Source organism: Actinopolymorpha sp. B9G3 (genome assembly GCF_040120725.1).
Taxonomy (GTDB): domain Bacteria; phylum Actinomycetota; class Actinomycetes; order Propionibacteriales; family Actinopolymorphaceae; genus Thermasporomyces.
In genome coordinates, this window is sequence record NZ_JBEEAB010000021.1 from 57,672 (window position 1) to 115,342 (window position 57,671).

Below are 57,671 nucleotides of genomic sequence, written 5' to 3' on the forward strand. Positions count from 1 at the left end.
GGAAGGATCCGGTCCCGGGTCCCCCACGCCACGGTGACCGGGCACTGGAGGGTGCCCGTGACCGCATAACCGCGGCCATGCCGCGCCACCGGCCGGAAGCTCTTCCCGGCACGCATCGCGAGACTGTCGTCGAGGATCGCCGCGGGTGGAAGACGATCCGGCTCGCCGACGAACACCCCGTACGTCCAGCGACGCATCTGCCGCGAGGCGAGAAGGGAGCGTTGCACGGCCACCGGCAGGAAGGTGGTCGCCCGTAACGTGTGGAGCGTGGCCAGCGCCCGGCGGCGTTCCGACGTGGTCCAGAAACCTGCCGGCGCGAGGGCGGTGGCGGACGCGACCCGTCCGGAGATCGCGAGTTCCAGGGCGAGCGCGCCGCCGAGACTGTTACCGGCGACGTGCGGGCGTTTCAGGCCGAGGTCGTCGCAGAACGCCGAGATGGCGGGCGTGAGGTCCTCGCGCCACCGTGGGCCGACCGGTGAGGATTCACCGAACCCGGGCAGGTCGACGGCGATGACGTCGAACTCCCTGGCGAGCAGGTCGATCACCGGGCGCCACCCCTGTCGGCGGTGGCCAAGCCCGTGGAGCAGAACGAGCGGAGCACCGGTTCCTTGCCGTTCGTACGCCAGAGTCACGACGACCGTCTCCTCTCCACCCGTCCCGTCGACGACCACATTCTCACGGAATGGACGACCGGTCACGATCTGCTGGAGGGGCCGACGTTCACGATCGGCGCGGAGACGATGCGGGTCTGGTCCGGACGCCGCTTCAGCGGTGACGGCGCCAGAAGTCGTACGGATGCCGGCCCGGATGGAAGCCGGCGGCCTCCACCATCGCGGCGGCGGAGGAGAACCCGGTCGCGAGCATGGCCGGCTCGTGGGCGTCGCTGCCGAAGGTGACTGCTTCACCGCCGACGTCGTACCACCAGCGAACCACCTGTGCGTGCAGGGGGAGCCGGGTGTTGACCTCGAGGGCCCGTCCCGAGCGAGCCAGAGCGTCGAGCGCGGTCCGAAACTCGTCTTCGAAGGCCGTCGGGTCGAACGGTCCCGCGTCGGCCGGCAAGTACCGGAGGACATAGTCGATGTGGGCCAGGACCTCGAAGGCGTCGGACTGCTCGATGAGGCGGGTCACCTCGGCCAGATAGCCCCAAACGACCTCGGCCACTGGCTGCTCGCGGAAGAGCTGCGAAGGCTCCACGTAGCGGCCGTTGCTCTGCAAGGCGTGCAGGGATCCCAACACCCGGTCGAAGCGGTCGCCGGACAGCAGATCTGCGGCGGCCCGCCGGTGCCAGTGAGCTTCGCCGAGTTCGACACCGGACATGATCCGCAGGTCGGGGAACTTGTCTCGGCAGACTTGCAGGCATGCCAGGTAACCGTCGACGTCGAGACCCGGTGGGCTGAAGAGACCGTCGGCGTCGACGAGTGAGGGCGGTGGAGGCGCCGGATCGTCGGCGGCGACCACCCACGGCGTGAAGTCGGCGTGTTCGGTGAACGCGATCGCGGGAAGACCGATCTCGACGGCCCGGGCGCAGGTCCGTTCCATCGAACCGTTCTCCGCGTCCCAAGACCATTCGCTGTGAACATGGTTGTCCGGTGGTGGCGATGTTCGTCGGCTCATCACGTCCAGTGTGCCGTGCCCTTGCCGTTGGAACGCCAGGGGGCAGCGGCGTCACTGCCTTTCTGGGTCGTGGGGGCGGCACTCGACGGCGAGGTGCCCGGTCGGGAGGTGCCTGGTCGCATGGACCTCGAGCCCGGCCGCGCGGGCGAGCTCGCCGAAATTGGTGAGGCGTCGATCCTTGCCTCCCATCAGGACTGTCTCCGGTATCAGGGCGGCCGACCTTCCTGCGCCGTCGGAAACCCCACCGACGATCAGAACCCGGCCATGGGGGTGTGCCGCTTCGGCGCAGCGCTGCAGGATCGCGACGGCCTCGCGGTCCGGCCAGTCGTTGAGGATGGACATCAGGAGGTAGAGATCGGCCTTGCCAGGCAGCAAATCGAAGAAACTCTGTCCATGTGTGGTAACGCGGTCGGCCACTCCTGCGGACCGGAACGTCGAGTCCGCGCGTGCGACTGTCCTCGGCAGATCGACCAGGCTGGCATGGATGTGTGGATGCGTACGCAGGATTTCCGCGAGCAGCGCGCCTGTGCCTCCGCCGACATCGACCACGGTGCGCACCGAGTCCCAGTCGCCGGTGACCAGGATGTCGGTGTCTGGGGTGCCATGTCCGGCGGGGCCCATGAGATCGTCGAAGCTGGCCGCGACGTCCGGATGGGCGTCCAGGTCCTCCCAGAACGGTCGGCCGAAGACTTCATGGTAGGCGGGCTCTCCGGTGCGTACGGCCTTCAGGAGCGTGCTCCATGCGTGTGCCATCCTGCCGCCGATGCCGTCGAGGTCGAGGAAGAGGTGCGTACCAGGGTCGAGCAGCGCGCGTGCGGTCTCGTTGATCGCGAACCGTCCGGCCGTGGGCTCGTCGAACACGCCCTTGGTGACGAGGTGCGAGAGCACCCGGTAGAGGACGTCGGGATCGCAGCCAGCCGCCGAGGCGAGGTCGTCAATGCCGACGGTCGTATCCATGTCTGCCGCGGCATCTGCGCGCGCCGGCCCGCTGCCGTCGCCCTCGCCGCCTGTCGTCCTGTCAGCCTCTGCGGTGTTGTCTGCGTCTGTGGTCCTGCCTGTCTCTGCGGTGCTCTCTGCGTCCGCGAGGAGTTCAGCGATGCGAAGGGTTGCCACGACCCGAACGCACCACGGCGTGCAGAGGTCGCTGAGGGCTCCGAGGTTTGCCGACATGAGCGCCATCCTGCCGGTGAAGTGGACAACTACCAACCCCTACGTTCGATGTCTTGTGTTGCGTAAGGGTTCTCGGGTTCTGCTGATCCATTCGGGTGGGACATATTCCGGCATGCCGTCGCCGGCTATGCGTACGGTCCAGGCTCCCTGGTGGATGAGGCGGTGGTGAAATGCGCACAGCAAGACGCCGTTCGCGACCGTGGTTTGGCCCGCCTTTCAGCCAGGCGATCACATGGTGGCCCTCACACCATGATGGCGGGCGGTCGCATCCAGGAAAGGCACATCCGCGATCCCGGAGTTCGAGCAGCCGGCGGGTTTTGCCGACGAAGAGCCGGGTGCCGTCGGTGAGTGCTTCTTCGCCGTTGATGGTGCCCCTGACGCTGATCTTCGCATCGCAGGCCATCCGTTGGGCGGTGCGCGCCGAGATGGGGGTGCCGGTGCGGAGCAGGGTGGCGTAGCCGGTGCCATTGGCGAGGTCGTTGCTGTCGATGCGGATGACCAGGTGCGGCTTCTCACCAGCGTGGGATGGTGATTCGCCGGAGTTGAGGATCGTTGTGCCGATCTTCGTCAACTCCCCGGGGTGAAAGGTGCGGGCGTGCTCGAGCATGGCGTGTTCGGCGTCGAACCGTGCATCTGGTCCGGCCTCGGATGGTAGGTCCCGCATCGTCTGGGCGATCACGTCGGCGGTGTCGGCGCTGATCCGGCCGGTGTTCATCTCGGTCCGAGTCATCACCAACGATGTGTCGAGATCTCTGGCAAGTTTGACTTTCCGACTGGCCTGGCCGAGACGTATCCGCAGGATGTCGGACAGCCAGCTCGTGGTGGAGGTGGCACCGGCGGTCTTGCCGAGGTCGCGACGATCGGCCTCGCTGATCGCGGCCAGCAGTCCGGCGTCGCACTGGGCGATCAACCCCTGCAGGTCAACCAACAGGTCGATGAGTTCGCCCTCGCCCATCGACCACAACGCCGGCGGCAACTCCTCACCGAGCCGGCTGCGCATGCGCGACACCACCACCGACAACGCATTCGCCTGCTGCGGTGTGGTGCGCGTGGTCCCCGTTTCCATGATCCAACCATAGCCGCGACCACCGACAACCGAGCCGCGAAAGCCCTGTAGAACAAGGGCTGTTCCATGATCATGAAAGGAAGGGCGGCTATACGCCGAGAATCCTTCATGATCTCGATCATGATCACGGGGCGGCGATCTCGCTGGCCGTACAATGCCCGGATGTTCGGGTGAGAGGATGCGGATCGTTGGAACAGAGCGACGGGGCGAGTGTTCGGGCCCGTGGGCGGCAGGCGATTCTCGCCGGCACGATCAATCCCGAGCAGCCGCTCCACGACGGTGGTCGCTGGGGCATCAGTGTGGTCTTCCGCTCCGCTCATCCGGTGATGCAGGTGCTGGCCGACCTGGGGCGCGAGGCCGACGCGGTGGCAGGCGCTGGGCACTGGGCGCACGGACCCGGCGACATCCATTTCACGATTCGCGCGCTCGAACCGCACCGGTCGTGCGTCCCGCGCGACGATCCCCGACTTCGTACGTACGTCCGGGCGTTGGACGAGGCGGCCGAGGACCTCCCTGCACTCCGCATGGTCGTCCGCGGCGTGAGCCCGCACCCAGGTGGCATTGCGGTGGTCGGCTACCCCCGCGACGACACCGCGGACGAGCTCCGTCGACGACTGCGAACGATCCTGGAGCGGTACGCAGTGCCACCGATCGAGACCCGGGTCCGCACGGGTTGGTACGCCCATCTGGTCCACTTCGCCGCGCCCGTTCCCGACACCGGGGCCGTTGTCGCATGGTGCGATGCGCGCAAGGACCTCGAGCTGGGGGAGCTCGAGTTCGGTGCCGCCGAGCTGATCAGCTGGCACCAGCCGGACCGCGCCTGCGGCGTACGTGGCTCGTACCTGCACCGCGCGGTCCTTGCCGGCGGCGGGCATGACTCGCTCCTGCACCGCGCGGACCTGAAAGGCAGCCACGCCACAGGCAACACTCAGCCCTGACGAGCAGCCACCGAGCCGGAGAGTCGCGCCGCCGCCTGCACGGTGTGGTGCAGCAGCATGGCGGTGGTCACCGGTCCGACGCCGCCGGGCACCGGTGTCAGCGCTCCCGCCACCTCGCCCACCGCCTCGGCGTCGACGTCGCCGACGAGCTCACCGTCCGGGGTCGGGTTGGTCCCCACGTCGATCACCACCGCGCCCGGGCGTACGTGCGAGGCGTCGATCAAACCCGGCCACCCCACGGCCGCGACCAGGACGTCGGCCTCCCGGCAGACCGCCGCCAGGTCGCTCGTTCGCGAGTGGCACACGGTCACGGTCGCGTGTTCGGCCAGCAGCAACAGGGCAGTGGGTTTGCCGACGACGGTCGAACGCCCGACCACCACCGCCCGCCGACCGGAGAGGGCGACGCCGGACGAGCGCAGGATCTCCATGACGGCCGCCGCGGTTGCCGGCGCGAACGCCCCGGAGATGCCCGCCGCGACCATGCCGAGCGACGTCGGGTTGGCCCCGTCGACGTCCTTCGCGGCCACGATCGATCCGGCGACCTCCGACAGCGTTGTGCCCGTGGGCAACGGCGTCTGGCAGACCACGCCGTGCACGGAGGGATCCGCGGACAGCTCCGCCAGCCGTCGCGCGATGTCCGGGCCCGACGCCGACACCATCGAGTCGACCTGGCAGTCGACACCCACCCGTTCGCCCGTACGCCGGATCGACCGGACGTACCACGCCGTCCCTTCGTCGTCGGTCGGCACGACGATCGCGAGCGTCGGGACGACCGGCTCGCCCGGCTCGCCCCGAAGCCGCTCGGCCGCGCGGGTCGTTCGTGCGTTGACGGCCGCCGCGATCGCCCTGCCGTCGATGAGAGTGCTCATGCCCCGATCTCCTTGCGTACGGCGTCGACGACGCTACGCCCGGCACTGACCTGCAGACGATGGCGCTCGACCTCCGCTGTCAACCGCGTCTTGACATCGACATCGCGGAGGGACCGCAGGTTGATGTCGGCGTTGACCCCCGCCGACTCCAGGCCGGCCACCGCAGAAGCCGCGGCGACCGCGATGTCGGAGACGACCGAAGGATTGGAACGACCGAGCAGGCTCTCCGCCAGCCCGACCACGCGCGCGGCCGCAGCGGCGATGTCGATGGACACCTCCGTGGCGCGGACGGTCGCGGCCCGGATGGCGGTCGCCCGCGCGGCCTTGTCGGCGTCGGTCACCTTGGGGAGCCGGAACGTCGCCATCAGGGCGTCGAAGGCCTCGGCGTCCTGCGCGACCAGTTCCACGGCGCGGGTCCGCAGCTCGTCCGCCTCGTCGCGCACACGTGTCACGTGCGGGTGGTGTTCGGCGTAGGACTGCCTGCCGATCGTGAGGTTGGCGACCATGGCGACGAGCGCGGCGCCCATGGCGGTGCTCATCGCGGCTGCGGCTCCACCCCCCGGCGCCGGGGCGGCCGATCCGAGGGCGTCGAGCCAGGCACCGATCGTCTCGTCGTGGGTGGGTTTCGTCACGATGATCCCCCAGGTGAGCAGCAGTCGCTCACAGTACCGTCGCCCTCCGCCCCCACCGCATTGGGCCATCGCACGGGAGTCGAGCTAGCCTCCCGTCCATGGCCGATCACGTCGATCACGTCGATCACGGCGACCACGCCGTACGCGGAGGGCAGGAGCCGCCGCCGCGACGTGTCGAACGGGTCGGCGAGACCATCCGCCGCCCGGTCGCTCCCTGGACTCCGGCCGTCCACGCTCTGCTGCGGCATCTGGAGTCGGTCGGGTTTCCCTACAGTCCGCGCGTGCTCGGTTTCGACGAGCAGGGCCGCGAAGTGCTCACGTTCCTCGAAGGCGAGTCCGGTCCCGCCGGCTGGGCCAAGGTCGTGCCCGACTCGGGGTTGCGCGCCGTCGGTCGGCTGCTGCGGGAGTACCACGACGCGGTAGCGGGCTGGCGGCGCGACCCCGACCTGCTGTGGTCGAGCGGCATCCAGGAGCCCGGCGATCCGGACAACCCCGACGAGATCGTCTGCCATGGTGACTTCGGCCCGTACAACCTCGTGTGGCAGGGAGACCGGCCCACCGGCATCCTCGACTGGGACTTCGCCTATCCCGCACCGCAACGCTGCGACATCGTCTACGCCGTCGAATACCTCGCGCCGTTCCGCAGCAATGCCGAGTGCATGAAGTCGCTCGGTTATCCGGAACCACCCAACCGCCCGCATCGCGTCGCCGTCTTCGCCGAGGCCTACGGCCTCACCTCGACCACCGCGCTCGTCGACGACGTCATCCGTACGCAGCAGGAGACGTACGACACCGTACGAAAGCTGGCCGCGGAAGGCTGCGAACCACAGGCGACCTGGGTCCAGCGGGGATATCTGCACCTCCTCCTCCACCGGATCAGGTGGAGCGAACGCCTCCGCAGCCTCTTCGCCGGCTGAAGCCTGGTTCGCCAACCGACTCCCTGGTTCGCCAACCGAAGCCTGGTTCGAAGGCTGGCGTCCCTCCTCGCCGGCGGGGGCGACGCGAGCGGTCGAACTCCGTTTGTCGACGGTGAAGATCGTGGTGCCATAACCTTGATCTCCGCGGCCTGCGTGTTCCCGCCGGCCGGCCCGCGCGGCAAGGGGGAGCATCGTGTCGGAGGAACGCACCCGGGCCCAGATCCGCATCGTCGGGCAATGGCGGCGCGTCCGCATCACCGTTCTGGTCGTCCTGGTGCTGCTGGCTGTGCAGTGGCCCATGCGCAACGCTGTGCTCGACGCCGACCCGGCCTGGGCCGAACGCTGGGGTGCGGGCATCGCCGGCGGAGTTCCCGCCTGCGTCGTACCCGCGCGGTTGTCGTTGCTGGTCGACGTCATGTTCATCTATGCGTACGTCCTCGCCGCCTGGCGAGCCCGCGACTTCATCTGTGTCCGTGCGCCATGGTCGCGCGCGCTGTCAACGGTTGGTGTCGCGGGCGCCGGTCTTGTCTCCCTGGCCGCCGTGCTCGACGTCGCGGAGAACGTCGTCCTGTGGCAGCGGTTCGGCGCGGCGCCGCGGTCGTCGGGCGGCAGTGCGTGCCCGTCGCTCGAGGTGGCCACGCTCAGTCCGGTGATGTGGCTGGCCTGGCTCGCGGGCGTACTCGTCGTCTGCGGTGCGTTCCTCGCCGCCGTGTTGTCGCGCCGGCAGGTCGAGGGCCCCGAGCCGGCCGATCCGCGGCGCCACGACGAGGGCGGACAGATCATCTGCTGTTCCGGTGGCGGAATCCGGTCGGCCGCGTTCTCCCTCGGCGCGCTCCAGCACCTGACTGACATCGGCGAGTACCAGAAGTCCACGTCGGTCATCGGAGTGAGTGGCGGCGGCTACATCGCGGCGGCCTTCCACATCCTGCGTCGCTCCCTCACCGGCCGGCAGGGCGAGCGGACACCGTTCGCCATCGGTACGCCTGAGCTGGCCCGGCTGCGGCGGCACACGAACTACCTGATGCCGTCGGTGTCGGCGGGCGCGCGGGGCATCATGTCGTTGCTGTACGGCGCTGTCGTCAACCTCGTCCTGATCGGTGTCGGCCTTCGCTTGGTGTCCTGGGTCCTCGGCTGGGCGATCGCCGAGGTCGGCGTCGTCAACGGTCTTGGCACGCCGGACGCCGCGGTCGACTTCGCCGACGTCCCGATGTGGTACTGGCTGGGGGCTCTCGGGCCACTCGCGCTGGTCGTCGTCCTGTTTCTCGTCGAGGTCGTGGTGGACCGGTTCCGGGTGCCGCCGGACTGGTTGCGTACGGAAGGACGTGCGTTCGCGCAGGCCCTCACTCTGCCGGGCTTCCTCGCGGCCGGCCTGCTGATCGGCATGCCCATGTTGCTCGTCGCCGCCAACGACTTCGGGCAGAGCCAGGTGAGCGTGCGCTCGAACGGCGGAGCGGGCGGGCCGGACGGCGCGGGTGACGCCGGCCTCATGGCCGACCTGGCGAACGGTGTCGCGACCGGCCTGGCCAATGCCGCCAGCGGCGTCGCCGGGATCGGCGCCGCAGGTGCCGACACGGCGCTGGACTCGCAGTTCGGCTTCGCGACGCTGGCCGCGTTGGGTGCAGCGTTCCTCGCGCTCGCCCGCTCGGCCTGGAAGGGGTTGGAGACGTTCGACGTCGGTGCTGACTCCCGGGCAGGTGCCGAAGCAGATGGCCGTCCTGGCGCCGTGGGCGCGGCTCGTACGGCGGGCACGTTCGGCGTCGGGCTCCGGGACCGGCTCGTGCGGTGGGCGAGGACGACGCTGGTGCCGTGGCTCGGTTCGGCACTCCTGCTGCTCGCGGGTCTCGTGGTGCTGTCACGGTGGACGGCCGGCTATGTCGCCAGCGAGGAGTGGCGGGCGCGCTGGTGGGTGGCCGCCGTGTGCGCCGGGCTCGTCGTGCTGGTGGCTGTGTTCACCGACGCCACGCGGACGTCGTTGCATCCGTACTATCGCGAGCGCCTGTCCACTGCCTACCTCGTACGGCGCACCGGGCCGGACTCGGCAAGTGCGTACGACTATGCGATGCCGATGCCCTACTCCTCCTGGGGTGGCGCCACCGACGGCGGCCCGCAGTTGACGATCGTCGCATCGGCGAATGCGTTCGACCGCGAGTTCATCCCGCCGGACCGGGGGTGTGTGCCGTTCGTCTTCGATCCGGCGTTCACGGGTGTTGCCGGCGACGTGACCCTGCCGAGCGAGGGACTGGAGTCGACCTCGGCGTACGAAGTGCGCGCGGACCATCGCCAGCGGGACGTCACGATCGCGGGTGCCGTCGCCATCAGTGGCGCGGCGTTCGCCCCCCTGACCGGACGCGAGAACGCACGGACCCGGCCCATGCGGCTGCTCTTCGCGGTGGTCAACGCACGGCTGGGTGTGTGGCTGCCCAATCCGTACTGGGGATCGACCTCGAAGCCGTCGGAGTTCGCCCAGAAGTGGATCGACCGCGCGGAGCATGGTCGCGGTGGCGTGATGGCGCGGGTCATCGCGAAGGTCGCCGACCAGGGGGCTCACCTGGCGAGCGTGGCGGACAAGCCTGGTGCCTACCGGTTGTTCAAGGAGGCGGTCGGGCGCACGTCGCTTTATGACCGGCGGCTCTACGTCACCGACGGCGGGCACTACGACAACCTCGGGCTCGTCGAGGCGTTGCGCCGGCGGCCGCGTCGGATCATCGTCATCGACGCATCCCTCGATCCGGAGGACAGCTTCGCCACCGTGGGATCGGCGATCGCGACGGCGCGGATGGACCTCGGTGTGAATGTCAGTTTCGATCCTCGCCAGGTGCAGCGCCATGACGGGGACCGGGTCCAACGCGGCTGGGTTCGTGGGCTGGCCCGTTATCCCGACGGCAGCGAGGCGGAGGTCCTGCTGGTGAAGGCGATGCTCGCGGGCCAACTCTCCTGGGATGTCGAAGCGTACGCGCTGCGCCATGGCGACTTTCCGCTGCGTTCGACGGGCGACCAGATCTACGGCGAGTTCGACTTCGAGGCCTATCGCGCTCTCGGGCACACGTTGACGAAGGACATGTGTGAACGTCTGTGGGCCCCCGAGGTGTCGCCGGAGGTCGCGCCCGAGGTGGCGCCGGCCGACGTCGAGGGAAGAGCCGGTGGCGAAGGAAGAGCCGGTGGCGAGGCCGAGGTCGAGGGCATGGCCGATGCCGTGGGTGAATCGTCAGGTCATCTGACTACCCAGGAGAACGCCGGGCGGGGCCGGTCACCGGTCGCGTGAACGACCGGCACCTGTGGACCCGCACAGGTCCGTGATCGTGCGCATGCGGTCGCCATCGTCGACGGCTTTGCCGAATCGTCACCTGACCCGCCGTCTCGGGTGACCTTCACGCCGCGCTGGTGGACGAGTAACGTGCGCATGCGATGATCACGCTACGGATCCGAGTCACGACAATGGGTGGGGATGTCACATGACGGCGCGCTTACTCACGCGTAGCGGACGTGCACCCGACGTGCGTACGGTCTCCGAAGCCCTCGCCGCGGCAAGCCTCACCACGTTTCTGCAGGTGAACGGGGTATCGGTGGCGGGGGCGGCACTCCCGCTGTTCCGACGCGGGACCACCGGCGACCTCGAGCAGGTCGTCCGCCTGGTCTTCACGCCGCCAGCCGCCGACGTCCGACGCGTCGAGCTGATCCGACCAGATGGTGGGATCGCCGTGTCGTGGACGGGGTCACTGTTCGGTGACGGCGTACTCGACCTGCTCGTAGCTGAGATCAGGTCACCCGCGACCTGGACGGTCGCGGTCACGATCGCCGGTGCGGAGCACCGTGGCACGTTGTCGGTGGCGCCCGGCCGCAAGCTGACCGTGCATCTCGTCCACCACTCCCATCTCGACATCGGATACACCGACACCCAGGGCGCCGTCCTGCGCACTCAGGTCGACTATCTCGACGCCGCGCTCGAGCTTGCGCGCGAGGGCGAGGACACCGATCCGGACACGCGCTTCCGGTGGACGGTCGAGTCGAACCTTCCCGTCCGGACCTGGCTGCGGCATCGGCCACAAGCCACCATCGAGGAGTTCTGCCGGCTCGCCCGGATGGATGTCATCGAGGTCACGGCGATGCCGTTCAACCTGCACACCGAGATGGCGAGCCAGGAGGAACTGGCGAGCCTGCTCCGCACGGCGATCGAGCTTCGTGAGGTCCACGGCATCCCGATCCGGTCGGCGATGCACACCGACGTTCCCGGCGCGACAACCGGCTGGGTGGACGCGCTCGCCGAAGCCGGTGTGCGGTATCTGTCGGCCGCGCACAACTGGGCCGGGCGTTCGGTGCCGTACCTCGTGGACGGGCAGGACCTGACGCGACCGTTCTGGTGGCGTACGCCTGGCGGAGCGCGCCTGCTCACCTGGTTCACCGACAGTGCGCACGGTGCGGCGTACCTGGAAGGAAATCTGGTCGGACTGTCCACTTCCTATACCGACACGCTTGCACTCCTGCCGATGTACCTTCAGGCGCTCGTGACCCGGCCGTTTCCGTTTCCCGACGGCGTTTTCGGGCTCTCCGGCATTCCGGAGAGCGCCGAGATCACGAGACGTCCGCATGAGTTCGACCTGCTCCAGCTTCGCGTCCAGGGACGGCCTTCCGACAATGCCGGGCCCAGCCGAACTCCGGCGGAGATCGCACGACGATGGAACTCCGAATGGACCTATCCGCGACTGGTGTGCGCCACCAACGGTTCCTTTCTCGCCGCCGCCGAAGCCGAGATCGGTGACCAGGTGGCCGAGCACTGCGGTGACTGGGGCGACTGGTGGGCCGACGGTGTGGGTGCGGGAGCCCGCCCGCTCGGCTACAACCGTCGTACGCAGGGAATCGTACGAACGGCCGAAACCGTCCACGTGCTTGCCGATCTGCAGCTGGGAATGCGGCATCCGGTCCGCGAGACCGTCGACTCCATCTATGACAAGGTGGGCCTCTTCGACGAGCACACGTGGGGCGCGGCGAGTCCCTGGCATGACCACGAGGCGGGTGTGGACTCCGGCGGCCTGCAATGGACGCGCAAGCAGGAGTATGCGCACCAGGCCTATGACGAGGCGCTGGACCTGCTGCAGGGTGGAATTCACCGTCTGGGCGCGGGTGTGGGATCCGCGACCTTCACCGACGTTCTCGGCTCGCTGGCGGTCTACAACACGACCGGTCAGCCGCGTACGGACCTGGTGCGGGCATTCGTACCAGAAGGCCAGCTGAGCGGAACCCCTGTCGAGGAAGGGTTTCTGGCCGTCGTCGACACCCGCAAGGACGAACGGGTGCCGGTACGGGTCACGGCCGCGGACGGCCCGGCGACACCGCGTGGGTGGGAGCTGGAGTTCGTGGCGCGCGAGGTCCCCTCGCTGGGATGGGTACGTTTCGACCTCGTGGCCACCGGTGAGCCGTCCGATGACGCCGTCACCGAGACTGCCACCGGCAGCGGCAAGGACGCCTTGACAGTGCCGGCCGCCGTCGCCCACGACGAGCTTCCTCCCGGACCCAAGTCGGCGTACCGGCTGGCCAACGACTACTACGAACTGACCTACGACCCGACCCAGGCGATGGTGACCTCGATCGTGGATCGACGCGCCGGTCGGGAGCTCGTCAACCCGCACGCGTTGACCGGGGTCAACGAGTACATCGTCGACACCTATGGATCGGCCGCTCATGTCAACCACCTGTCAGGGCGGGTACGGGCGTCGGACCTCACTCTTCTCACCGCACGGCAGGTGGGGCGCCACGCGGTTGTCCTTCGTACGCGGCATTCCGCGCTGGGTGACGAGCTCGAGGTCGAGGTGAGAGCGCCCGGGGTCGATCGGCTTCGCACGACGATCTCGTTGCATGCGGGAGTTCCGCGGGTCGACATCACCAACCGGATCCAGAAGCCGGCAAGCTCGACGAAGGAGAGTATGTATTTCGCGTTCCCCTTGGCCGGAACGAGTGAGCCCCTCTACGAGCTCACCGGCTCCGTTGCCGGTGCCGGTGTTCCCCACGTGCCGGGAGCGCCGGCGCACATGCACGGAATTCGGCACTGGGTGGGAATCCGCGAGGACGACTATGCGATTGTCTGGGCGACGCTCGAGTCACCGCTCGTACAGTTCGGCACGATCGCGTTGCCCTACCAACCGTTCCGGTCCACGATCGATGCCGAGGTGCCGGAGCCGTCCACGATCTACTCGTGGGTCGTCAACAATCTCTGGGATACGAACTTCCCTTCCCAGCAACAAGGCGAGATGACCTTCCGATACGCGATCGCCGGCTCGTCCACCGAGTCCGTTCAGGCGCTCGGCGCGTTGACCGCGGCAGGACTCACCGATCCCCTGGTGCCCATCGTCGCGGCTGGTAAGGGAATCGCGCCCCTCGTGTCCTCGGGAAGCCTGCTGGCGGTGAACACACCGGACGTCATGGTGAGCAGCGTGGGACGGCCGCGTGACGGATCGGACGGGATCGCGGTGCGACTGCGGTCACTCGCGCTCGACACCGTCGATGCCGAACTCACCCTGGAAGGGTTCGACGCGTCGGCGGCGGCGCTCAGCACGCTCGTCGAGTACGCGACGCCCGACCTACCGGTGGAGGAGGTGCCGATCGGGGACGGCCGGGTGACGGTACGACTGCCGGCGGGAACGTCGCGTACCCTCCTGCTGCGACCCTGACCCGCGAGGAGTCGCGACTGTCAGGGGATCTCGGTGGGGGTGGCCTCGAACACCCGGATCTTCGCGGGCCCTTCGGCCGAGTCGGCGAGGACGCTGTCGAGGGCGGCCATGTGCGAGCTTGCCAGGTGGGCTTCCAGGGCTGCCGCGTCCCGCCACTCCTCCACGCAGGTGAAGAGGCAGTCGTCCTCGAGGTCGACCACGAACGCGTAGTGCAGGCAGCCGCTGTCGTCGCTGCGGGTGGCATGCTGCATCGCGATCAACGCCGCGATCGTCTCCGTGCGTCGTTCGGGGCGGGAGCGGAACACCGCGTGTACGACGATCATGCCTCAACCCTATGCCGTCGTCCCGCCTGCGGTGTATTGCGGGGAATGGCCGGGTGAGGCGGTCCGGTCGACGAGACACGAGCGCCGCGGACACCCACGACATGCTGAGATCGGCATCATGAGCGGAAGTGGAAACGAGACGCGTACCCACCGGATCGCGGTCATCCCGGGCGACGGGATCGGTGTCGACGTGACCGCCGAGGCGTGTCGGGTGGTCGACGCCGCGGGCAAGGCATACGGCTTCGACGTGGAGTGGACGTCCTACGACTGGAGCTGCGAGCGCTACACCGCCACCGGCCGGATGATGCCGGACGACGCGCTCGACCAGCTCCGCCCCCACGACGCGATCCTGCTCGGCGCCGTCGGTTATCCCGGTGTCCCTGACCACATCTCACTGTGGGGCCTGCTGATCCCGATCCGCCGGGCGTTCGAGCAGTACGTCAACCTGCGCCCGGTGCGGCTGCTCCCGGGCGTCCAGTCTCCGCTGGCCGGCCGGACCGCGAGCGATGTCGCGATGACCGTCGTACGGGAGAACTCCGAGGGCGAGTACTCCCGGGTCGGCGGGCGGCAGGGCGTCGGTGCGGACGAGATGGCCATCCAGACGTCGGTGTTCACCCGGCGCGGTGTGGAACGTGTCGTGCGGTACGCGTTCGAGCTGGCGCGGGCCCAGGACCTCCCGGTGTGCTCGGCCACGAAGTCCAACGGGATCGTCTACTCGATGCCGTTCTGGGACGAGGTCTTCGCCGTGGTCGCCGCCGACTACCCCGACGTCGCCTCGGAGCAGTGTCATGCCGATGCGTTGGCCGCGCGGATGGTGCTGGCGCCGGAGCGACTCGGGATCATCGTGGGGTCGAACCTGTTCGGTGACCTGTTGAGCGACCTGTCGGCAGCGGTGGCGGGCGGGTTGGGCATCGCGCCGGCCGCCAACATCAACCCTGAACGTACCTACCCCTCGATGTTCGAGGCCGTCCACGGCTCGGCCCCCGACATCGCCGGGCAGGGCATCGCCAATCCGGTGGCGCAGGTCCTGACCGCGGCCATGATGCTCGACCACCTGGGTGAGGCCGGCCCGGCGGCCGGGATCGAGACGGCGGTGGACGCGGCGCTCGCCGAGCCCGCCCATCGCACGCCCGACCTGGGCGGCCGGGCGACGACGACGGAGTGCGGGTCGGCCATCGTGGCGGCCCTGTGAGTTGATCCGGAACCGCGCGCCTGCGAAGGTCTCCCCGGCTGGGTGCCGATCCCTTCCAACAGGTCGGGGCTCGGGTGCGGCGCGGCACCGAACTCGTCGCGTTTTCAGCGCGTTCTCCAGCAGTTCCGGATCATCCGGGATAACGTCTTTTGGTGGGCCGGACTCACCCGGACGGAATTCGCGGAATGATCGATTTCTTAAAATATTCTCATCGTCGCGGCGCCATACATGGATTGTTTGCCGAGTGGGCTGACCACTGCCTTTCGGCATGCGGTGTGGCTGACGCGATCTCGGGTCGATCATGAGGAACGAAATCGCCGCCGTGCCGGCTGTCTCCGCCGTGCCGGCCGTCTCCCCGGCGAGATTCGTTCTCGACCGCGCCGCCAACCTGGCCGTTCGCGTGTGGATGCTGTCTGTCGTCCTGTTCGGCACAGCGCTGCTCTCCGGCGCCGGGATCATTCAGACCGTACGCCAGCTTCCCTTGTGGATCTGGGCTCTCGTCATCGTGGTTCTCGCGCCGCCGGTGATCCAGGCCCGAAGCTGGAAGCGTGCCTCGGTGGCGACGAGGGGTCTGGTGCGGTGGAAGGGCCGGGTCGCGCTCATTCTCCTGTTCGAGGCCGCGAACTACTCGCTGCTGTATCTTCTCGGAGTCGCGTTGGGCGGAGAAGCGGAATACCAGTCGCACATGAACGCGTACGTCACGTTCATGATGAGTGCCGGCACGAGCTACCTGAGTTTCCTCGCCGTTTTCTACTGCGCCTGCACATTGCGGTTTCCGATCATCGACCGCCTCGCGTCGGTGATCTCGCGTCCTCCTGTGCGGTTGCCGTCGCCCGCCAGGTCGACGTCCGGTAATGCCCTTCGCTAGCCTTCGACGACCCACGTGGCAATGGACCCGAACGATTGCCGATCGAGGACAGGGATGCTCGCCAAGGGAGACGAACGTCCAGGGACTGGACATGGTCGGCTACCGTAGGCGCGGCGCAGGGTGCTCCCGGGGACCGGTGTCGTTCGCCGGAGCACCTCTCAGTGCCGTGCAGGTCGAGGGAAGGGTCGTAGGTGTCAAGTACCGCCGGTCAAGGCGACCCTGACACCTCATCCCCTGATCCAGCCTCACCCGCCGATCCAGCCTCATCCGCCGATCCAGCCTCACCCGCCGATCCGGCACCGACCGGCAACGGCCGGCGGCGGCGGTTCGACATCCGCAAGATCGTGGTCGACACTCGCCCGCTGGCGGTCCGCCCGTACCGTCGGCTCTGGACGTCCACGATCGTCACCTCGGTCGGCAGCCAGCTCACGGCGGTCGCCGTCCCCAAGCAGATCTACGACATCACCGGCTCGTCGGCGTACGTCGGACTCTCGGGTCTCGTCGCGCTCGCCCCGCTGGTGGTCTTCGCACTGTGGGGCGGCGCCATCGCCGACGCGGTGGACCGACGGAAGCTGCTGCTCGTCACCAACACCGGGATCGCGGTCACCTCGCTGCTGCTGTGGGCACAGGCGGCGGCCGGCATGAACTCCGTCTGGGTGCTGTTCGTCCTGCTCGGCATGCAGCAGGCCTGCGCCGGTGCGAACCAGCCGGCCCGGAGCGCGTCGATCCCGCGGCTCGTGCCCGCGCACCTGCTGCCGGCGGCCAACGCCCTGAACTCGACCGTCTTCCAGACCGGTTCGATCATCGGCCCGCTGCTGGCGGGTTCCCTGATCCCGGTCCTGGGTCTGTCCACGCTCTACCTCATCGACTCCATCGCCCTCACCGTGACGATCTGGGCGGTGTACCGGCTGCCGCCGTTGCCGCCGCTGAACGGCGCACCCAAGCGGGCGGGGCTCCGCCATGTGCTCGAGGGGTTCGCCTACCTCGCGACGCGGCGGATCCTGCTGGTGTCGTTCCTCGCCGACATCATCGCGATGGTGCTCGGGATGCCGCGGGCGCTCTTCCCGCAGATGGCGCAGGAGACGTTCGGCGACCCGCCCGGCGGGGGTCTCGCGCTGGGCGTCCTCTTCGCCGCCATCCCGCTGGGCGCGGTTCTGGGCGGCCTGTTCTCCGGGGTGTTCTCGCGGGTACGCAGGCACGGTGTCGCCGTCGTCCTCGCCGTCTGTGGCTGGGGCCTTGCGATCATCGGCTTCGGCCTGTCGCCGTGGCTGTGGCTGGCGGCGGTGTTCCTCGGGCTCGCGGGCGTCGCCGACCTGGTGAGCATGGTGTTCCGCGGCACGATCCTGCAGACCGCGGCGACCGACGAGATGCGTGGCCGGATGCAGGGCGCGTTCACCGTGGTGGTGGCCGGAGGTCCTCGACTCGCCGACCTGCTGCACGGAACCGCCGGTGCCGCCGTGGGTACGTCGATGGCGGTGAGCGGCGGTGGCGTCCTCGTCGTCGTGGTGATGCTCGCGGCGGTGGCGGCGTTCCCGGTGTTCTGGCACTACCGCGGCCCCGGACCGGAGAAGAACGAAACCTGAGTACGCGCCGGCGCCGCCGCCGATCAGCAGTGCACCTGAGCGTGCGTGCGCCGGAAGGCCACCCGTGGACGACGTCCCGCGACATTGGCCGGCGACGGTCAGAGTCGGACAAGTCACCGCATTCCGGCCTATGCTGCGGCCACCTTGCTCGCCCGGCCGGTAGGGGGCCACCGTGCGCCGACGGTATTCGACCATCCCCGTGGGCGCGGCCGCGCTCGGGTTGCTGGCGACAATGGCGTTCACCGCCAGCGCCCCGCCTTCGCGGGCGGCGCACGCGGTTGGCACCCCATCGGTCGGCGTCAGGACCGTCCAGGTCGACGTCACCGTCGGACCGGCCAGGGACACCACCTGCCGGATCGTCGGCGACCTGTACCAACCTGCGACCGCCACCGCCGAGACGCCCCAGCCGGCGATCCTCACCACCCACGGCTTCGGCGGCAGCAAGGACGACCAGGCCGGTCTCGCGCACCGGCTCGCCGAGCAGGACTACGTGGTGCTGGCGTACTCCGGACTTGGTTTTGGTGGTACGCAGTGCAAGATCCACCTTGACGACCCCGACTGGGACGGCCAGGCGGCGCGCCAACTCGTCGACTACCTGGCCGGGCAGCGGACGGACGCCGACGGCGACCGGCTCGACCTGGTGGCCCTCGACGGTCCCGGCGATCCCAAGGTCGGCATGTTCGGCGGCTCGTACGGCGGACACGTGCAGTTCGCGGCTGCGGCCGTGGACGACCGGATCGACGCCCTCGTCCCGGCCATCACGTGGAACGACCTCGACTACGCACTGGCTCCCACCAACGCCGGGCTCACTCCCGGCACTGTCACCTCGGCCGAGCCGGGTGTCTTCAAGCGGATGTGGGCGGACCTCTTCGCCGCGCTCGGCGTCCTGCGCGGCGCCGAGCACGCGCTCGGCGACCCGCGCCGGCTGACCGGCTGCCCGAACTTCGCCGACCAGATCTGCCCGGCGCTGATTGAGGCCAACGTCGCCGGCTTCCCGTCGGCGCAGACCCGCGCCATGCTGCGCCACGCGTCCGTCGCGTCGTACGTCGAGAAGGTGCGCGCGCCCACGCTGCTGCTCCAGGGGCAGGACGACACCCTCTTCAACCTTCAGGAGGCGATCGCCACCTATCGCGCCCTCGACGCGCAGGGGACGCCGGTCCGCATGGTCTGGCAGTCGTGGGGACACTCCGGCCAGACGCCCGCGCCGGGTGAGATCGACCTGAGTGGCGCCCGCGACCCGATGACGACGTACGAAGGCCGCCGGGTGCTGGACTGGTTCGCCTACTGGCTGCGCGACGACCACACCGCCTCGCTCGGGCCGCCGCTCGCGTACTTCCGCGACTGGGTCCGCTACGACGGCGCGGCACCCGCCGGCGCTGAGCCCGCCTACGGCACCGCGGACGCCTACCCGGTGGGCGGGACCCAGCGGTTGTACCTGTCCGGCGACCGGAGCCTGACCCCGGTGCCCGGCGATGTCGTCGCCGGCGCCCAGACCTGGGTCAACCTCGCCGCGGGCGTGCCGTCGTCGTACTCCGAGCTGCCGCCGGAACTGGAGGCGATCCCGCCGTACGACACGGCCGGTACGCACGCCGCCTGGACCACCGCGCCGCTCACCGGCGACGTCGAGACCGTGGGCGTGCCGACCCTCGACGTCACGCTGCGGTCGCCGCTGGCCGGGGTCACCCAGGCCACCGGACCAGGTGGGCGGCTGATCGTGTTCGCCAAGCTGTACGACGTGGCGCCCGACGGTGCGCTCACGCTCGTCCACCGGCTGGTCTCACCGGTCCGCGTGGCCGACGTCACCGACCCGAGGCCGCTGCACATCGAGCTGCCCGGCATCGTCCACCGCTGGCCGGCCGGCCACCGCATCCGGGTGGTCCTGGCCGCCAGCGATGCGGTGTACGCCAACAACACCGCGGTCCTGCCGGTGACCGTGCGGACGACGGCCGCGGATCCGCCGGTCCTCACCCTCCCCGTCCTGGGCCCGGATGCGGAGCCCGCCCGGTCTGGCCGATGATGGGCGCATGCCGAAACCGTGCATCCTGCTCACCGGCGCCGCGGGTGGGGTGGGCCAGCTACTGCTGCCCGGCCTGGTCGAGTCCTACGACGTGGTCCTGACCGATCGCGTGCCCGCGCCCGGGATGGTCACCGGCGACCTGGCCGACCCGGACTTCCTGGCCAAGGTCACCTCCGGTGTCGACTCGATCATCCACCTGGCGGCCAACCCGGACGCGGGCGCGACCTGGGACGAGCTCCGTACCCCCAACGTCGACGTGGTCGCCAGCATCCTGGCCACCGAAGTGCCACGCGTGGTGCTCGCCAGCTCGGTCCACGTGATGGGTGCGTACGCCGGACATCGGCAGGTCCCGGTCGACCCCGACTGGGCCCCGGCGCCGTGCTGTGCGTACGGCGCGACGAAGGCCCTGGCAGAGGCGCTCGCGCGCGTCCGTGCGTACCAGACGGGCAGGTCGGTCGTGGCACTGCGGCTTGGTGCGACGTCGGCGGAGCCGGGCGACGTCACGGCGTTGGCGGGGTGGCTCGGACCGGCCGACCTCCAACAGCTGGTGGTCCGCGCGCTGGAGGCCGACGTGACGTTCGCGGTGTGCCACGGCGTGTCGGCCAACACCCGAAGCGACTGGCTCGTCCGCAACCCGATCGGCTACGAGCCCGTCCTCGACTCGGAGGACTACGCCGACCAGGTGCCTGTCGACGACTACTGGGCGTTGTGCTCTCCCGGCGGTAGGACACCGCGGTAGGGAACGTACTGCCCGGGCTCGCCGGGCGGCTGAACGCGGCGAACGGGTCCGCCACTGGTGCCCGCCTCCGGGTCGATGACGACCGGGCGTCGTACTCTCCAGGAAGTGGAAGCAGGGTAGGGTCCGCGTCGGCGCTGGCGATCCGAGTCGTTCGTACGACCGGATCGTAGGTCCGGCGCACACGGGAGGAACGGAGGGCGCCGTGGCGAACCCGCATCGGGTGATCCTCGACACCGATATCGGCTCCGACGTCGATGACGCGCTGGCCCTGGCCATGCTGTTCGGCGCGACCGATATCGAGCTGCTCGGGGTGACGACGGTCTATGGTGACGTCGATCTTCGCGCCCGGATCGCCCGACGCCTGGCTCGGCTGGCCGGGCACGACGGGCTCGCCGTGGCCTCGGGCGCTGAGCGCCCGCTGTCCGGTGCCGAGGCCTGGTGGGCGGGCTTCGAGGGTCAGCTCTACTCCGACCTGGGTGGCGAAGTGTTCATGGAGGACGTCACCGCGGCTGAGTTCCTCGCCCAGACGGCCGCCGACATCCCAGGCGAGCTGGACGTCGTGGCGGTCGGGCCGTTGACCAACCTCGCGGCGGCGATCCGGACCGATCCGGCGTTCGTGAGCAACGTGCGGCGGGTCTATGTGATGGGTGGCCGCTTCGACGTACGGGAGCAGGCGGAGCACAACTTCAAGTGCGATGCCGAGGCGGCCGCGGAGGTCTTCGCGTCGGGGATTCCGGTGACGGTCGTCGGCCTCGAGATCACCACGAGAGCTCGCATCGGGCCGGACGAGCTCGCACCGATCGCGACCGCCGGTGCACTCGGCCGCCAGATCGAGGCGGAGGTGCACCAGTGGTGGCAGTACACCGAGCACCAGTGGAACCACCCGCACGATCCCATCGCCGTCCTCGCCATGCTGCGACCGGACCTGCTCGGCCTGACGGGGCCCGTTCGGGTACGCGTCGAGCCGGAGGGTGACCTGGCCGGCGTCAGCGTGGCCGAACCGGTGCCCGTCGGCGAGGGTGTGGACGCGGCGCGCGCGACGTACGTCGTCGACAGGATCAACGTGGCGGGTGCGGTGGCGGCGACGGTCGCGCTGATCAAGGCCGCCGGCGACCTGGGGCCGTCCTGAGGTGACGAGAGCTGGTAGCGGCCGGCCGCGCGGGTTCATGATCATGCACGGGAAACCGGCGGCTTCGAGGACCGACAGACCCCGGTTTCCCGTGCGTGATCATGGTCCGGCACCCGTCGAGGTACTCAACCCGCGCGGGTGAATGCAGCGGTGGCGCCGGCCGGCAGCCGGTAGGTGTAGGCCGTACCCGCCCAGGACACCTCGAACGTTGCCACCCGCTGTCCGGCGTTGTAGACGACCTCCAGCTGGGTACCGTCAGGCAGGCTCGCCGTCCGGCGCTGCAGGTCACCCTCGCCGGTGGTGGTCACGGTGGGCACGGCCGCGTTCGCACCCGCGGCGGCCGCGTTCGCACCCACAGCGGCGGCGTTGGATGCGATCGCGCCCTCCGGCGCCAGGAGGTTCAGCTCGTGGATCGACCACCAGCTGCCCGAGCTGCCCGTGTTGACGATCCGGACGTACCGCGCCTGAACCGGTGGGACGAGAACCCGGAGCTGCGTACGCCCACCGCCGCGGGCGATCGGCTCGCCCCATGTCTCGCCGTCGTCGGAGACGTAGACCTCGTAGCCGCGAACGAAGTCGCCGGGGCTCCCCAAAGTGTCGAGGCTGATCTCGCTGAACGCCGTCGGCGCGCCGAGGTCGACCTGGAACCAGTCCCCTGGTGCCATGCCGGCGCCGGTGCTCCACCGGGTGGCCGGGTCGCCGTCGATCGCCTGACCCGCCGGATCCGCTGGCGCACTGGCCGATGCCGAGACCGTCCAGGCATCCCGCGGCAGTGCGGTCGGCGTACCGGGTGGTTCGAGCGCGCCACCGGTCGGTACGGAATAGCCGAGCCAGTTCTCCCCGACCCGGACCTGGCCGAGAGAGGCGAGCAGCCCGGCGTCGTAGCTCACGACCGGCCGGCTGCCGTCAGCGGCCCTGAAGGCGAGGTCGACCTGCCCGATCGTGTCGGCATCGGGCTCGCCGTGTTGGCGACCCGACCACACGAACGTCGCCGCGGCTCCTGGGGCGAGTGCGTAGGAGAACCACCGGTCACCCCACTGGATCTGGAAGGTCGTGCGTTCGGTCCCGGAGTTGTGCGCCACCACGGCCTTCGAGCCGTCGGGGTTGACGAACGCGACGTCTGCGACGTTGCCGGCGCCCAGCGTGTTCGAGGCGATCCGGCGGGCGCCCGGCCGGACGAACTTGCTGGCGTGGCCGAGCGCGTAGTAGTCGACCGTCTTCGCGTAGTCCCAACCCCCGTTGGCGTCCTGCGTCACCTTCAACACGCCGCGGCAGGTGAGGCAGCCACCGTTGGTGGGGCCGTTGGCCGCGTCGAGCGCCATGTTCCACCGGACGACGGACTTCGCCCAGTCGCGCGTGGAGTTGATGACCAGACCGATCGCACCGGCGAACCCGTCCTCGTCGGTGCCTTCCCATTCCCCGCCCGAACATTCGGTGTGATAGGCCGGCTTGGCCGGATAGTTGTTGTGGGACAGGGACTGCGCCCGCACATCGCCGCCGTAGCAGTGCCATGCGGTGCCGTGGACATGGCGCGCCGTTTCGGGGTCGGCGTAGAGGCTTTCCGGATAGCTGATGACGTCCCAGTTGTGGTCGTATCCGAGAATCCTGGTGTCGAGTTCGTGCTTGCGCAGCGTGGGTCCGAGGTGGTTTCGAATCAGCTCGCCCGCTTCCTCGGCGCTCAGGCCGAGGCCCGGATATCCACCGGGGATGTAGAGCGGTTCGTTGTTGGGTGAGATGTAGCGGATCGGAATTCCCTCGTTGGCGTACGCCTGGATGAACTTCGCGAAATAGTCGGCGAGTGGTTGGTAGGCGTCGGGTTCGAGAGTGCCGCCGATCATGTTGTCGCTGGTCTTCATCCACCCGGGCGGGCTCCATGGCGAGGCCATCAGGGTGAGCTGCGGGTTGAGCTTCCGGGCCTGGGTGAGCAACGGAATGATGTAGGCACGATCGTGGTCGATGGAGAAGTGGGCGAGAGTCGGGTCGGTCTCACCCGCCGGCATGTCGTCGTAGGAGTAGTTGCCCTCGACGGCGAAGTCGCTCGCTCCCATGGGTTGCCGGACGAAGCTCAGGCCGATCCCGTCGCGCGCGCTGAACAGGTCGCGCATCGCGGCGTTGCGTCGTTCGGTGTCCAGGCGGGTGCCGACCAGCCAGGCGGACGAGTCGGTGAACGACGCGCCGAAGCCCTCCATGCGCTGGTATCTGCGGGTCTCGTCGATCGCGATCGTCGATCCTTCGGGGGCGCCACCACGCCGCCATGACACGCTCGGTGCCTGCGTCAGGTACGTCCCGGCCGCCGGATCACTGACCCAGACGTCGACGCCGCCCGCCGGTGCCGCCGGGACGTCCGGGCTCGCCGAGTCTGCGGCCGCGGTCGTGCCCAGTGACGCGGCCACCATGGCGACACCGAGAGCCAGGCCATACAGTCGTCGAGGCATCCGTCCCCCTCCCAGGTCCTGGGCGGAACCTAAGCCCGGTCGAGGTCGTGGTCAATCCCGGTCGTCAGGCGCGACCAGATCGGCCATGCGTTCGTCATCATGCGTGCCACCGAGCGGACGGCGTTTTCCTTGCGGTGAAGGCGGATCTGGCGCTACGCCGTGCGGGTGCCGACCAGAAGGGAGTTGGCGAGATCAGGGAGTACGACCTCCACCGACACGAGCCGCGGGTTGCCGAAGAAGAAGTCCCGCTTGGGATCGTTCGTTCGCCAAGGTGAGTCGACCGGCAGCTTGGCGAGCGGTGTGACGTCGTCGAAGACCACCCGACCGCCGATCCGCAACAGGTCTATGGTTGCGTCGCCTTCGTTCCATCCGCCGTCGACGAAGAGCAGGTCGTACGGCGCGTGATCGGCGAGCACGAGTTGCGCATCGCCGTGAACGACGCGCACCCGTGAGTCGCCGCGGAACACCTTCGCGGCCGCCTGGGCGCGCGCGTCGTCGACCTCCACCGTCACCAGCGTGGCGGAGTCCGGCATTGCCGAGGCCATCCATGCTGTGCCGACGCCGGTGCCGGTCCCGGTCTCGCCGATCCGCCCGTCATGGCACCCCGCCGCGAGCATCGCGAGGATCCGCCCGGCGTCGGGCAGTGAGCACGAGGGGCCCTGGCCGCCCGCCTCTTCGCGGCTGGCGGGGAACCTGAGGTCGCGGGCCGCCGCCAGGGCTTCGCGTACCAGAGCAGGAAAGTCGTTGTCGTCGTCCGCTGTCATCGAGTTGCCGACCCCTCACTACCGCCGCGTCGCGGTTCGTTCGGGTTCATCGTTCCAGCCGGGCCGCGTAGGCACGGAGGGCGCGCAGGAAGTCGCGCTGCCGGAAACCCGGCCAGTAGACGTCACAGAAATGGAGTTCCGAGTACGCCGTCTGCCAGATCAGGAAGTCGGACAGTCGCTGCTCACCACTCGTACGAATGACGAGATCCGGCGCGGGTTGCCCACTGGTGTCCAGCTGGCTTGCGATGTCGGCGACGGTGACCCGCTCGGCCAACTCCGCGGTGGTGGTGCCGGCACGGGCCTCTTGCTCGAAGAGCGAACGCAGCGCATCGACAAGCTCGGCCCGTCCGCTGTAGCCGATCGCCAGTGTCAGGTGGCTGTCGGTCTCCTGCCCGGCGGTGGTCTCCCGGGCGAGTTTGAGGGCGTGTGCCGTCGAGTCCGGCAACAGGTCGAGGTGCCCGGCGAGATGGATGCGCCAACGGCTGGAGGGCTGCGCGAGGCGCTCGGCGATCACCCGCTCGGTCAGGTGCATGAGAAAGGTGATCTCGTCGGGAGAACGCTTGCGGATGTTGTCGGCGGAGGCGACGAAGACGGTGACGTGCCGAATCCCCGCGTCCGCGCACCAACCGAGGACCGTGTCGATGTGTTCGGCGCCGGCCTGGTGGCCGAGGCTGACGTGGGCCAGTCCCATCTGGCGAGCCCAGCGGCGGTTGCCGTCGATGATGAGGGCGACATGTCGCGGGATCGGCCCGGACGCGACCTGTCGGCGCAGCCGCCTGAGGTAGAGCGAATTCACCAGATCAACGAAACCCATCCGGTTCAAGCTACCGCACGTCTCGCTGACGCATCCCACCTTCGTCCAGTCAGGCCGCAGCCTGCGCCGACAGCCTGATCGTGGTGTCCGTGGACGTGCCGTTCACCGTGACGGCGAGCCGGATGGACGCCGGCTTCCACGCGGTGAGAGTGCCGGTACGCGGGTTGAAGACTGCCGCGTGCCACGCTTCGCGCTCGGAGTCGTCGCCGATCAGGACGTTGGGCGAGCCGGACCACGAGGCTGTCACCGGATAGCCGACGGGGAACGTCTCCTCGCCTTGTGTCAAGAGCGCCTTGACATCCACCGACTCGCCGACCTCGACCTCGCCCGGTGCGGCCAGCTCGAGGGCGTCGACGTGCGGGCGTACCTCCGCGGCGATCCACTCCGGTGCGTCGCGCAGCGGATCGTCGCGCGCGGCGTCGGCCTCCTTGCCGGTGACCGGATCGACGCCCCACCGGGACCAGCCGGTGACGCCACCGTCGGCCGGTGCGGTGGACGGGGACTTCGCGGAGTTCCCGTTGACGAACGCAGGAAGGCCATCCACATGCGCGGCATGGAACGTTCCCACATGCGCGCCGATGAACACCGCGCCCTTGCCGGTCGAGCGTTGGAAGTCCGACAGCCACGACTCGATGACCGCCGCCTCCTTGCGATCGCTCAGCTCGCTCGCCTTGGCGGGCGTGGGGTCGCGCAGCGGCACGTGCTGGACCAGCGCGACCGATCCGACGCCCCGATCCTGTGCGGCCTTGTCCAGCTCCTGCCGCAACGTGCGAAGCTGCGTCCAGTCGCTGCCTCTGATCGACAACGCGGAGGTGTCGACGGTGATGAACCGGGTCCCCTTGTGGTCGAACACCCGGCTCGTCTCACCGAACGCCGCGGTGAAGTTGTCGATGCTGCCGCCCATCACCTCATGGTTTCCGGGTACGTAGTAGTACGGCAGCTCGCCCTCGAGCTCCTCGTCGAGGATGCGTTTGGCGAGGGCGAAGTCCTCAGGGGAGGCTTCGTCCACCAGGTCGCCGTTGATGAGCAGGAAGTCGGGATCGCTCGCGCGGATCTCCCGCAGGGTACGCCGCGCCTGTCTCACCAGGGCGCTGTCGGGATCGCGGGCGACGAACTGCGCGTCGGACATCACCGCGAACGTCCACGGTGCGCCGTCGACCGTTCCGTTCTGCAGGATCAGCGGATCCTCGACCTTCTGCGCTCGTGGGACCTCGACCTCCGGCGGCACCAGGGCGGTCAACTCGTCGATGATGAGCTCACCCTTGTACTGCGCCTCCGGCTTGGTCTCGGCCGAGTAGTAGCGCCGGATCGTCAACGGGTACTGCGTTCCCGCCGGCACGCTGAAGCTGAGCTGCTGCCATCCGGTCGAGGTGAGGAAGCCCGCGCGGAACGCCGGCAGCAACGCCCCGGTCCCGTCGTACGCCTGCAGACTCGCCCACTCACCATGGCCGGACGAATGGACCCAGAGCCGCAGTTCGCGTGGCTGGCCCGGGACCTCGATGCCGTCGGTGGCAAGGGCTCCGCCGGTCCGCGTTGCCGTCGACTCGTCGAAGTTGTAGGTCAGTGCGAGGCCCTGGCCGACCTTGCCGGGTGCCGGAGCGATGCTGCCGGTGGCCCGCTCGCCGAAGTAGCTCCACAAGCTCGGATCCTCGAAGTCCGACACGACGATCTCGTCGAGACCGACGGTGACGGGCAGTGTCAAGCTCACCTTGCCCGCTCCGGTCGTCGCGCTGATGACCACCTGCGTCGAACCGCGTGGCTGCTTCGCGGTCACCGTGAACTGCCCGGTGCTGTCCGGTGTGATGTCGATCAGCGCGTCGTCGTAGGACAGCGTGAGCTCGCCGGGCTCGATCGGAGCGGTGTAGCCGCCAGCGTCCTGGCCGACCACACCGAACCTCGCGGTTCCTCCGTCGTCGACGATCGCCACCTGCTGGGTGCTGGCGGAGAGTCTGGCGAGCGGGCGCAGCACGTGGAGCTCAGTCTTTCCGCGGACATTTCCGTCGTAGGCCTCCACGGTGACCCACCCAGGTTTGCCGGCGCGGAAAACCCCGTCACCGTTGACGGTTCCGCGCTTCGGTGCGTCGGTCGTCCAGGTCGGGTCGCCGTCGGCTGGACCGTAGGTCTCGTCGTAGCCCGTCGCGGTCAGTCGCCGGGTCAGCCCGGGGAACACCCGGTCCGGCCGTGCCGGGGCGACGCTCGACGAGCCGGCTGCGGTGTCGGGATCCAGCGCGGTCTCCACCCACAGGCCGTGGAGTTCCTTGCTGCCCTCGGGCGCGAACAGCGCCAGCCCGTTGGGATCGGAGCGTTCCCTGCCGTCGGACGGGCGGTTCTCGACCTCGGCCGTCGTCGCGCCCGGTGTGCGGGCAACCATGGTGGTGGACCCACCGCCGTCGAGGTTGACCGCGTTGTGCGCACCGAGTTCGACCATCATGGTGGCCAGCTCGTCGAGTCCGAGTCCGTCGGCGAACGCCGGCTGCCGGCCGTCGGCGGTGAGGACGTACATCTTCGTACCGTCGGCGGAGAAACCGACCGCGGTGCGTGGCGCCGGCGGCACGTTGTTGCCCTGACTGGCCTTCTGTGGGACGCCGTCCACGACGAGCAGCTGCCGGCCGTTGAGGGCGGTCCGGATCTCCTTCTCGTCTGCCGTACGTGCCGCGTAGTCGATGCTCACGGCGTCACCGACCGCCAAGCCGGCAAGGGTATCCGCGCCTGCCTCGCGACCGACGAGGACGAAACCGCCGGTCGGGATGGCACCCTCACCGGCTTGCGGCCGCACCGCGGTCACCGTCCCGTCGACGACCTCGACCTCGGTCACCTTCGCCGCGTCCTGGGTCGCTCGGCACCGGCAGTACGTGCCCCAGAGCGGGGTGAACGCCTCGATCGCGTCCGGCGCGAGCGTCGGCTTGTTGATGCCGGCAAGGGGGGCGGACGCGCCGTCGGGCAACGCGATCGTGCCGTTGAAGAGGACCTCGCCGATGCGGCCGAGGCCGTCGGGAGTGAGAATCGCCGCCGACTTGTGCCAGGTCGGGTTGGTGTCGGGCGACTGGATGACCTCGCCTTCCCTGATGCCGACACCCAATGGTGCCGTGGAGTTGTTGATGTCGAAGAAGTCGCCGTTGACGGCCGCGGCGGCGCCGACCCGGTTGGCCTGGACGGAGATGGGCTCGCCCTTGGCGACCTGACCGGGGAAGAGGTAGCCCGGCACCGTCCCCTTGGTGAGGTCGACGGTGAGGCTGTCGGCCTGCAGCCAGGTGGGCGTACCGGTGAAGCCATCCGGTCCGTACCGGTCGAACGACCGCAGGGTGACGCCTGGCGCGACGGGTCTCTGCCGTTTGTACGTCTCCATCCGCGGTTCGACCGCGGCCGATGCTTTCGGCGCGCTCCTCGGCGCGTCCAGGTCGAAGCGCGCGGCGTCCGACGTCGATGACCGCAGGTCGGGGAGTGGCGCAGGCGTCGCGTCAGGCGGGCCGGCCGCGGCGGGTCTCGTCCCGCCCGGCAGGACCAGACCGAAGAGAATCAACGCGGCCGCGGCGATCGCCGTGGCGGGCGCGAGACGTCGAGTGCGTGTGGACGTAGGCGTCGAAGACATCTGAGCCTCCCCTGGGTCGTACGCAGTGAAGCGCAGAAGGAGGCGATTTACCAGACATTGAGCTTGACCGAAAGAAAACACCGCATGGCCGGCGGGAGTTGCGGCGGCGGACCGGGCGTCGCGGGAAGCGCGTGACGAGGCGTTGTGGTGCGGGGTCAGGTGAGGACGTTCACCGGAGTTGCGGCGAGGTACGCGGCGATCGCGTGGACCGCCTCGGGATACCACGTGGCGTACGTCCCTCGCGTCACGAAACCGATGTGCGGCGTCAGCACGGTGTTCGGCGCGGACAGAAGCGGATGTCCGGCGGGAAGCGGCTCCTTGTCGTAGACGTCGAGGGCGGCACCGGCAATCTGGCGGTCGTGGAGCGCCGCGACGAGGGCGGACTCGTCGACGACCGGCCCACGCGAGGTGTTGACGAGAAAGGCCGTCGGCTTCATCAGGCCGAGCTCATGGGCACCCACCAGTCCGCGCGTCCGAGCACTGAGCACGAGATGCACGCTGAGGACGTCGGATCGCGCGAACAGTTCGTCCTTGTCCACGCGCGCGGCGCCGCCCTCGGCCGCGGCGGGGTCGGTGAGATTCTGACTCCACGCGATCACGTCCATCCCGAACGCCCGCGCCACCGGCACCATCGCCCGCCCGAGCCGGCCCAGACCCAGCAGCCCGAGCGTCGACCCGCCGAGATCCGTGCCGAGGGTGTGCTGCCACCCACCCGCCCGCATCCGTGCGTCCTCCGCCGGCAGGTGGCGTACGACCGCGAGGATCAGCGCCCACGCCAACTCCACCGTGCCCGGCGTACCGCCTCGCGTCCCGCACACGGTCACGCCATGCTCGCGGGCGGCGTCGAGGTCGATCGAGGCGTTGCGCATGCCGGTGGTGACGACCAGTCGCAGCTGGGGAAGCCGGGCGATCAGGGACCGTCGCAGCGGGGTGCGCTCGCGCATCAGCACGAGGACCTCGTAGGGCTGGAGCCGGTCGACCAGCGCGTCCTCGTCATCGAGATGGTCGGCGAAGAACGTCACCTCGGTACCGTCGGGGAGGGCTTTCCAGTCGGCCAGGTCGGCCGCCACCTCCTGGTAGTCGTCGAGCACCGCGACCGTCGTCATCACGCGTCCCTTCCGCCGGTTGTCACCGGCCCGATCATGCCGGGTCGGCGTGGTCCACGGCCAGGGACACCTCCGGCAACCCGGCATCCACCAGTCCACGCCCGCGTGCGGCTTCGTTCCGCTAGGCTTCCGCGATGACCGCCCTGCCGCCCGACGTCCAGCGCAAGGTCCGGCAGCTCGACAACGACGTCCAGTCGATCTACGAGCTGCTCGTGACCATCCAGGTGACCCAGCAACGCCAGGGCAACCGACTGGACGAGCTGGCATCGGATGTGGGTGTGCTCAAGTCGGATGTGGGTGTGCTCAAGTCGGATGTGGGTGTGCTCAAGTCGGACGTGGCCAGGCTCCAGGCCGAGCACGGGGCAAAGCTCGACGCGATCCTCGACCTCCTGCGCAACCGCGAGCCGGAGCGGCCCGGGGCGCGGGACGGTCAGCCCGCGTAAGGGGAGAACTCGCCGGCCGGGCTCAGCCGGCGAAGGGGAGGACGGGAAGCCCGCGCACCCCGGTCTCGGCGACGAAGATCGCACCCGCCGACGGCTGCTTGCCTTCGGGTAGCCCTTGGCGCGAGGTCGTGATGTAGAGCTCGTCGAGGTTCGACCCGCCGAACGTGCACGCCGTCACCTGCGTCACCGGCAGCTCGACCACACCGTCCAGTCGCCCGTCTGGTGCGTACCTGCGGACCGCGGAACCGCCCCACATCGCCACCCACAGGTAGCCCTCGGCGTCGACCGTCATGCCGTCCGGGCCGCCGTGCTCGCCGGGGATCGTGACGATCGGGCGCCGGCTCTCCGCCACGATGCCCCGCGCCGGGTCGTAGTCGAAGGCATCGACGCGCTGCGTACGGGTGTCGATGTAGTAGGCAAGGTGCTGCTCGGGCGCCCAGGCGAGGCCGTTGGAGATGGTGACGTCGGTGAGGACGACGGAGACCCTGCGGTCGAGGTCGAGGCGATAGACCGTACCGGCGCCGGGTGTCCCGGCGAAGGCCATCGAGCCGCAGTAGAACCGGCCGTGCGGATCGCAACCACCTTCGTTCATCCGGATGGTGGGATCGGACCAGACCTCGCCGAGGTGTTCGATGGTGCCGTCGTCGGCGAGGAGGAGGAACCCGCGCTCGTTCGCCGCGACCAGTCCACCGCCGACCCGGGGGCGGAAGGCCGCCGCCACCTCTCCGATGTGCGTACGCGTGACGGCGCCGGTCGCGAGGTCGGCGGTGAGGATGTCGCCCGCGAGCATGTCGACGAAGCGCAGGCCGCCCCAGCTGGGGTGCCATACCGGGCCCTCGCCGTGGTGCGCGTGTGGGTCGGTGACCTGCTCGACAGCGACCATGGTGTCCTCCGCGTAGTCGTCCTCTGGGTCGGCGGCCAGCTCGGTGCCGCCGGGTGATCCGGCACCACTGGCCATCGCGATGATGCCGGATCACCACCGTCCGCGGCCAGCCGCGGCAGGAAGTGTCCCGACGAAACGGATCAGGTAACGGAGGGTGATGTCAGGATCAGACAGGTTGTGGCCACGCAGGTGCATGGCTCGTCGGCGGTCCGCCCACGCATCCTGGTGGGACGAACGTCAGTATCGCGAAGGGGTGTGCCATGTCCGCTGTCCCACAGGTCGAGCGGCGGCCGTCGCCGGTCGTCCTGCACGAGACGGTTTCTGACGCGTTGATCGAGCAGGTCCGACAGGACGGCTTCGCTGTGCTGGCAGGTGCGCTGTCGCCGGCCGAGGTCGCCGAGATCAACGCGGAGGCCGCTCGCCTGTGCCGCGGCGACCTGGGCGAGATCAGCGGAGTCGAGGCAGCGGACGCCGACGAGTCCGACGCCGACGTGATGCGGCGCTACCTGTGCATCCACTTCCCGAACAAGCTGTCGAAGGTGATCCAGCGCTCGCTGCACCATCCGCGGATCGTCGACGCCCTCACGAAGGTGATCGGGCCGAACGTCAAGTGCATGCAGTCGATGCTGTTCATGAAGGCGGAGGGCAAGCCGGGACAGGCGTGGCACCAGGACGAGTTCTTCATCCCGACCCGGGACAGGTCGTTGACCGCCGCGTGGATCGCGTTGGACGACGCCACGATCGAGAACGGCTGCCTGTGGGTGCTACCCGGTTCGCACCGGCGCGGCGTGATCTACCCCGACCGCGACCAGGACGACGAGCGTTTCGACTGCACGGTCGAGCTGTACGACTTCCCCTACCGTGACGAGGACGCCGTGCCGGTGGAGATCCCGGCGGGCGCCGCGGTCATCTTCAACGGCTACCTGCTGCACCGGTCGCTGCCGAACTCCGGCCGGGATGGGTTCCGAAGGGCACTGACCAACCACTACATGAGTGCCGAGTCCCTGCTGCCCTGGGGCAAGGTGCCCGACAACATGCACGTGGCCAAGTGGGACTACCGCGACATCGAGATGGTGGCGGGCGAGGATCCGTACGCCTACAAGGGGACCGAGGACTTCGCCCGGCCCGGCGTGCGTCCTGACAAGGAGGGCGGCTGCGGCCGCTGACCCGCGCCTGGCGGGGCCGGGAATGACCACGCTGAGCATGCCTGTGGCACCTGGGCATGGTGTCGACACCTCGATGACGTACGCACGCATGCTCAGCGTGGTCATTCGCACGAGGCGCAGTCGCCGCCCGTCGCACGACAGGTTAGGCCGGGCGGCGTGGATCCAAGAGAGCGGACTCAGCTCTTGATCGAGCCGATCATGAGGTTGTCGAGGATGTGCTTGCGACGATCGACGGCCAGGGGTAGTCGCTCCACGAGGCGAGGAACGTCAACACTCCGAGCACCGACAGCGCGCCCGGGCGGGCGAAGAGCGCGGGTTCTGTTCAGGAGGTGCGGAGCAGGCGGGACCACGAGTGCAGTGGTGCCTGCACGACGACACAACCCATCGAGCGCGCGAAGCGGATGAGCTCGGCAACCTGATGCTCGAGCGCTTCGGTAGTCGCAGCGCCCGGTCCGCCCTCCGCGCCGGCTCCGGCTGGAACCACCGCCGCGCCAGCCCCACCCGCCGCGCCGGTCGCCCCGACCACCAGCATCAGCGTGGGTCCGGCCGCCAAGACCAGCGTCGGCGTACCGGCCAGCGTCGGCGTACCGGCCAGCGTCGGCGTACCGGCCAGCGTCGGCGTACCGGCCAGCACCGGTGTACCAGCAGGTGCCGGCGTACCAGCAGGTGCGGGCGTACCAGCGGTGACAGCGGCCAGGCCCGAACCCGACCGCAGGGCGGCAACAGGTCCCAGGTCGGCCGGGCCTGGAAGCCGTTCCTGCAGGATCGCCACATGCAGCTCGCGAGTGGCGCGGGCAGGATCGACGCCGAGCTCGGTCGCGAGGGTGGAACGTAGTTCTTCGTACGCCGACAACGCCCGCGCCGGCTCACCCACCAGTGCGTACGCCCGCATGAGCGCCCGGTAGGCCGCCTCGTCCAGCGGATCCGCCGCCACCGCCGCGCGCGCCAGGTTCACCGCCGTCGGAAGGTCCCGGGCGTGCTCGGCCGCCTCGGCTGCCGTGTGTCGGGCGTGCCGGACGAGTTCGCGGTGGACGGCGCGGGCGGGAGCTACCCAGTCGGCGTCGGGCTCGCCCTCGAGGACCTCTCCGTCGAGCAACGCGAGCGCGTGCCGTGCCGTCGCCAGCGCGTGCGCCGGCTGACCGTCGGCCAGCTGCTGGTCGGCTTCGGCCACAAGCCGCTCGCCACGGGTGAGGTCGACCTCGAGCGCCCCGCCCAGGCGGTAGCCACCGCGCCCTCCCACGACCACATCAGGGCCGAGGGAGGTGCGAAGCCGGCTCACCAACGTCGCGAGATTCTCGGCCGGCCGGCGCGGCGGTGCGTCCCCCCACAGCACCTCGATGATCCGGTCGGTGCCGACCAGCCGCCCGTGTTCGACGGCCAGTAGCGCCAGCAGCGTGCGGGCCTTACGGCTACCCACGTCCGTGGTGGACAGGACCCGGCCCTCACGGTGGACCGCAAGACTGCCGACCACGCGGACGTAGGGGTCGAGGATCCCCGGCCGGTCACGCGCCGCTACCGCTGCGGATCGCATCCGGACCCCCTGGACGAGAACCTGTCGCCACCCCGCCGCGTACTCCCCATGGGCAGACGGTCCCCCACGGGTCTGGGCAAATCCTGGGCAAGTGATGGACAATCCGCCCGCCGGCCGGTTCGGGTCGTCCGGGGAGGTCAGGACGCTGAACAGACCTGTTCGCCCGTACGAACACGATCTCCGGGTCGTGCCGGCCGCCTGCCTGTTAGCCTGCGAATCTGGCCTCGAGGGAGCCCCTATGCGGTTTCGGATCCTCGGACCGCTTGAGGTCTGGGACGGTGAGCAGCGGTTGGCCGTGGGCGGACCGCAGCAGCGGGCGCTCCTCGCCCTGCTACTCCTCAACGGCAACCGCGTGACGTCGGCCGACCGGCTGGTCGCCCACCTGTGGGGTGACGACCCGCCGGCCAGCGCGCGCGGTCTGCTGCAGGGGTGCGTCGCCCACGTGCGGCGGGTGCTGCGGGTGGACGACGGCACGTCGCACCGTCAGCGGCTGCTGACCCGGGCTCCCGGATACGTCCTCGAGGTGCGCGCCGGGGAGCTGGACCTCGACCAGTTCGACGAGCTGGTGCGGGCCGCCCGTCACGCGCTGACCGGGGGCGGCGGGGCCATCACGCGTTCGGCGATGGCCCTGGGCCAGGCGGCCGACCTGCTGGCCGAGGCGCTGGCGCTGTGGCACGGCCCCGCGCTCGCCGGTCTCGACATCGAGGCGTGCCGTTCCGAGGCCGTACGCCTGGAAGATCGCCGGTTGACGGTCCTGGAAGAACGCATCGACGTCGACCTGCGCCTCGGGCGCAACCCCGACCTGGTGGGGGAGCTGCAGGGCCTGGTACGCGAGTATCCGCTGCGCGAACGTCTGTGGGCGCTACTGATGCTGGCGTTGTACGCGGCCGACCGGCCGGCCGACGCTCTTGCCGCGTACCGGCAGCTTCGTGAGGCCCTCGTCGAGCAGCTCGGGGTCGAGCCCGGTGCGACCGCGCGTCTGCTGCACCAGAGCATCCTCGCGGGTGGCGACGCCATGGAGGACTACCTCGGGGCGCGCGGCGGGACGCCGGTCACTGCGGGGGGTACGGCCACGGCTGGGGGTACGGCGACGGCTGGGGGTACGGCGACGGCTGGGGGTACGGCGACGGCTGGGGGTACGGCGACGGCTGGGGGTGCCTCGACGCCGGGCCAGGTCGCGATGCCGGGCCAGGTCGCGACGCCGGACACAGCCACGACCCCGGCAACGACACCGGCCACAGCCACGAGCCTGGCCACGACCACGACCCCTACCGCGGCGTCCGCGTCCGCTGCCGGTTCGTCGTCCGCCACGCCACCGCCCGTCATGGGTGCGCCGGCGCAGCTCCCGGCGGCGACGGTGGCGTTCACCGGTCGGACCCGGCACCTGAAGCGCCTCGACGAACTGCTCGCCGACGATGGCGACACCGGTGGAATGCCGATCGCGGTGATTTCCGGAACTGCCGGCGTAGGCAAGACGGCACTCGCCGTCCAGTGGGCGCACACCGTCAGAGACCGGTTCCCCGACGGTCAGCTCCACGTCGACCTGCGGGGCTACGCGCCGATGCCACCGTTACAGCCGGCCGAGGTGCTGGCCGCCTTCCTCCGTGCACTCGGCGTGGCGCCCGACCAGGTGCCGGCCGAACTCGAGCAGGCAGCGGCGCTCTACCGCTCATCGCTGGCCGGCCGGCGGGTGCTGGTCGTACTCGACAACGCCCGGACAGTCGACCAGGTCCGCCCTCTCCTGCCGGGTAGTCCGGGGTGCCTTGTCGTCGTGACCAGTCGTGACCGGCTGGGCGGGTTGGTCGCCAGGGAGGGTGCTCAGCACCTCACGCTCGACGTTCTGGAGCCTGGCGAAGCGCGGTCTCTGCTCGGTCGGGTCCTCGGCCAGGAACGCATCCACGCCGACCAGCACGCGGCCGACGAGCTGGCCCGGCTGTGCGCCTCACTCCCACTGGCACTCCGGATCGCCGCCGCACACCTGGCTGTCGACCGCCGGCGTAGTGTCGCCTCCCTCGTCCATGACCTGGCCGGCGAGCACCGACTCGGAGCGCTCGAGGTCGCAGGTGACGAGCAGAGCGCGGTCCGGGCGGCGTTCGACCTTTCGTATTCCGCGTTGGAGCCGGACGCGCAACGCCTCTTCCGACTGCTCGGTCTCATGCCCGGTCCGGACGTCACCGCGGCGGGCGCGGCAGCGCTTGCCGGGATTCCGCCCGCTCAGGCGTCCTGCCTCCTCGACCGGCTGGAGGCCGCCCACCTCGTCGACCGCCCCGCACCCGGCAGGTTCGCGTTCCACGACCTGCTCCGCCTCTACGCCGCCGAACGCACCGAAGCCGATGATCCCGTGGCCGACCGGAGGGCGGCGTTCGGGCGGCTCCTGGCCGCGTTCCTGGTCACCGCCGATGCGGCTGCCGCGCTGTTGTATCCGGACCGGATCCGCCTACCAGCGCCGGACAGCGACCAGCCACCGCCGCGCGCGCTCGCCGCGCTCGAGAACCACACCCAGGCGCTCACCTGGTTGGACGCCGAACGCGCCAACCTGGTAGCCGCCGTTCGACACGCCGCGGTGCATGGGCCCAGATCACCGGCCGCACTCCTCGCCAACACGCTGAAGGGCTACTTCAGCCTGCGTACGTACAGTCACGACTGGCAGACGGTCGCGTCCGCCGGCCTCGCTGCGGCGGAGGCAGAGGGTGACCTGCACGGGCAGGCCGCGGCACACCTGAGTCTCGGTGCGAGGTACGAACGGGAGAGCGACTACCCGCACGCGTCCGTCCACTACACCCGCGCACTCGACCTTGCCGACGAGTGCGGGTGGCGGGAGGCGCGAGCCGTGGCGCTCGGGGAGATCGGCATCCTGTGCCGCCGTGCCGGGCGACTCGACGAGGCGGCCGACTACTTCTCGCGGGCGCTCGACACCGCGCGGGACATCGGCTGGATGCCGATCGTCGCCGGCCGGTTGGTCAGCCTCGGCAACCTCTTCGCCGAGGCCGGCAACCTGCCGCGGGCGGCCGAGTACTACGCGGAGGCACTGCCGGTCTTCCAGCAGGTTGGTTCCCGCGGCGGCCAGGCGGTGTTACTCGGCAACCTCGGTGAATGCTGCCTCGTCCTTGGCCGGCTCGACGAGGCACTGACCCACTTCACCCAGGCGCTGTCGCTGAACCGGGAGCTGGGCCATCGCGTCCAGGAAGCCGACAACCTGCGTGCCCTCGCCACGGCACACTGCGACGCGGGACGGTACGCCGAGGCACTCGAGCTCGCCCGGGCCGCCCTGTCGGGGAGCCGCGAGGCGGGAGACCGGCGGTTCGAGGCCGATGCCCTGAACACTCTCGGTACGGTCCACCAACGGCTCGGCAACTTCGCCGAAGCGGTCGACCACCACGACCACGCCCTGCGGCTCAGCCGCGAGATCGGAGTCCGCCAGCACGAGGTCGCCGCCCTGATCGGGCTGGCTCATTCGTACCAGCATCTCGGCCGGGCAGACGACGCGAGCGGCTGCGTCGAGCAGGCTCTCACGTTGGTCCGGCAGGCGGGGTACCGGCTGCTCGAGGGCCCGGCGCTCACGGCATCCGCCACGATCATGATGGCGCAAGGCCGGCTTGACGAAGCGGTCGAGGGGGCCCGGAAGGCTCTGGGGGTGCACCGCGAGGTCGGGCACCGCCTCGGACTGGCCCGCACCCTGCTCGTGCTGGGTCGGGCGTTGCGGGAACGGAACGAACCCGGGGCTGCCGAGAGCGCCTGGCAAGAGGCGCACACGTTGTTCGCCGAGATGAACTCGCCCGAGGCCCACCCGGTCCGTATCCTCCTCGCCGACGCCTCCCCGTCTGGGTGATCCTGGGCTCAGGAACCAGTGGACGGGTCGTCGGCAAGCGTCGGGTCAGCGATCGGTGTCGGGTCGTCGGCGGGCGTTGGGTCGGCCGGCGTCGGGTCGGCGACAGGGGACAGCAGCAGGATGGGGATCCGGCGACGGGCCGCGGCAGCGCGCCGTTCGTACCGCGTCCATCCCGGGTGCACCTCCAAGGCCAGCCGCCAGAGACGCAGGCGTTCGTCGCCGGTGGTCTCGCGCGCCTCGACCACGGTCGAGACCCCATCGACGGTGATGATCGCGCGGGGATGAGCGCGCAGGTTGTGGTACCACGCCGGATGGTGGCTCTGGCCGAAGTTCGACGCGATGAGCACAAACTCGTCGCCGTCCGGGATCGTGAGCACCGCCAGGGTGCGTTCCTTGCCCGTCCTGGCACCGGTCGTCGTCAGCATCGTGACGGGCAGACCCGACACCAGGCTGGACGCGGTGTGCCGGCCGTGGGTACGTCGATAGACCAGGGCGTCGATCCGGTGCAGTATCCGCGCATAGACCCAGGACACGGGAGCCGTCGCCGACGACCAGCGAACGAAGCGGGCGAACGGTCCTGCCTCTGCGTTCCTCGTCAGTCTCATCGCCATCAGATCCCCACTGGTTCGTCGAGGGAGAGCTGGTAGATGTGCCAGGACCCAGTGTTCTCCACCGGCAGCGGCGTCGTACCGGCGAACCCTGCCACGGTGGCATTGGCAGGGATGGGCTCCGTCAGGTTGCCTCCGCTTTCGACCGCGGTTCCACTCCCCGCGCGAGCGCAGCGGGTGGCCCCGCCGAGCGCAGCCGGTGGCCCCACCGAGCGCAGCCGCGCGTCATCGGGCGGGTGCGATGGTGCCGCTCAGAACGACCCTTCCGGAGGACTCCGTACCCTCACCCTCGCGCTGAAGGGTGACGGTGAGCAGCGGATAACGGGCGGGGTCGATGCCGGCCCAGAGCTCGACCGGTTCCTCGTCACCCTTGAGGTGGAACGTTCCGATCGGGACCAGGTGGCCCTCCGGTGACTTCATCCACGCCTCGTAGAACGTTCCCGGTGGTGCGGGTGGCAGGCCGGTGACCCGGACGGTGATCGCGAGTCCGCTCGCGGTGTCCCTGACCCGAGCCACGGCGCCCGCGTCCGGGGCGAGTTCGGTGCCTGCCAGGACTACCTCGGTGCCCCGTCGTCCGACGTTCTCCTCCGCGGCGAACCAACCGCCTACGGCGCCGCCGCCGAAGATCAACACCGCGGCGGCGGCGACGAGCAGGTGCCGCGGGGCCGCCCGGTATCGGCGGGCTGGCCCGATGTCGGCGCCGACCTGGGCGGCGCGCCTCGTCCGCCGGCCCCGGCCGGGCCGCCCAGCGCGTCTGTCGCCGGCGGGGTGTTCGGCGGCGGAGCGTTCGGCGGCGATCCTGGGGCCGCCGCCACGGCGTTCGGTCTCAATCTGGGACAGGACCCGCCGCAGAGTCAGGTCCGGCGGTCCTTCCCAGACCGCCGGCGATCCGAGGAGGGCACGGACGCGGACGGCACCGTCGGGAGCGCCATGGGCGGATGCGCCGGTTTCGAGGTAGTCCTTGAGTCGGTCGTCAGGGTTCATCGTGCCGCGCTCCCGGGTCCGAGTACGGCTGGTACGCAGCGGACGGGTCGGTCGGTTCGCGGACGGCACCAGGTACTCCCGGTCCGCCGGGCCCGCCAGGTGCGCCCGTTACGCCGGTTCCGCCGGGTCCGCCAGGCACGCCGGTTCCGCCAGGTACGCCGAGCACGCCGGATGGTCCCTCCGCCCCTTCCGGGCTGACGACGCAGAGCGGGCGGAGCCACCCGGCGAGGCGCCGGTGGGCGCGGTGCGACCGGGACTTCACGGTGCCGATCGGGATGCCCAGCTCCGCGGCGATCTCCGCGTGACTGCGTTGGCCGAAATGCGCGAGGCGAACAACGTCGCGTTCCTCCTCGGGCAGCCGGTCCACAGCGGCGCGCACCTGGTACGCCTCCCACATGGAGTCGAGCTCCGGGCCGGCCACGACGGCCGACGTCTCCTCGAGTTCGGTCGTCGGCATCCGCCGGCGTGAGCGCCAGATGTCGACCGAGACCCGGCGGGCGATCGTGAAGAGCCACGGCGCGATGTCCTGCGTAGGGTCATAACGCGCCGCTGCCCGCCAAGCGCGCACGAACGTCTCCTGGACGGCCTCGACCGCCAGCTCCCGATCGCCGAGCACGCTCCACGCGACGGCGAAGACCGGACCGTTGTAGGCGAGATAGACCTCGCGGACGCCACTGTCCTCGCCCCGACGGAACGAGTCCAGTACGGAGGGCGCGAGCGCGGTTGTCGTACGTGCGGCCATTTGGTCGCGAGCTTGGTCCCGGACATTGCAGTGGCGTTGCGGTGCGCCTCCTGCAACCGCGGTGCAACATGCCGCGGCAGCGTTCCGGCTGGTGTTCCGCGAGCGACGCGCAACGTTCCACGGAACACCCACAGCCCGTCAGGAAGGAACGTGAGGGCGCGATGGACAACGACAAGCTGATGGAGTTCCTGGGTCGTTTCGTCGGCGACGTCGGAGCGACGATGGCGGCCGGAAACGTCGTCGTCGGCGAGCAGCTCGGGTTGTACCGGGCGTTGGCCGAGTCGGACAAGCCGCTCCAGCCGGCAGACGTCGCCGAGCGGACCGGCACCGATGCCCGCTATGTCGAGGAGTGGCTGCGTGGGCAGGCCGCCGGGGGGTATGTGGAGTACGACGCCGACGCGGGCGCGTACTCCATGACCGAGGAACAGGCGTTCGTCCTGACCGACCCCGACGGCGCGGTCTATGCGCCAGGTGCGTTCCAGCTCGCCCTCGGATCGCTACGCGCGCTGCCAAGGATCGTCGAAGCCTTCCGTTCCGGCGAGGGTGTCGGCTGGCACGAGCACGCCCAGGAGGTGTTCGTCGGGTGTGAACGCTTCTTCCGCCCGGGCTACATCGCGCATCTCGTGAGCGAGTGGCTCCCGGCACTCGACGGCGTCGAGGCGAAGCTGGCGGCCGGTGCGCGGGTGGCCGACGTGGGGTGCGGTCACGGCGCCTCGACCGTGTTGATGGCGGAGGCCTACCCTGCTTCGACATTCGTCGGCTCGGACTACCACGCCGGTTCGATCCGTTCGGCGAACTCCCGTGCGGCAGAGGCGGGCCTGTCCGAGCGGGCGAGTTTCACCGTCGGATCGGCGCAGGACTTCACCGGTGGTCCGTACGACCTGGTGACCACGTTCGACTGCCTGCACGACATGGGCGATCCGCTTGGTGCCGCGCGACACATCCGGGACTCGCTCGCCCCCGACGGTACGTGGATGGTCGTCGAGCCGTTCGCGGGGGACTCGGTCGCTGCGAACCTCAACCCGGTGGGGCGTGTCTACTACTCGTTCTCGACGTTCCTGTGTGTTCCGAACGCCCTGTCGCAGGACGGTGGCTACTCCCTCGGCGCGCAGGCCGGGGAGCCTCCGATCCGGCACCTGGTGACCGACGCGGGATTCACGAGGTTCCGCCGGGTCGCCGAAACGCCGTTCAACATCGTGTACGAAGTGCGCCCCTGACCCCACCGGTCGACGCTTACGGCGCAGGCGTACTCCCGCCGCTTCTGTTGCATGAGGGGCGCCTTGATCCAAGCGGCCGTAGGATCAGGGGACCCCTCATGCAGACGGCGAGCTCCCGACGAACACCCGCCGCCTAATGGGACTCGCGCGGGACCGCGTGCCCACGGGAGCCTTGCAGGAAGTCGAAGTCGACTCCCTCGTGGGCCTGAAGCACGTGCTGGGTGTAGAGCCAGGCGTACCCGCTCGTGTACTTCTGCTCGGGCGGGGTCCATTCCGCCCGGCGGCGTTCGAGTTCGGCGTCGGACACGTCGACGGTGAGGGTGCGGGCCGGCACGTCGAGCACGATCCGATCGCCCGTACGCACCAACGCCAACGGTCCGCCGACCGCCGCCTCGGGCGACACGTGCAACACCACCGTGCCGAATCCCGTCCCGCTCATCCGCCCGTCGCAGATCCGCACCATGTCGGTGACGCCGGCCTTCAGCAGCTTCGTCGGCAGCGGCACGTTGGAGACCTCCGGCATGCCCGGGTAGCCCTTGGGTCCGGAGTAACGGATCACCAACACGTCCGTCGCGTCGACGTCCATGTCCGGATCGTCGGACACGGCGTGGTAGTCCTCGGGTGAGTCGAAGACCAGCGCCCGCCCCTCGTGCTTGAGCAGCCCGGGCGACGCGGCCGACTGCTTGATGACGGCACCGTTCGGCGCGAGGTTGCCGCGCAACACCGCCGTGCCCGTGTTGGGCGGCTGGAACGGTTCGTCCAGCGCGTAGATCACGTCGCGGTTGTAGCACTCCGCGTCGGCGTTGTTCTCGGCGATGCCGCGTCCCGTCACCGTGATCTGGTCGTTCCGCAGCAGCCCACCGTCGGCGAGCTCGCGCAACACCACCGGCAGACCGCCGGCATAGCAGAAGTCCTCCATGAGGTACTTCCCGGACGGCATCAGGTTGACCAGCGTCGGCACCGGTCGCGCGAGGGTGTCGAAGTCGTCGAGGTCGAGTTGTACGCCGAGCCGGCCGGCCAACGCGAGCAGGTGCACGATCGCGTTGGTCGAGCCGCCGATGGCGGCATTGGCGCGGATCGCGTTCTCGAACGCCGGTCTGGTGAGGATCTGGCTCGGCCGCAGCTCTTCGTGCACCATCGCGACGATCCGTTGGCCGGCGCTCTGCGCGACTTCGTAACGGCGGGAGTCGACCGCCGGCCAGGTCGCCGAGCCCGGCAGCTGCATGCCCAGCGCCTCGGCGACACACGCCATCGTCGATGCCGTACCCATCGTCATGCAGTGGCCGTTGGACCGGGCCATGCATCCCTCGGCGAAGTAGCACTCCTCCTGGGTCATCTTGCCGGTCTTGAGGTCGGCCTCGAACTTCCACACATGCGTACCGGATCCGACGTCCTGGCCCTTGTACTTGCCGTTCAGCATCGGTCCGCCGGTCACCATGATGGCGGGGATGTCGACCGACGAAGCGGCCATCAGCAGGCCCGGAGTGGTCTTGTCACAACCGGAGAGGAGGACGACGCCGTCCATCGGGTTGGCCCGCATCAGCTCCTCCGCCTCCATGGCGAGGAGGTTGCGGTAGAACATCGCGGTCGGCCGCAGCATCGTCTCGCCGAGTGCCATCGCCGGGAACTCCAGCGGGAAGCCGCCGGCCTGCCAGACACCGCGCTTGACGGCTTCGGCGACACGGTGCAGGTGCGAGTTGCAGGGCGCGAGCTCTGACCAGGTGGTGGCGATCCCGATCACCGGCCGGCCGTCGAACACGTCGGGTCCGAAGCCCTGGTTGCGCATCCACGAACGGTGCGTCATACCGGAACGCCCGGTCGCGCCGAACCACGTCCGGCTCCGGAGGGGTGCCTTCTCCCCTGCGGCTCCCTGCGCTGACGCTCCCTGGCCTGGCGTCGACTGGCCTGGCGTCGACTGGCCTGGCGTCGACTGGGTGCGTGCTTCCTGGCCTGATGTCGGCTGCTCTGACATCGCCCGCTCCTTCGAGGCTCGGTCACCGCCAGGCGTGCAGTACGGAACACGCTGGCCTGCTGGGGCGTACTCAGCGGACAGCATAGACATCTGACGTATTCCGCCGGCCGGCCGTGGCATGGTTCGTGGACAGCCCGGCCAGCCGACACGGTGGCGATCATGCAGGACGAACTGGAACGATCGCCGCGACACGAGGGCCACTGGAAGGACGCAGGGACCACGCAGGACCACGCAGGGACCGCACCGGGACGACGACGCTGGTCAAGTAGCGCCCTCACGTTGCACAAGTCGGCGTCCGTGCTGGCTTTTCGTACTCGAGTGATCGCATACTGTGGCAAGGGTCGGGGCATAGCGCGCATTCGGACGACCTGATTCTGCGGGTCCGAGCGCGACGGGGAGGGCCGGAAGCGGTCAGGTTCATGACATCAAAAGGGGCGGAGTTGTGCGGACGGGGATGACGCTTCGAGTGGACCTTCGAGTGGACCCTCGCTTCGTCGGCTACATCCTCGCGCGCGGCCTCAGCTACGTGGGCGACAACGTCTGGCTCATCGCCGTCGGCTGGTCGGCCGCACAACTCGGCGATCCACGGTTGACCGGAATCGTCCTGGCCGCCACCGGCATTCCCCGTGCGGCGTTCATGCTCGTCGGCGGTGTGGTGGCGGACCTCCGTGGGCCACGACGGTTCATGTTGGCGGCTGACGTCCTGGCCGGTCTCACCGCTCTGATAGGCGCCGGTCTCACCGCCGGTGGCGAGCCTCCCACGGCGTGGCTCCTCATCGCTCTCGGACTGGCGTTCGGCACGATCGACGCGTTCTACCTGCCGGCCGCCAACAGCTATCTCGCAGCGCTCCTGCCCCACGCGGAACTTCCGCGGGGTGCGGCCGTTCGGCAGTTCACCCGGAGCATCTCCGAGGCGCTCGGACGAGGTGCCGGTGGCATCCTGGTCGCTCTCGGCGGATTCGCGCTGGCTGCGTTCGTCAACGGCGCGACTTTCCTGCTCTGCTTCGCGATTCTGATGTTCGTCCGTCCGCGGTTCACGATCGTACGACCGAAGCGGGACACCGGCGTCAGGCAGGCGCTGACCGACGGGCTGCGTTACGTCGTAGGGCATCCGCTGATCCGCGGGCTGGCCGTCATCACGCTGATCCTCAACATGGTGGCCATTCCGGTCGAGACGATCGGTGTCGTCCTCAAGGCACAGGACGCGGGCTGGGGCCCGTCCGGATACGGCCTGGTGGCGGGATTCCTTGCCGGTGGGCTGATCGTGGGTGGCCTGCTCGGCGCGGTCGCGCAGCCGCCGAAACGGGCCGGCTTCGCGTTGGGGCTATGGATCATCGCCGGACTCCCCGGCTTCGCCGGGCTGATCTTCGCCACCGACGTGTGGACGGTCTGCGCGGCCGCGGCATGGTGGTCGTTCTGCCTCGGACCCTGCAACGCGATTCTCAGTGGCCTGCTGCTGACCGAGACCAGGCCGGATGTTCTCGGCCGGGTCCAGAGCGTCGTGACGGTGGTGTCGAGTGCCATGACGCCGTTGGGGATCGCGGCGTTCGGTGCGTTCGTCGGCGTGGTCGGCCTCGGGCCCGTCGGGGTGGCCTGTTTCGGCTGTGTGGCCGCCACGACCGGATGGATGCTGCTGTCGCCGGCGATCAGTCGGGCGGAGGTCCATGACCACTCTGACGGCCCCGGTCACGCGCCTGCGGCGATGTCCTCATCGGACTGACCGGCCGACGCCGGCCGGGCTTCACGGCGATCCGGCGGGCAGTGAGGACGATTGCCTCGTACGCAGCGTGCTTGCATACTATGCGAGGTCGAATCGCTTCGACCTCTGGTCGGCAGCTTCGTCGGCACCATCCTTGTGGTGAGCAACAGCTTGTGGTGAGCAACAGCAGGGGTAGCCATGGTCGGGATCGTGGATGTCGCTCGGCACGCCAAGGTGTCGGCCAGCACGGTGTCCTACGTGCTCAGCGGCAAACGCCCGATCGCTCCGGAGACCCAACGCCGCGTCCACGCGAGCATCCGGGCGCTGGGTTACCACCCGCACGCGGGCGCACGGGCCCTTGCCAGCAAGCGCAGCAACGTCCTCGCCCTGGTGGTTCCGCTGCGTACCGGCGTGCATGTTCCGGTCCTCATGCAGTTCGTCACCGCCGTCGTCACCCGGGCCCGCGAGGTCGACCACGACGTTCTCCTCCTCACGCAGGACGAGGGTGAGCGCGGCCTGCGCCGCGTCGAGGCGAGTGCGCTCGCTGACGCGATCATCGTGATGGACGTCGAGCTGGACGACGTACGCGTGCCGCTGGTGCGGTCGCTGCGGACTCCCTGCGTACTCATCGGGTTCCCTGCCGACGCCGAAGGACTGACCTGCGTCGACCTCGACTCCGCCGCTGCCGGTCAGGCGTGCGTGGGTCACCTCGCCGACCTCGGGCATCGGCGGATAGGTCTCGTGGGAAGCCCGCCGGCGGTCTATGCGCGCGGGACCGGCTTCGCCACCCGGGTCGCCGACGGGGTGGCCGCGGCGGCAGGCGAGCGTGGCGTTCTCGTGGAGACGCGTGCCTGCGAACCGACCCGGGAGGCGGCGTTCGCGGCGATCGAGGAGTTGCTGCGGACGATGCCCAACTTGACGGGGCTGATCGTCCACAACGTGTCGGTGATCGAGTCGGTGCTGGCCGCCCTTCGCGAACGCGATCGGCGAGTGCCAGACGACATCTCGGTGGTCGCGATCTGTCCGGACGAGCTGGCCGCGCGCCTCGATCTGTCGTGTGTCGCCCTGCCCGCCGACGACGTGGGCCGCCGCGCGGTCGACCTGGCGATGGCCAAGCTGTCCCAGGGTGTGGTGCCGGCCGCCACGCAGCTCGCGCCGCGGCTGACTGCCCGCGCCACCACCGCTCTGGCGCCGAGGTGCGACAGCTCCGGTGATTGACCACGCTGAGCAGGGTTGTGGTCGGTGTAGCCCGTCGGCCGCTGCGGTGATTGACCACGCTGAGCAGGTTTGTTAGCGGTGTGGCCCCCTCGGCCGCTGCGGTGATTGACCACGCTGAGCAGGTTTTGTTAGCGGTGTGGCCCCTCGGCCCGGCATCGTGGTTGGACTGATCCGCCCATGGCGCTGTTTGGCAGGCTACTTGCCTGGTCGGGTCCGCAACTCGCCTGGTTGGCCGGGTGACTCGCCTGGTTGGCTGGGTCTATGGACCCTGGGCGAGGTGTTGACGCCGCTTTTGTGTCTCCATGCCTGGTTGACCAGGCCACGGTCGGGCGGCGCTGGTCAGTCGGGCGGGGCTGGTCAGTCGGGCGGCGTGGTCGGGCGGGCCCGCCTGGTTGACCAGGCCAAGTCGGGTGGCGCTGGTCAACCAGGGTCGGTCAGATCCCGGGTCGTCGGGCAGTGCCTGGTTGACCGGTCCGCGGGTCAGCCCTTGAGGCCGGTCCTGGCGATGCCCTCGACGATCCGGCGCTGGAACAGCAGGAACACCACCATGAGCGGCAGCGCACCCAGCACGGCCGACGCCATGATCTGCGCGTACTGGATTCCGTACGAACTGGAGACGGTGGCGAGGCCGACCGGCAGCGTCATCAGCGGGGTGCTGGTCAACACGAGCAGCGGCCACAGGAAGTTGTTCCATGACCAGACGAACGTGAAGATCGCGACCGCGGATATCGCCGGACGGGAGAGCGGGATGAAAAGCTGCGCGTAGATGCGAAGGCGGCTGGCACCGTCGACGAGCGCGGCCTCCTCCAACTCCCGCGGAACACCGTCGAAGAACTGCTTGAAGACGAACACCGCGATGGGTACCGGAATCTGCGGCAGGATGACGGCCCAGTACGTGTCGATCGCGCCGACCGCGGCGAACTCCCGGAACAACGGCACGATCAGGGCCTCGCCGGGGATCATGATGCCGGCCAGGATGAACCAGAACACCACGTTGCTGCCCCGGAAACGCACGCGGGACAGGGCGAAACCGGCCATGCTCCCGACGAGCACCGCCATCGTTGCCACGATGATCGAGATGATCGCGGAGTTGGCGTACCACTGCAGCAGGTTTCCGGCGCCGATGACCTTCGTGTACGCCTCGATGGTGGGGCTGTCGATCAGCCACGTGACGGGGACCTTCGTGGTTTCGCCCTCGGGCTTGAGGGAGGTGTCGACGGCCCAGAGCAGCGGCACCAACCACAGGAGGGCGAAGGCGATCAGCACCCCGATGCAGACGCCGTTGAAGACCCGCGCCCGGGTGATGCCTCGCTTCTCCGGCGGTGCGGTGACCCTGCCACCGGTCGGGGTTGCGACTGCCGTCATCGTCAGACCTCCCTTTCCTGGCGCCGCATGATCGTGAACCACACCAGCGACACGACGAGGATGAGGGCGAACAGCACCATGGACACCGCCGAGGCGTAGCCGACCCGGTAGTCGGTGAAGCCCACGTCGTAGATGTACTGGATCGCCGGACGGGTGCTGAAGTCCGGCCCGCCCGCGGTCATCAGATAGATCTGGTCGAAGATCTTCAACGACGCGATGATCTGCAGGACCGCGACCAGGGTGGTCGTACGCCCCAGCAGTGGGACCGTGATCCGCGTCATCTGCTGCCAGGCGCTGGCGCCGTCGATGCTCGCCGACTCGTAGAGCTCGCGGGGGATGTCCTGGAGCCCGGCCAGATAGAGCACGAAGTTGAACCCGATGGTCCACCAGACGGTCGCGGCCGCGACCGAGATCATTGCCCAGTTCGGGTCACCGAGCCAGATCGGCGGAGCGAACTCGACACCGAACCAGCCCGCCACCGTGGTGAGCCAGCCGCTCAACGAACCGATATCCGGGGTGTAGATCCAGCTCCAGATCAGGGCGATGACGGCAGAGGGCAGGACGTACGGTGCGAAGAACACCAGCCGGAAGAACCATCGCCCACGGACGACCCGGTCGGCGAGGAGAGCGAACGCCAGAGCCAGGATGACCAACGGCGGTGTGGTGAGGATGGTGAACCACACCGTGTGCCAGAGGGACTCCCAGAACTCGGGAGTCTGGAAAGCCTCGGCGTAGTTGGCGAATCCAGCGAAGCTGCTCAGGCCGCCCTTGACGAGACTGGTGTGGAAGAAGCTCATCACCAGGCCGTAGATACTCGGGCCGACCAGGAACAGCACATAGAGAAGCAGGAACGGCGCAAGGAACCCGAACCCCGCAAGTGCCGGTTTACGGCGCCCGCCGGACGCCGTGGTCCGTTCGTCCGCGGTCTGGGGAGCGATGGTCGCGGTGCCCACGAGACCTCCTGACCTGGTTGAGAGGCGATTCTTGACGGTGGCTCTACGACGCGAAATCCCGGGCCGCGGAGCTGACTGCAGAAGCGGGAACGACGATCAGAGCGGTGATGCGGTCCGTGCGAGCTTGCTGACCCCCCTCTTCATCTGCTCGACCGCCGCCTCTGGTGTGGTCCGCCCGACGAGAACACCGCCGAGCGCCGAGCCGGTGACCGCCTCGAAGTTCGAACCCGACCCGGAGAACCAGGCCGGTGGGTCGTAGACGGCGCTCTCGGCGACGTCGGCGTAGTTGGACTGCGGCTTGATCTCCTTGTACTCCGCACTTTCCTGGACGGGGAGCCAGGTGGGGATGTGGCCGCCCTCGCCCCAGGTGATGCCCTGGTCGAGCATGGAACGGATGAAGCCGAAGATGAGGTCGATCCGGTCGCGTTCGAGCGGGTTCTTGTTGGGCATGACGAACGTGTGCGAGTCGGCCTGTACGGCGTAGCTGTCACCCAACAGGTGGGGGAATCTCGCCATGCTGAACGGAATCTTGGCGTCGATGAAGGTCGAGACCTCCCACTCGCCCTGGAAGAAGAATCCGGAGCGCTGGTTGGCGAAGAGTGCGACGGCACCGCCGTAGTCGATGCTGGTCGGCATGAGCTCCTCCTCGACGGTGACCCGGCGCATCAGGCTCGCGGCCTGGATCGCCTTGTCGTCCTCGAGGATCTCGTCGGGTGCGCTGCCCATGAGCAGCTTGCCGCCGAGCTGGCCGTACAGGCTGAAGAAGAACCGCCACGGCGTGGAGGTGTCGGCGATGGTGGCGACCGCACCACCCCACGTCCCGCTCGCCTCTTTGGCCTTGGCGAGGGCCTCGATGAACGCGTCCTCGCCGTCGACCGAGGTGAGGTTGCCGTCGGTGTCGAGCAGACCCGCCTTCTCGCAGATGTCGGTGTTGTAGAACATCACGAACGGGTGGGTGTCGAGCGGGATGGCGTAGATCTGACCGTCGATGGTCGCGCCATTGATCGCGGCCTGGACGAACTTGTCGGGTTCCATCCCGTGGCGCGCGAGATCCTCGGGCGCGAAGGGCTGGAGCAATCCGGCACTGACGAGGGTCGGAACCCTTGTCAGGTGGGAGATCGCGACGTCCGGTGGCTGCGCGCCGAGGGTGGCGAGGGAGAGCTTGGTGTAGTACGGATTGCCCCACGTGAGGGTGACGGCTTCCAGGTCGACGTCCGGATTCGCCTTCTGGTAGACGCCCTCCATGTCCTTCATGCGTACGCCGTCGCCGCCGCCGAGAAGGTTCCAGTAGGTGAGGACGTTCGCACCCGGCGGGGCGCCGGTGAAGCCTGACCGCACGCTGCCGCAGCTGGTGAGGCCGCCGGCCATGGCACCAGCGGCGAGCACGCCCGCAGAACGCAGCAGCGCGCGCCGGCTGTGCTGGCGGCCCGAGGCTGGCTGCCCCGTAGACAGGGGATTGCGCGACGACAGGGTGTGCCCGGTAGAGCCGCCGGGCGGGCGACCAGCAGCCGAAGCTGACACCGACCCACCTCCATCCGATCGACCGACGTCTTGACGAAGCTGCGCCATCTGCCGCCGGTGGTCGACGAGCGGACGGTGCTCGATCCCCCGAGGTTTCTCGGCGCCCGATCCTAGGACGCCGGGCCAGCACACCGGAACCATCCTGAATGTCGAGAATGTTCGATATGCCGAACAATGTGCGTGATATCGACGCTCAGGCTACGATCGCGTGTCGTTGGCGTCAACGCAATCCCTCGGCCGAAACTCCCGGCCTGGAAGGAAGAACGTGAAGCAGGCCACCCTCTCCCTTGATCCGGCGTTCGCGATCGGTCCGATCGACCCGCGCGTGCGCGGCTCTTTCGTCGAGCACCTCGGCCGCTGCGTCTACGGCGGCATCTACGAGCCCGACCACCCGGACGCCGACCCGGACGGCTTTCGGACCGACGTCCTCGATCTCACCCGCGAGCTCGGTGTGACCACGGTCCGTTATCCGGGCGGCAACTTCGTGTCCGGCTATACCTGGGAGGACGCGATCGGGCCGAAGGACAAGCGTCGGCGCCGGCTCGACCTGGCGTGGAAGACGATCGAGACCAACGCGGTCGGCGTCGACGAGTTCGCGGCCTGGTGTCGCAAGGCCGGTGTCGAGCCGATGATGGCGGTCAACCTCGGCACGCGCGGCGTCGACGCGGCGACGGCACTGGTGGAGTACTGCAACCATCCGAGCGGGAGCTACTGGTCCGACCTGCGCGTGTCGCACGGGGCGAAGGACCCGCACAACATCAAGATCTGGTGCCTGGGCAACGAGATGGACGGCCCGTGGCAGATCGCACACAAGAACGCCCGCGACTACGGCATCCTCGCCCAGCAGACCGCGCACGCCATGCGACTCGTCGACCCCGACCTCGAGCTGGTCGCCTGCGGAAGCTCCAGCCGGCGGATGCCGACCTTCGGCTCGTGGGAGGCGGAGGTCCTGGAGCACACCTACTCTGTCGTCGACTACGTCTCGCTCCACTCGTACTACCGGCCGAAGGACGGCGACTTCGCGAGCTTCCTCGCCTCCGGTGTCGACATGGACGCGATGATCGAGTCGGTGATCGCCACCTGCGACTACGTCAAGGCCAAGGTGCGGAGCAACAAGACCATCAACCTGTCGTACGACGAGTGGAACGTGTGGTACCACGAGCGAGGTGACGAACGGGAGTGGGTGGAGGCGCCCGCGCTCTACCAGGACGAGTACTCCCTCGCCGATGCGGTCGTCGTCGGATCACTGCTCAACAGCCTGTTGCGCCGCGCCGACCGGGTGTCGATGGCGTGTTTCGCCCAGCTGGTCAACGTGATCGCCCCGATCACGACCGAGAACGGCGGGCCGGCATGGCGCCAGTCGACGTTCTATCCGATGAAGTACGCCTTCTCCTACGGCGTCGGGCACACGCTTCGGGTGGAGCCCTCGGGGCCGGTGGTGGAGACGGCGGAGTACGGCGCCGTGCCCCAGCTCGACTGCACGGCCACCCTCGACGGCGAGACCGGCGACGTGGCGATCTTCGCTGTCAACCGTTCTTTGACAGAGCCGCTCGGTGTGGTGGCCGACGTGCGGGCGCTGGGGAGCGGTTCTGCGGATCCCGGCGTACGCCCGGTCGCGCACGTGGCGCTGCACGGACCTGACCGGGACGCGACCAACACCCGTGACAACGCACGGGTCGTCCCACAGGAACTGCCGGTGCCGGTCGTCGACAACGGCGAGCTGCGGGTCGAGCTGCCGCCGATGTCGTGGAACATGATCCGGCTGTCGACGCCCGCGGCGTGAACGAGACGGGAGGCGGCCGAGATGGGCACGATTCCAGAGCACAGTTCGTCGGTGATCGTCCGTGGCGCCGACGACTTCGCGATCGTCGACCTGCCGGTGGTGCGGCCCGGGCCGGGTGAGGTCCTGGTCCAGGTCGGCGCGGCGGGGATCTGCGGCAGTGACGTGGAGCTGTTCGAAGGCACCCGGCCGGCGGCGTACGTGCGGTATCCCGTCGTACCCGGCCACGAATGGGCGGGCACGGTGGCCGCGCTCGGCGACGACGCCGCGAGCGGCGGGACGGCCACTGGCGGCGCCGGCCTTGCGGTCGGAGACCGCGTGGTTGCGCAGGGTTTCCGCAACTGCGGCCGTTGTCCTCGCTGCCGGGAGGGTGCGACGAACCTGTGCGAGGCGGGGTACGCGGAAACGGGGTTCACCCACCCTGGAGCGTTCGGTGGCTACGTGACCGTGCCGGCGCGACTCGTGCACCGGCTGCGTGCCGACGCCGACCTCGAGGCGGCCGCACTGTTGGAGCCGTCGGCGTGTGTCGTGGAAGGGATCCGGGCCGCCGCCCCGGCGGTGGGCGCGCGGGTCGTCGTGGTGGGCACTGGAACGCTCAGTCTGGTGGCGTGCCAGATTCTCTCCGCCTACAGCCCGGCCGAACTGGTTCTCATCGGCGACAGCCCGGGCGGGCGCGAGCTCGGGACGCGGTGGGGAGCGACGCGGTGCGTGAGCGGCACCGAGGCGGCTGCGCCGGGGTGGTCATGTGAGGCCGACGTGGTCTTCGAGGCCGGTACGCGGACGACCTCGGCGCGGGTCGCGCTGGCCGCAGCACGTCGTGGCGGAACCGTCGTCCTGGAAGGGATTCCGGCCGGTCCGGCCGAGGGCGACCTGGCGGAGATCGCGCTCAAGCACCTCACTGTCCAGGGAGTCTTCGGTGCGTCGGCGGCGGCGTGGGAACACGTCGTCACGATGTTCAACGCGGGACTGCTGGACCTCGCTCCACTGATCAGTCATCGTTACGCCGTGACGGACGTGGGGTCGGCGATCGCGACCCTGCGGGACCGTCCGGCCGATCTTCGCAAGGTGTTACTGGTGCCCTGACAGTTGTTCTGGCTTGCATCCTCGCTGTTGCGCGACAGGAGAGGCGCATGACACGAATCATGGCGGTTGTCATCACGGCGATGCTCGTCGCAGTCATTCCACAGGCCTCGACATCGGCCCAGCCAGGGGAGTCCGGGGACCGGCCCGGGCCAGAAGGTGACCCGGAAACCGTGAGCGGAGCCGGTACCGTCGTGCCACCTGACGAGTTGACCGGTGACCTGCGTACGCACGATCCCGCGTTGGTACGGGAGTCCGAGGGGAAGTCCGGCACCTCGACCGCCCGTGACGGGGACTGGTACGTCTTCTCCACCGGCGATCCGCAGGTGTCCTCGGGCACCGTCCAGATCCGTCGGTCCAGCGATCTCGCGTCGTGGGAGTTCGTCGGAACGGTGTTCGACGACATTCCCGCGTGGGTGCGCGAGGAGGTGCCGGGTGTCTCGAACATCTGGGCGCCCGACGTCTATCGCCACGACGGGGTCTACTACCTCTACTACTCGGGTTCGACGTTCGGCTCGAACCGCTCGGTGATCGGGCTCGCCACCAACACCACGCTCGACCCTCGCGATCCTGACTACGAATGGGTCGACCAGGGACTGGTGACGCGGTCGGTCCCCGACGACGACTACAACGCCATCGATCCCGGCATCGTGGAGGACGACGACGGCACGCCGTGGTTGGCGTTCGGGTCGTTCTGGAGCGGGATCCGGATGGTGCGGCTCTCGTGGCCGGACGGCAAACCCGTTGCTGGACAGGGCGAACCGCTGCGGCTCGCGGACCGGCACGTGCCGCCGAACGCGATCGAGGCGCCGTACATCGTGAAGCGCGATGGGTGGTACTACCTCTTCGTGTCGATCGACTTCTGTTGTCGTGGTGTGGAGAGTACGTACAAGATCGCGGTCGGCCGGTCGCGCGAGGTCACCGGGCCCTATCACGACAAGCTCGGGACGCCGCTCGCCCACGGTGGCGGCACGGTGCTGCTCTCGGAGCAGGGCACGATGTTCGGGCCCGGTGGCCAGTCGGTGTTCGACGGGATCCTGGCGCACCACTACTACGACGGGACCGCCGACGGCGACTTCCGTCTCGGGCTCCGCCGGATCGTATGGGGCGCGGACGGCTGGCCGCGTCTCCACGGGCCGGGCACGACCCGGTAGACGCGCAGGTACACCTGTGGTCACGTCGGTGGCACACCGCGCCCGCCCAGCTGGTGAGCTGTCCAGGGTCCGCGTTCCACCTGAGCTAGGACGGAACTAGGAGGGAAAGAGCCTCCAGTGCCCCTCGGAGATGACCTCGACGGTCCCGTCGGTCACCTTGATGGCGGTGTCGTCGTCGATCGCGTACGCCGGCCCTGGGATACCGGCAGCCCATCGCTCCGCGTCGGCCATGGTGTTCTCCGGCATGTCCTGGCCGTCGAGGTGCGGGAAGATCGAGAAGTCGACGACCCCCAGGGCGCTGTCCTCCCCACCGGCGGGCGGCTTCCACCCGACGAAGCGATGCCCGATGCGGGGGGTCATCACCATGCTCCCGGCGCTCAGCCCTACCCAAACCGTCTCGCGCAGCGACGGCAGGAGATCCGCCAACCCGGACTCCCGCATCCAGTGGCACAGGTACAGGGCATCGCCGCCTCCCACCAGCAGGACGTCTGTCTCCCGGACCAGCGGGACCCAGCGTTCCTCATCGATGCTGGGCAGCGCGGTGAGCTCCAGCACTCCCACGGACTTCCAACCCAACTCGCACATGGGCGTGAGGGGTTGTCGTCCGCTGATGAAACGCCATGCCTCCGCTCCTGGACCGACGTGGGGATGCCCGTACATCGCGGTTGGGATGCACAGGGCGCTGGAGTTGGCGATGGGTTTGCCCAGCAGGTCGACCAGCGCGTCGTGGACGCTCGCGTTCTTGATGCCCGCGGACGTGAGAAGAAGCCGCAAGATGCCTCCCGATTCGAGTGCGATGGAGCAGTCGGACGTATAGACCTGGGACCGCCGCGAAACTTATCGCTTCCGAACGCGCCGAAACTGCCAACTGCGTGGCGGTGCGGCTTCATCCAGCGAGGTATGCGTGGCGCGGAGTGCGGTCGCCGAGCGCCTGGTGCGGCCGGATCGTGTTGTAGGTCTGGCGGAACAGGTTCGTCTCCACCGCCAGCGCGTCACCGTCGGGGATCTCGCGGCGGAACTTCCTTGCCGAGCCGTCGGGCCGGCGGCGTCGGTGTTGTCCGGTCAGATGATCGTGGCGATGCGGGCCTTCACCTCGGGCGTGGCGAACGCGGCGTCGAGCGCGTTGCGGTTGACCTGTGCGAAATCGCCCGACGTCCAGCCGAACGTCGCCGCCAACCGTTCGTACTCCTGCCTCAGCCGGACGTCGGTGACGGCGCGGGTGTCGGTGCTGATGCCCACCCGCACGCCCGCCCGACGCAGGCGATCCACCGGATGGCTTTCGTACGACTCCACCGCACTCGTCTGCACGTTGCAGGTCGGGCACATCTCGAGGTGGACGCCCGACTCAGCCAGCCGCGCGACCAGCTCAGGATCCTCGACGCTGCGTACGCCATGACCGATCCGCGTCGTCCCCGTCACGTCCAGCGCCTCGTGCACACTCTCAGGTCCACCGGCCTCGCCCGCATGGACCGTGATGCCGAGCCCAGCCTCGCGGACGAAGTCGAACGCCGGCGCGTGGACCTTGAGTGGGTACGCAATCTCGTCGCCGGCGATGTCCATCCCGGCCACCGGCCCTGACTTCGCGTGCCGCTCGACCAGCCGCGCCGTTTCGATGCTCTGCTCGGCGCTGTAGTCGCGCAGCGTGCAGAGGATCAAGGTCGCCTCGACGCCTGTCGCCGCGATCTGGCGTACGGTCTCTTCGCTCACGCAGGCCACCACCTCGTCGGCCGACATGGCACCGCTTTCGGTGTGGATCAGCGGCGCGAACCGCAACTCCGCGTAGACGATCCCGTCCGCGGCCATCTGCGCGAACACGTCCGCGACCGCGATCCGCAACGCGCGTTCGGACTGCAGGAGCCTCCGGTAGTTCATCGTGTACGCCAGATAGTCCGCCAGCGACGGGCACCTGGGCGGAGCGACGAAGTTCCGGTCGTAGTGCTCCCGCGTGATCGAGGGCTCGATCCGGTGCGCCGCCTCGAAGCTCAGGCAGCAGTCGAGGTGGCTGTGCAGCTCGATCTTGGGTGCCGCGGCCAGATCCATCGCGTTGGTCGTCCCTTCGATTCCTGGGCCGGCGGCCCGTCGGCTCGGCGGTGTGTCGGCTGCGGGCACTGCCCTGCTATTTCATCAAGCCGGCCGGGTGCTGTGCACGAGGTTATTCGCGCGACTCGCGCGAGTGCGGGACCTCTCAACCCGACCTGGCGTGCGCCCCTGGGGTCGACCTGCGCCATGCTGGGTTCATGACCCTCCGCGAGCTCGCGCGCGACGTCGAAGCGCGCTGTCGGCTGACCGGGAGCTTCGTCCTGCGTTCGGGGAGGGTCTCGGACGTGTACTTCGACAAGTACCAGTTCGAGGCCGACCCACGGTTGCTGGACCGACTCGCCGAGCATCTGGTCGCGCTGGTGCCGCCCGATACGCAGGTCCTCGCCGGGCTGGAGATGGGCGGGATCGCCGTGGTCACTGCGCTGGGCCGCCACACCGGTCTGCCGTGTGCGTTCGTACGGAAAGAACCGAAGACGTACGGCACCCGCCGGCTCGCGGAAGGTGCCGACCCGGCTGGCCGGCGCGTCCTGGTCGTCGAGGACGTCGTCACGTCAGGCGGTCAGGTAGCGATCTCCACCCGGCAGCTCCGCGAACTCGGCGCCCACATCGCGCACGCGCTCTGCGTGATCGACCGCCAGGAGGGCGGGACCGAGGCATTGGCCGCCGAGGGGATCCGGTTGCACGCCCTGCTGCGCATGTGATCGCCCTGAGCGGGCGCGAGAACACTGTGGCATGAGAGGCTCGGCAGCACTGGCCGCACGGGGGTACGAACCGGATCCGGAGTTCCCATGCAGGCTCGACGCAGCGCGGCCCTGCCCCGTCCGTGGTGGATCGCCGCCGGGCTGCTGCTCGTGACCTGCGCATGTGGAGTGACGTCCGGGGACCGACCGAGCGTGTCGTCGGAGTCCGCACGGCCCGCGACCTCGACCACGCCGCCCGCCGAGTACGCGACCAAACCGGCTGGTGCTGGTGGGAAGCAGCGACGGCCCGGCGAGAGGGTCCTCGCGACTGCCTACGTGACGGGCTACTCCGTCCACGACAACTCCCCGCCCGGTTCGG

The 57,671-nt window shown here is 69.3% G+C and carries 45 protein-coding genes (2 of these 45 cut by a window edge); 21 read left to right on the plus strand and 24 right to left on the minus strand.

The features are described from left to right. The 4 genes from ABNF93_RS27810 to ABNF93_RS27825 form a co-directional block, all read right to left on the minus strand. Window positions 1–698, minus strand: the 5' portion of a protein-coding gene (locus ABNF93_RS27810; protein WP_349331164.1) for an alpha/beta fold hydrolase. 145 nt of this gene lie to the left of the window's left edge; the window shows 698 of its 843 coding nt (coding positions 1–698); the start codon lies at window positions 696–698; its stop codon lies beyond the left edge, outside the window. 67 nt (window positions 699–765) lie between these two features. Further along, the gene (locus ABNF93_RS27815) at window positions 766–1,614 is read right to left on the minus strand and encodes a PHP domain-containing protein (protein WP_349331165.1); all 849 of its coding nucleotides are present in this window, start codon (window positions 1,612–1,614) and stop codon (window positions 766–768) included. A gap of 51 nt (window positions 1,615–1,665) precedes the next feature. After that, window positions 1,666–2,571 carry a methyltransferase gene (locus ABNF93_RS27820; RefSeq protein ID WP_349331166.1) on the minus strand — a complete coding sequence of 302 codons (906 nt, stop codon included), beginning with the start codon at window positions 2,569–2,571 and terminating at the stop codon, window positions 1,666–1,668. Window positions 2,572–2,704: 133 nt separating this feature from the next. Next, window positions 2,705–3,850: an HNH endonuclease signature motif containing protein gene (locus ABNF93_RS27825; protein WP_349331167.1), complete on the minus strand. Its 1,146-nt coding sequence runs from the start codon at window positions 3,848–3,850 to the stop codon at window positions 2,705–2,707. Between the two features lie 188 nt (window positions 3,851–4,038). Here ABNF93_RS27825 and ABNF93_RS27830 point away from each other — a divergent pair, with 188 nt between their 5' ends. After that, on the plus strand, window positions 4,039–4,788 hold the full coding sequence (locus ABNF93_RS27830) for a hypothetical protein (protein ID WP_349331168.1): 750 nt from the start codon (window positions 4,039–4,041) through the stop codon (window positions 4,786–4,788). Here the strand turns inward: ABNF93_RS27830 and ABNF93_RS27835 are convergent. Beyond that, window positions 4,779–5,657, minus strand: coding sequence for a bifunctional 5,10-methylenetetrahydrofolate dehydrogenase/5,10-methenyltetrahydrofolate cyclohydrolase (locus ABNF93_RS27835; RefSeq protein WP_349331169.1), 879 nt, complete (start codon window positions 5,655–5,657; stop codon window positions 4,779–4,781). The two genes, ABNF93_RS27830 and ABNF93_RS27835, sit on opposite strands and share 10 nt — an antisense overlap. Continuing rightward, a complete protein-coding gene (locus tag ABNF93_RS27840) occupies window positions 5,654–6,289 on the minus strand; it encodes a cyclodeaminase/cyclohydrolase family protein (protein WP_349331170.1) in 636 nt (211 codons plus the stop codon). The genes ABNF93_RS27835 and ABNF93_RS27840 overlap by 4 nt, the downstream gene beginning before the upstream one ends. 98 nt (window positions 6,290–6,387) lie before the next feature. On the opposite strand from ABNF93_RS27840, the gene ABNF93_RS27845 reads away from it, so the two are divergent. The 3 genes from ABNF93_RS27845 to ABNF93_RS27855 all read left to right on the plus strand — a co-directional run bounded on the left by ABNF93_RS27845 (window position 6,388) and on the right by ABNF93_RS27855 (window position 13,868). After that, the gene (locus tag ABNF93_RS27845) at window positions 6,388–7,206 is read left to right on the plus strand and encodes an aminoglycoside phosphotransferase family protein (protein WP_349331171.1); all 819 of its coding nucleotides are present in this window, start codon (window positions 6,388–6,390) and stop codon (window positions 7,204–7,206) included. Window positions 7,207–7,399: 193 nt separating this feature from the next. Continuing rightward, window positions 7,400–10,468, plus strand: a complete 3,069-nt coding sequence (locus ABNF93_RS27850; protein ID WP_349331172.1) for a patatin-like phospholipase domain-containing protein — start codon at window positions 7,400–7,402, stop codon at window positions 10,466–10,468. A gap of 190 nt (window positions 10,469–10,658) precedes the next feature. Further along, on the plus strand, window positions 10,659–13,868 hold the full coding sequence (locus tag ABNF93_RS27855) for a glycoside hydrolase family 38 N-terminal domain-containing protein (protein WP_349331173.1): 3,210 nt from the start codon (window positions 10,659–10,661) through the stop codon (window positions 13,866–13,868). Between the two features lie 20 nt (window positions 13,869–13,888). Here the strand turns inward: ABNF93_RS27855 and ABNF93_RS27860 are convergent, their stop codons facing one another. After that, entirely contained in the window at window positions 13,889–14,191 is a 303-nt protein-coding gene (locus tag ABNF93_RS27860; RefSeq protein WP_349331174.1) for a putative quinol monooxygenase, read from the minus strand. A gap of 118 nt (window positions 14,192–14,309) precedes the next feature. On the opposite strand from ABNF93_RS27860, the gene ABNF93_RS27865 reads away from it, so the two are divergent. The 6 genes from ABNF93_RS27865 (at window position 14,310) to ABNF93_RS27890 (ending at window position 21,719) form a co-directional block, all read left to right on the plus strand. Then, complete coding sequence (locus ABNF93_RS27865) at window positions 14,310–15,383, plus strand: tartrate dehydrogenase (RefSeq protein WP_349331175.1); 1,074 nt, start codon at window positions 14,310–14,312, stop codon at window positions 15,381–15,383. Between the two features lie 301 nt (window positions 15,384–15,684). Continuing rightward, on the plus strand, window positions 15,685–16,251 hold the full coding sequence (locus ABNF93_RS27870; protein WP_349331176.1) for a hypothetical protein: 567 nt from the start codon (window positions 15,685–15,687) through the stop codon (window positions 16,249–16,251). Between the two features lie 191 nt (window positions 16,252–16,442). After that, on the plus strand, window positions 16,443–17,834 hold the full coding sequence (locus ABNF93_RS27875) for an MFS transporter (protein ID WP_349331177.1): 1,392 nt from the start codon (window positions 16,443–16,445) through the stop codon (window positions 17,832–17,834). Between the two features lie 172 nt (window positions 17,835–18,006). Then, complete coding sequence (locus ABNF93_RS27880; protein ID WP_349331178.1) at window positions 18,007–19,851, plus strand: alpha/beta fold hydrolase; 1,845 nt, start codon at window positions 18,007–18,009, stop codon at window positions 19,849–19,851. Between the two features lie 7 nt (window positions 19,852–19,858). Continuing rightward, on the plus strand, window positions 19,859–20,590 hold the full coding sequence (locus ABNF93_RS27885; protein ID WP_349331179.1) for an NAD-dependent epimerase/dehydratase family protein: 732 nt from the start codon (window positions 19,859–19,861) through the stop codon (window positions 20,588–20,590). 202 nt (window positions 20,591–20,792) lie between these two features. Beyond that, the gene (locus ABNF93_RS27890; protein WP_349331180.1) at window positions 20,793–21,719 is read left to right on the plus strand and encodes a nucleoside hydrolase; all 927 of its coding nucleotides are present in this window, start codon (window positions 20,793–20,795) and stop codon (window positions 21,717–21,719) included. A 125-nt stretch (window positions 21,720–21,844) separates the two neighbouring features. Here the strand turns inward: ABNF93_RS27890 and ABNF93_RS27895 are convergent, their stop codons facing one another. The 5 genes from ABNF93_RS27895 to ABNF93_RS27915 form a co-directional block, all read right to left on the minus strand. Beyond that, window positions 21,845–24,154, minus strand: coding sequence for a discoidin domain-containing protein (locus ABNF93_RS27895; protein WP_349331181.1), 2,310 nt, complete (start codon window positions 24,152–24,154; stop codon window positions 21,845–21,847). A gap of 152 nt (window positions 24,155–24,306) precedes the next feature. Then, window positions 24,307–24,918, minus strand: coding sequence for an O-methyltransferase (locus ABNF93_RS27900; RefSeq protein ID WP_349331182.1), 612 nt, complete (start codon window positions 24,916–24,918; stop codon window positions 24,307–24,309). Window positions 24,919–24,964: 46 nt separating this feature from the next. Beyond that, on the minus strand, window positions 24,965–25,732 hold the full coding sequence (gene uppS, locus ABNF93_RS27905; RefSeq protein WP_349331183.1) for a polyprenyl diphosphate synthase: 768 nt from the start codon (window positions 25,730–25,732) through the stop codon (window positions 24,965–24,967). Window positions 25,733–25,781: 49 nt separating this feature from the next. Continuing rightward, window positions 25,782–29,321 (minus strand): phosphodiester glycosidase family protein, encoded by a 3,540-nt coding sequence (locus tag ABNF93_RS27910; RefSeq protein ID WP_349331184.1) that lies wholly within the window; start codon window positions 29,319–29,321, stop codon window positions 25,782–25,784. Window positions 29,322–29,476: 155 nt separating this feature from the next. After that, entirely contained in the window at window positions 29,477–30,427 is a 951-nt protein-coding gene (locus tag ABNF93_RS27915; RefSeq protein WP_349331185.1) for a D-2-hydroxyacid dehydrogenase family protein, read from the minus strand. A gap of 134 nt (window positions 30,428–30,561) precedes the next feature. Between ABNF93_RS27915 and ABNF93_RS27920 the strand changes: the two genes are divergently transcribed. Continuing rightward, complete coding sequence (locus ABNF93_RS27920) at window positions 30,562–30,870, plus strand: hypothetical protein (RefSeq protein WP_349331186.1); 309 nt, start codon at window positions 30,562–30,564, stop codon at window positions 30,868–30,870. Between the two features lie 22 nt (window positions 30,871–30,892). Here ABNF93_RS27920 and ABNF93_RS27925 read toward each other — a convergent pair whose 3' ends face one another. Continuing rightward, complete coding sequence (locus ABNF93_RS27925; protein ID WP_349331187.1) at window positions 30,893–31,828, minus strand: SMP-30/gluconolactonase/LRE family protein; 936 nt, start codon at window positions 31,826–31,828, stop codon at window positions 30,893–30,895. Between the two features lie 185 nt (window positions 31,829–32,013). Here ABNF93_RS27925 and ABNF93_RS27930 point away from each other — a divergent pair, with 185 nt between their 5' ends. Then, the gene (locus ABNF93_RS27930) at window positions 32,014–32,919 is read left to right on the plus strand and encodes a phytanoyl-CoA dioxygenase family protein (protein WP_349331188.1); all 906 of its coding nucleotides are present in this window, start codon (window positions 32,014–32,016) and stop codon (window positions 32,917–32,919) included. Between the two features lie 322 nt (window positions 32,920–33,241). Here ABNF93_RS27930 and ABNF93_RS27935 read toward each other — a convergent pair whose 3' ends face one another. After that, window positions 33,242–34,450: an AfsR/SARP family transcriptional regulator gene (locus ABNF93_RS27935; RefSeq protein WP_349331189.1), complete on the minus strand. Its 1,209-nt coding sequence runs from the start codon at window positions 34,448–34,450 to the stop codon at window positions 33,242–33,244. 238 nt (window positions 34,451–34,688) lie between these two features. On the opposite strand from ABNF93_RS27935, the gene ABNF93_RS27940 reads away from it, so the two are divergent. Beyond that, on the plus strand, window positions 34,689–38,279 hold the full coding sequence (locus ABNF93_RS27940) for an AfsR/SARP family transcriptional regulator (protein ID WP_349331190.1): 3,591 nt from the start codon (window positions 34,689–34,691) through the stop codon (window positions 38,277–38,279). Window positions 38,280–38,287: 8 nt separating this feature from the next. Here the strand turns inward: ABNF93_RS27940 and ABNF93_RS27945 are convergent, their stop codons facing one another. The 3 genes from ABNF93_RS27945 to ABNF93_RS27955 form a co-directional block, all read right to left on the minus strand. Further along, on the minus strand, window positions 38,288–38,884 hold the full coding sequence (locus ABNF93_RS27945; RefSeq protein ID WP_349331191.1) for a nitroreductase family deazaflavin-dependent oxidoreductase: 597 nt from the start codon (window positions 38,882–38,884) through the stop codon (window positions 38,288–38,290). Window positions 38,885–39,112: 228 nt separating this feature from the next. Beyond that, complete coding sequence (locus ABNF93_RS27950; protein WP_349331192.1) at window positions 39,113–39,871, minus strand: anti-sigma factor; 759 nt, start codon at window positions 39,869–39,871, stop codon at window positions 39,113–39,115. Beyond that, a complete protein-coding gene (locus tag ABNF93_RS27955; protein ID WP_349331193.1) occupies window positions 39,861–40,613 on the minus strand; it encodes an RNA polymerase sigma factor in 753 nt (250 codons plus the stop codon). Before ABNF93_RS27955 ends, ABNF93_RS27950 begins: the two co-directional genes overlap by 11 nt. Before the next feature lie 161 nt (window positions 40,614–40,774). Between ABNF93_RS27955 and ABNF93_RS27960 the strand changes: the two genes are divergently transcribed. Beyond that, window positions 40,775–41,830: a class I SAM-dependent methyltransferase gene (locus ABNF93_RS27960; RefSeq protein WP_349331194.1), complete on the plus strand. Its 1,056-nt coding sequence runs from the start codon at window positions 40,775–40,777 to the stop codon at window positions 41,828–41,830. Window positions 41,831–41,963: 133 nt separating this feature from the next. Here the strand turns inward: ABNF93_RS27960 and ABNF93_RS27965 are convergent, their stop codons facing one another. Continuing rightward, window positions 41,964–43,892 carry an IlvD/Edd family dehydratase gene (locus tag ABNF93_RS27965; protein WP_502877635.1) on the minus strand — a complete coding sequence of 643 codons (1,929 nt, stop codon included), beginning with the start codon at window positions 43,890–43,892 and terminating at the stop codon, window positions 41,964–41,966. Window positions 43,893–44,256: 364 nt separating this feature from the next. Here ABNF93_RS27965 and ABNF93_RS27970 point away from each other — a divergent pair, with 364 nt between their 5' ends. Both ABNF93_RS27970 and ABNF93_RS27975 read left to right on the plus strand, forming a co-directional pair. Continuing rightward, window positions 44,257–45,522 (plus strand): MFS transporter, encoded by a 1,266-nt coding sequence (locus tag ABNF93_RS27970; protein WP_349331196.1) that lies wholly within the window; start codon window positions 44,257–44,259, stop codon window positions 45,520–45,522. Window positions 45,523–45,711: 189 nt separating this feature from the next. Continuing rightward, entirely contained in the window at window positions 45,712–46,719 is a 1,008-nt protein-coding gene (locus tag ABNF93_RS27975; protein ID WP_349331197.1) for a LacI family DNA-binding transcriptional regulator, read from the plus strand. A 480-nt stretch (window positions 46,720–47,199) separates the two neighbouring features. On the opposite strand, the gene ABNF93_RS27980 is transcribed toward ABNF93_RS27975, so the two are convergent. The 3 genes from ABNF93_RS27980 to ABNF93_RS27990 form a co-directional block, all read right to left on the minus strand. Further along, entirely contained in the window at window positions 47,200–48,084 is an 885-nt protein-coding gene (locus ABNF93_RS27980; RefSeq protein WP_349331198.1) for a carbohydrate ABC transporter permease, read from the minus strand. Between the two features lie 2 nt (window positions 48,085–48,086). Beyond that, window positions 48,087–49,037, minus strand: a complete 951-nt coding sequence (locus tag ABNF93_RS27985) for a carbohydrate ABC transporter permease (protein WP_349331199.1) — start codon at window positions 49,035–49,037, stop codon at window positions 48,087–48,089. A gap of 96 nt (window positions 49,038–49,133) precedes the next feature. Beyond that, complete coding sequence (locus ABNF93_RS27990) at window positions 49,134–50,558, minus strand: extracellular solute-binding protein (RefSeq protein ID WP_349331200.1); 1,425 nt, start codon at window positions 50,556–50,558, stop codon at window positions 49,134–49,136. 265 nt (window positions 50,559–50,823) lie between these two features. Here ABNF93_RS27990 and arfA point away from each other — a divergent pair, with 265 nt between their 5' ends. Genes arfA through ABNF93_RS28005 form a run of 3 tightly spaced genes read left to right on the plus strand, consistent with a single transcriptional unit; the run spans window position 50,824 to window position 54,572 of the window. Then, a complete protein-coding gene (arfA, locus tag ABNF93_RS27995; protein WP_349331201.1) occupies window positions 50,824–52,341 on the plus strand; it encodes an arabinosylfuranosidase ArfA in 1,518 nt (505 codons plus the stop codon). A 21-nt stretch (window positions 52,342–52,362) separates the two neighbouring features. Further along, window positions 52,363–53,421, plus strand: a complete 1,059-nt coding sequence (locus ABNF93_RS28000) for a zinc-dependent alcohol dehydrogenase (protein ID WP_349331202.1) — start codon at window positions 52,363–52,365, stop codon at window positions 53,419–53,421. Window positions 53,422–53,468: 47 nt separating this feature from the next. Next, window positions 53,469–54,572: an arabinan endo-1,5-alpha-L-arabinosidase gene (locus ABNF93_RS28005; RefSeq protein ID WP_349331203.1), complete on the plus strand. Its 1,104-nt coding sequence runs from the start codon at window positions 53,469–53,471 to the stop codon at window positions 54,570–54,572. Between the two features lie 96 nt (window positions 54,573–54,668). On the opposite strand, the gene ABNF93_RS28010 is transcribed toward ABNF93_RS28005, so the two are convergent. The 3 genes from ABNF93_RS28010 to add form a co-directional block, all read right to left on the minus strand. After that, complete coding sequence (locus tag ABNF93_RS28010; RefSeq protein WP_349331204.1) at window positions 54,669–55,346, minus strand: Type 1 glutamine amidotransferase-like domain-containing protein; 678 nt, start codon at window positions 55,344–55,346, stop codon at window positions 54,669–54,671. Between the two features lie 112 nt (window positions 55,347–55,458). Continuing rightward, complete coding sequence (locus tag ABNF93_RS28015) at window positions 55,459–55,731, minus strand: integrase core domain-containing protein (protein ID WP_349331214.1); 273 nt, start codon at window positions 55,729–55,731, stop codon at window positions 55,459–55,461. Then, the gene (add, locus tag ABNF93_RS28020; RefSeq protein WP_349331205.1) at window positions 55,635–56,681 is read right to left on the minus strand and encodes an adenosine deaminase; all 1,047 of its coding nucleotides are present in this window, start codon (window positions 56,679–56,681) and stop codon (window positions 55,635–55,637) included. Before add ends, ABNF93_RS28015 begins: the two co-directional genes overlap by 97 nt. A 128-nt stretch (window positions 56,682–56,809) precedes the next feature. Between add and pyrE the strand changes: the two genes are divergently transcribed. Both pyrE and ABNF93_RS28030 read left to right on the plus strand, forming a co-directional pair. After that, a complete protein-coding gene (gene pyrE, locus ABNF93_RS28025) occupies window positions 56,810–57,313 on the plus strand; it encodes an orotate phosphoribosyltransferase (RefSeq protein WP_349331206.1) in 504 nt (167 codons plus the stop codon). A gap of 87 nt (window positions 57,314–57,400) precedes the next feature. Continuing rightward, on the plus strand, window positions 57,401–57,671 hold the start of the coding sequence (locus ABNF93_RS28030) for a hypothetical protein (RefSeq protein ID WP_349331207.1). Its footprint extends 431 nt past the window's final position; only the first 271 of its 702 coding nucleotides appear in the window; the start codon lies at window positions 57,401–57,403; its stop codon lies beyond the right edge, outside the window.

Coding starts and splice junctions, on each gene's coding strand:
- ABNF93_RS27815 (WP_349331165.1), bottom strand. CDS start 1,614: ATGAGCCGACGAACATCGCCACCACCGGACAACCATGTTCACAGCGAA.
- ABNF93_RS27820 (WP_349331166.1), bottom strand. CDS start 2,571: ATGGATACGACCGTCGGCATTGACGACCTCGCCTCGGCGGCTGGCTGC.
- ABNF93_RS27825 (WP_349331167.1), bottom strand. CDS start 3,850: ATGGAAACGGGGACCACGCGCACCACACCGCAGCAGGCGAATGCGTTG.
- ABNF93_RS27835 (WP_349331169.1), bottom strand. CDS start 5,657: ATGAGCACTCTCATCGACGGCAGGGCGATCGCGGCGGCCGTCAACGCA.
- ABNF93_RS27845 (WP_349331171.1), top strand. CDS start 6,388: ATGGCCGATCACGTCGATCACGTCGATCACGGCGACCACGCCGTACGC.
- ABNF93_RS27855 (WP_349331173.1), top strand. CDS start 10,659: ATGACGGCGCGCTTACTCACGCGTAGCGGACGTGCACCCGACGTGCGT.
- ABNF93_RS27860 (WP_349331174.1), bottom strand. CDS start 14,191: ATGATCGTCGTACACGCGGTGTTCCGCTCCCGCCCCGAACGACGCACG.
- ABNF93_RS27865 (WP_349331175.1), top strand. CDS start 14,310: ATGAGCGGAAGTGGAAACGAGACGCGTACCCACCGGATCGCGGTCATC.
- ABNF93_RS27870 (WP_349331176.1), top strand. CDS start 15,685: ATGAGGAACGAAATCGCCGCCGTGCCGGCTGTCTCCGCCGTGCCGGCC.
- ABNF93_RS27885 (WP_349331179.1), top strand. CDS start 19,859: ATGCCGAAACCGTGCATCCTGCTCACCGGCGCCGCGGGTGGGGTGGGC.
- ABNF93_RS27895 (WP_349331181.1), bottom strand. CDS start 24,154: ATGCCTCGACGACTGTATGGCCTGGCTCTCGGTGTCGCCATGGTGGCC.
- ABNF93_RS27900 (WP_349331182.1), bottom strand. CDS start 24,918: ATGACAGCGGACGACGACAACGACTTTCCTGCTCTGGTACGCGAAGCC.
- uppS (WP_349331183.1), bottom strand. CDS start 25,732: ATGGGTTTCGTTGATCTGGTGAATTCGCTCTACCTCAGGCGGCTGCGC.
- ABNF93_RS27910 (WP_349331184.1), bottom strand. CDS start 29,321: ATGTCTTCGACGCCTACGTCCACACGCACTCGACGTCTCGCGCCCGCC.
- ABNF93_RS27915 (WP_349331185.1), bottom strand. CDS start 30,427: ATGACGACGGTCGCGGTGCTCGACGACTACCAGGAGGTGGCGGCCGAC.
- ABNF93_RS27920 (WP_349331186.1), top strand. CDS start 30,562: ATGACCGCCCTGCCGCCCGACGTCCAGCGCAAGGTCCGGCAGCTCGAC.
- ABNF93_RS27925 (WP_349331187.1), bottom strand. CDS start 31,828: ATGGCCAGTGGTGCCGGATCACCCGGCGGCACCGAGCTGGCCGCCGAC.
- ABNF93_RS27930 (WP_349331188.1), top strand. CDS start 32,014: ATGTCCGCTGTCCCACAGGTCGAGCGGCGGCCGTCGCCGGTCGTCCTG.
- ABNF93_RS27935 (WP_349331189.1), bottom strand. CDS start 34,450: ATGCGATCCGCAGCGGTAGCGGCGCGTGACCGGCCGGGGATCCTCGAC.
- ABNF93_RS27940 (WP_349331190.1), top strand. CDS start 34,689: ATGCGGTTTCGGATCCTCGGACCGCTTGAGGTCTGGGACGGTGAGCAG.
- ABNF93_RS27945 (WP_349331191.1), bottom strand. CDS start 38,884: ATGAGACTGACGAGGAACGCAGAGGCAGGACCGTTCGCCCGCTTCGTT.
- ABNF93_RS27950 (WP_349331192.1), bottom strand. CDS start 39,871: ATGAACCCTGACGACCGACTCAAGGACTACCTCGAAACCGGCGCATCC.
- ABNF93_RS27955 (WP_349331193.1), bottom strand. CDS start 40,613: ATGGCCGCACGTACGACAACCGCGCTCGCGCCCTCCGTACTGGACTCG.
- ABNF93_RS27960 (WP_349331194.1), top strand. CDS start 40,775: ATGGACAACGACAAGCTGATGGAGTTCCTGGGTCGTTTCGTCGGCGAC.
- ABNF93_RS27965 (WP_502877635.1), bottom strand. CDS start 43,892: ATGTCTATGCTGTCCGCTGAGTACGCCCCAGCAGGCCAGCGTGTTCCG.
- ABNF93_RS27970 (WP_349331196.1), top strand. CDS start 44,257: ATGACGCTTCGAGTGGACCTTCGAGTGGACCCTCGCTTCGTCGGCTAC.
- ABNF93_RS27980 (WP_349331198.1), bottom strand. CDS start 48,084: ATGACGGCAGTCGCAACCCCGACCGGTGGCAGGGTCACCGCACCGCCG.
- ABNF93_RS28000 (WP_349331202.1), top strand. CDS start 52,363: ATGGGCACGATTCCAGAGCACAGTTCGTCGGTGATCGTCCGTGGCGCC.
- ABNF93_RS28005 (WP_349331203.1), top strand. CDS start 53,469: ATGACACGAATCATGGCGGTTGTCATCACGGCGATGCTCGTCGCAGTC.
- pyrE (WP_349331206.1), top strand. CDS start 56,810: ATGACCCTCCGCGAGCTCGCGCGCGACGTCGAAGCGCGCTGTCGGCTG.